The sequence below is a fragment of the Thermogutta hypogea genome (assembly GCF_055386265.1).
Window position 1 is genome coordinate 4,556,050 of the sequence record NZ_AP042425.1, and the last position, 57,671, is coordinate 4,613,720.

The 57,671-nt window shown below is 62.2% G+C and carries 42 protein-coding genes, 5 tRNA genes and 1 pseudogene (1 of these 48 running past the window's edge); 14 read left to right on the top strand and 34 right to left on the bottom strand.

Annotated elements, in window-relative coordinates:
• The 5 genes and pseudogenes from ACZ5B4_RS16365 to ffh form a co-directional block, all read right to left on the bottom strand.
• Window positions 1-68, bottom strand: the beginning of a protein-coding gene (locus ACZ5B4_RS16365) for a YraN family protein (protein ID WP_464912302.1). Its footprint begins 382 nt before the window's first position; the window shows 68 of its 450 coding nt (coding positions 1-68); the start codon lies at window positions 66-68; its stop codon lies beyond the left edge, outside the window.
• Between the two features lie 310 nt (window positions 69-378).
• Window positions 379-726 (bottom strand): annotated as a pseudogene (gene rplS / locus ACZ5B4_RS16370) (50S ribosomal protein L19); the annotation flags it as partial.
• 95 nt (window positions 727-821) lie between these two features.
• Window positions 822-1,589 (bottom strand): tRNA (guanosine(37)-N1)-methyltransferase TrmD, encoded by a 768-nt coding sequence (trmD, locus tag ACZ5B4_RS16375; RefSeq protein WP_464912303.1) that lies wholly within the window; start codon window positions 1,587-1,589, stop codon window positions 822-824.
• 11 nt (window positions 1,590-1,600) lie between these two features.
• Entirely contained in the window at window positions 1,601-2,020 is a 420-nt protein-coding gene (gene rpsP / locus ACZ5B4_RS16380; RefSeq protein WP_464912304.1) for a 30S ribosomal protein S16, read from the bottom strand.
• 306 nt (window positions 2,021-2,326) lie between these two features.
• Window positions 2,327-3,808: a signal recognition particle protein gene (gene ffh / locus ACZ5B4_RS16385; protein WP_464912305.1), complete on the bottom strand. Its 1,482-nt coding sequence runs from the start codon at window positions 3,806-3,808 to the stop codon at window positions 2,327-2,329.
• Between the two features lie 776 nt (window positions 3,809-4,584).
• On the opposite strand from ffh, the gene ACZ5B4_RS16390 reads away from it, so the two are divergent.
• Complete coding sequence (locus ACZ5B4_RS16390) at window positions 4,585-4,944, top strand: FeoA family protein (RefSeq protein ID WP_464912306.1); 360 nt, start codon at window positions 4,585-4,587, stop codon at window positions 4,942-4,944.
• Between the two features lie 91 nt (window positions 4,945-5,035).
• The gene (feoB, locus tag ACZ5B4_RS16395; protein WP_464912307.1) at window positions 5,036-7,420 is read left to right on the top strand and encodes a ferrous iron transport protein B; all 2,385 of its coding nucleotides are present in this window, start codon (window positions 5,036-5,038) and stop codon (window positions 7,418-7,420) included.
• A 331-nt stretch (window positions 7,421-7,751) separates the two neighbouring features.
• Here feoB and ACZ5B4_RS16400 read toward each other — a convergent pair whose 3' ends face one another.
• Window positions 7,752-9,101: a 3-deoxy-7-phosphoheptulonate synthase class II gene (locus ACZ5B4_RS16400; RefSeq protein ID WP_464912308.1), complete on the bottom strand. Its 1,350-nt coding sequence runs from the start codon at window positions 9,099-9,101 to the stop codon at window positions 7,752-7,754.
• Between the two features lie 192 nt (window positions 9,102-9,293).
• Here ACZ5B4_RS16400 and ACZ5B4_RS16405 point away from each other — a divergent pair, with 192 nt between their 5' ends.
• The 3 genes from ACZ5B4_RS16405 (at window position 9,294) to ACZ5B4_RS16415 (ending at window position 12,858) form a co-directional block, all read left to right on the top strand.
• On the top strand, window positions 9,294-9,734 hold the full coding sequence (locus ACZ5B4_RS16405; RefSeq protein ID WP_464912309.1) for an ACT domain-containing protein: 441 nt from the start codon (window positions 9,294-9,296) through the stop codon (window positions 9,732-9,734).
• A gap of 213 nt (window positions 9,735-9,947) precedes the next feature.
• The gene (locus tag ACZ5B4_RS16410; protein WP_464912310.1) at window positions 9,948-11,273 is read left to right on the top strand and encodes a phenylacetate--CoA ligase family protein; all 1,326 of its coding nucleotides are present in this window, start codon (window positions 9,948-9,950) and stop codon (window positions 11,271-11,273) included.
• A gap of 67 nt (window positions 11,274-11,340) precedes the next feature.
• Window positions 11,341-12,858: a sodium:solute symporter family protein gene (locus tag ACZ5B4_RS16415; protein ID WP_464912311.1), complete on the top strand. Its 1,518-nt coding sequence runs from the start codon at window positions 11,341-11,343 to the stop codon at window positions 12,856-12,858.
• Between the two features lie 84 nt (window positions 12,859-12,942).
• Here the strand turns inward: ACZ5B4_RS16415 and fusA are convergent, their stop codons facing one another.
• The 20 genes from fusA to ACZ5B4_RS16515 form a co-directional block, all read right to left on the bottom strand.
• Window positions 12,943-15,015, bottom strand: coding sequence for an elongation factor G (gene fusA / locus ACZ5B4_RS16420; protein WP_464912312.1), 2,073 nt, complete (start codon window positions 15,013-15,015; stop codon window positions 12,943-12,945).
• Window positions 15,016-15,230: 215 nt separating this feature from the next.
• A complete protein-coding gene (gene rpsG, locus ACZ5B4_RS16425) occupies window positions 15,231-15,701 on the bottom strand; it encodes a 30S ribosomal protein S7 (RefSeq protein WP_464912313.1) in 471 nt (156 codons plus the stop codon).
• Between the two features lie 125 nt (window positions 15,702-15,826).
• Window positions 15,827-16,201 (bottom strand): 30S ribosomal protein S12, encoded by a 375-nt coding sequence (gene rpsL / locus ACZ5B4_RS16430; RefSeq protein ID WP_460184473.1) that lies wholly within the window; start codon window positions 16,199-16,201, stop codon window positions 15,827-15,829.
• 406 nt (window positions 16,202-16,607) lie between these two features.
• Window positions 16,608-20,999, bottom strand: coding sequence for a DNA-directed RNA polymerase subunit beta' (gene rpoC / locus ACZ5B4_RS16435; RefSeq protein WP_464912314.1), 4,392 nt, complete (start codon window positions 20,997-20,999; stop codon window positions 16,608-16,610).
• Window positions 21,000-21,128: 129 nt separating this feature from the next.
• A complete protein-coding gene (rpoB, locus tag ACZ5B4_RS16440) occupies window positions 21,129-24,854 on the bottom strand; it encodes a DNA-directed RNA polymerase subunit beta (protein ID WP_464912315.1) in 3,726 nt (1,241 codons plus the stop codon).
• Window positions 24,855-25,104: 250 nt separating this feature from the next.
• The gene (gene rplL, locus ACZ5B4_RS16445; protein WP_464912316.1) at window positions 25,105-25,524 is read right to left on the bottom strand and encodes a 50S ribosomal protein L7/L12; all 420 of its coding nucleotides are present in this window, start codon (window positions 25,522-25,524) and stop codon (window positions 25,105-25,107) included.
• Window positions 25,525-25,664: 140 nt separating this feature from the next.
• Entirely contained in the window at window positions 25,665-26,252 is a 588-nt protein-coding gene (gene rplJ / locus ACZ5B4_RS16450; protein ID WP_464912317.1) for a 50S ribosomal protein L10, read from the bottom strand.
• Window positions 26,253-26,370: 118 nt separating this feature from the next.
• Window positions 26,371-27,051, bottom strand: a complete 681-nt coding sequence (gene rplA / locus ACZ5B4_RS16455; RefSeq protein WP_464912318.1) for a 50S ribosomal protein L1 — start codon at window positions 27,049-27,051, stop codon at window positions 26,371-26,373.
• A gap of 159 nt (window positions 27,052-27,210) precedes the next feature.
• Window positions 27,211-27,636, bottom strand: coding sequence for a 50S ribosomal protein L11 (gene rplK, locus ACZ5B4_RS16460; protein ID WP_464912319.1), 426 nt, complete (start codon window positions 27,634-27,636; stop codon window positions 27,211-27,213).
• Between the two features lie 107 nt (window positions 27,637-27,743).
• On the bottom strand, window positions 27,744-28,493 hold the full coding sequence (nusG, locus tag ACZ5B4_RS16465) for a transcription termination/antitermination protein NusG (protein ID WP_464912320.1): 750 nt from the start codon (window positions 28,491-28,493) through the stop codon (window positions 27,744-27,746).
• A gap of 257 nt (window positions 28,494-28,750) precedes the next feature.
• Window positions 28,751-29,197 carry a preprotein translocase subunit SecE gene (gene secE / locus ACZ5B4_RS16470; protein ID WP_464912321.1) on the bottom strand — a complete coding sequence of 149 codons (447 nt, stop codon included), beginning with the start codon at window positions 29,195-29,197 and terminating at the stop codon, window positions 28,751-28,753.
• Between the two features lie 72 nt (window positions 29,198-29,269).
• Window positions 29,270-29,342 (bottom strand) — tRNA-Trp (locus tag ACZ5B4_RS16475).
• A 151-nt stretch (window positions 29,343-29,493) separates the two neighbouring features.
• The gene (gene tuf / locus ACZ5B4_RS16480; protein ID WP_464912322.1) at window positions 29,494-30,693 is read right to left on the bottom strand and encodes an elongation factor Tu; all 1,200 of its coding nucleotides are present in this window, start codon (window positions 30,691-30,693) and stop codon (window positions 29,494-29,496) included.
• 78 nt (window positions 30,694-30,771) lie between these two features.
• A tRNA-Thr gene (locus ACZ5B4_RS16485) sits at window positions 30,772-30,844 on the bottom strand.
• A gap of 135 nt (window positions 30,845-30,979) precedes the next feature.
• Window positions 30,980-31,050: transfer RNA gene (locus ACZ5B4_RS16490), tRNA-Gly, on the bottom strand.
• Window positions 31,051-31,210: 160 nt separating this feature from the next.
• A tRNA-Tyr gene (locus ACZ5B4_RS16495) sits at window positions 31,211-31,292 on the bottom strand.
• A gap of 91 nt (window positions 31,293-31,383) precedes the next feature.
• Window positions 31,384-31,456 (bottom strand) — tRNA-Thr (locus ACZ5B4_RS16500).
• A 230-nt stretch (window positions 31,457-31,686) separates the two neighbouring features.
• On the bottom strand, window positions 31,687-32,673 hold the full coding sequence (locus tag ACZ5B4_RS16505) for a DUF6807 domain-containing protein (RefSeq protein WP_464912323.1): 987 nt from the start codon (window positions 32,671-32,673) through the stop codon (window positions 31,687-31,689).
• Window positions 32,674-33,001: 328 nt separating this feature from the next.
• Window positions 33,002-33,706, bottom strand: coding sequence for a PTS sugar transporter subunit IIA (locus ACZ5B4_RS16510; protein ID WP_464912324.1), 705 nt, complete (start codon window positions 33,704-33,706; stop codon window positions 33,002-33,004).
• A gap of 214 nt (window positions 33,707-33,920) precedes the next feature.
• A complete protein-coding gene (locus ACZ5B4_RS16515) occupies window positions 33,921-35,078 on the bottom strand; it encodes a serine hydrolase domain-containing protein (RefSeq protein ID WP_464912325.1) in 1,158 nt (385 codons plus the stop codon).
• Between the two features lie 353 nt (window positions 35,079-35,431).
• On the opposite strand from ACZ5B4_RS16515, the gene ACZ5B4_RS16520 reads away from it, so the two are divergent.
• Window positions 35,432-36,070, top strand: a complete 639-nt coding sequence (locus ACZ5B4_RS16520; protein WP_464912326.1) for a cytochrome c oxidase assembly factor Coa1 family protein — start codon at window positions 35,432-35,434, stop codon at window positions 36,068-36,070.
• A 117-nt stretch (window positions 36,071-36,187) separates the two neighbouring features.
• On the opposite strand, the gene glgA is transcribed toward ACZ5B4_RS16520, so the two are convergent.
• The gene (gene glgA / locus ACZ5B4_RS16525) at window positions 36,188-37,678 is read right to left on the bottom strand and encodes a glycogen synthase GlgA (protein WP_464912327.1); all 1,491 of its coding nucleotides are present in this window, start codon (window positions 37,676-37,678) and stop codon (window positions 36,188-36,190) included.
• 417 nt (window positions 37,679-38,095) lie between these two features.
• Between glgA and ACZ5B4_RS16530 the strand changes: the two genes are divergently transcribed.
• Both ACZ5B4_RS16530 and ACZ5B4_RS16535 read left to right on the top strand, forming a co-directional pair.
• Window positions 38,096-38,461 (top strand): 4a-hydroxytetrahydrobiopterin dehydratase, encoded by a 366-nt coding sequence (locus tag ACZ5B4_RS16530; RefSeq protein WP_464912328.1) that lies wholly within the window; start codon window positions 38,096-38,098, stop codon window positions 38,459-38,461.
• Window positions 38,462-38,490: 29 nt separating this feature from the next.
• Window positions 38,491-38,637 carry a hypothetical protein gene (locus ACZ5B4_RS16535; protein ID WP_464912329.1) on the top strand — a complete coding sequence of 49 codons (147 nt, stop codon included), beginning with the start codon at window positions 38,491-38,493 and terminating at the stop codon, window positions 38,635-38,637.
• On the opposite strand, the gene ACZ5B4_RS16540 is transcribed toward ACZ5B4_RS16535, so the two are convergent.
• Entirely contained in the window at window positions 38,631-39,773 is a 1,143-nt protein-coding gene (locus ACZ5B4_RS16540; protein WP_464912330.1) for a DUF1559 domain-containing protein, read from the bottom strand. The genes ACZ5B4_RS16535 and ACZ5B4_RS16540 overlap by 7 nt on opposite strands.
• Window positions 39,774-40,534: 761 nt before the next feature.
• On the opposite strand from ACZ5B4_RS16540, the gene ACZ5B4_RS16545 reads away from it, so the two are divergent.
• A complete protein-coding gene (locus tag ACZ5B4_RS16545) occupies window positions 40,535-42,208 on the top strand; it encodes an MFS transporter (protein ID WP_464912331.1) in 1,674 nt (557 codons plus the stop codon).
• Window positions 42,209-42,260: 52 nt separating this feature from the next.
• Here ACZ5B4_RS16545 and ACZ5B4_RS16550 read toward each other — a convergent pair whose 3' ends face one another.
• Window positions 42,261-43,142 (bottom strand): biotin--[acetyl-CoA-carboxylase] ligase, encoded by an 882-nt coding sequence (locus tag ACZ5B4_RS16550; RefSeq protein WP_464912332.1) that lies wholly within the window; start codon window positions 43,140-43,142, stop codon window positions 42,261-42,263.
• Between the two features lie 252 nt (window positions 43,143-43,394).
• On the opposite strand from ACZ5B4_RS16550, the gene ACZ5B4_RS16555 reads away from it, so the two are divergent.
• The 4 genes from ACZ5B4_RS16555 (at window position 43,395) to ACZ5B4_RS16570 (ending at window position 50,585) form a co-directional block, all read left to right on the top strand.
• Window positions 43,395-44,849, top strand: a complete 1,455-nt coding sequence (locus ACZ5B4_RS16555) for a hypothetical protein (RefSeq protein ID WP_464912333.1) — start codon at window positions 43,395-43,397, stop codon at window positions 44,847-44,849.
• Between the two features lie 329 nt (window positions 44,850-45,178).
• A complete protein-coding gene (locus tag ACZ5B4_RS16560; RefSeq protein ID WP_464912334.1) occupies window positions 45,179-47,239 on the top strand; it encodes an efflux RND transporter periplasmic adaptor subunit in 2,061 nt (686 codons plus the stop codon).
• Between the two features lie 133 nt (window positions 47,240-47,372).
• Complete coding sequence (locus tag ACZ5B4_RS16565) at window positions 47,373-48,272, top strand: efflux RND transporter periplasmic adaptor subunit (RefSeq protein WP_464912335.1); 900 nt, start codon at window positions 47,373-47,375, stop codon at window positions 48,270-48,272.
• 66 nt (window positions 48,273-48,338) lie between these two features.
• Window positions 48,339-50,585 carry a hemolysin D gene (locus tag ACZ5B4_RS16570; RefSeq protein ID WP_464912336.1) on the top strand — a complete coding sequence of 749 codons (2,247 nt, stop codon included), beginning with the start codon at window positions 48,339-48,341 and terminating at the stop codon, window positions 50,583-50,585.
• A gap of 61 nt (window positions 50,586-50,646) precedes the next feature.
• Here the strand turns inward: ACZ5B4_RS16570 and ACZ5B4_RS16575 are convergent, their stop codons facing one another.
• The 4 genes from ACZ5B4_RS16575 to ACZ5B4_RS16590 all read right to left on the bottom strand — a co-directional run bounded on the left by ACZ5B4_RS16575 (window position 50,647) and on the right by ACZ5B4_RS16590 (window position 56,236).
• The gene (locus ACZ5B4_RS16575) at window positions 50,647-52,494 is read right to left on the bottom strand and encodes a UbiD family decarboxylase (RefSeq protein WP_464912337.1); all 1,848 of its coding nucleotides are present in this window, start codon (window positions 52,492-52,494) and stop codon (window positions 50,647-50,649) included.
• 190 nt (window positions 52,495-52,684) lie between these two features.
• Entirely contained in the window at window positions 52,685-52,822 is a 138-nt protein-coding gene (locus ACZ5B4_RS16580) for a hypothetical protein (protein WP_464912338.1), read from the bottom strand.
• Window positions 52,823-53,109: 287 nt separating this feature from the next.
• Window positions 53,110-54,723, bottom strand: coding sequence for a hypothetical protein (locus ACZ5B4_RS16585; RefSeq protein WP_464912339.1), 1,614 nt, complete (start codon window positions 54,721-54,723; stop codon window positions 53,110-53,112).
• Window positions 54,724-55,300: 577 nt separating this feature from the next.
• Complete coding sequence (locus ACZ5B4_RS16590) at window positions 55,301-56,236, bottom strand: aminotransferase class IV (RefSeq protein WP_464912340.1); 936 nt, start codon at window positions 56,234-56,236, stop codon at window positions 55,301-55,303.
• Between ACZ5B4_RS16590 and ACZ5B4_RS16595 the strand changes: the two genes are divergently transcribed.
• Window positions 56,235-56,357, top strand: coding sequence for a hypothetical protein (locus ACZ5B4_RS16595; RefSeq protein ID WP_464912341.1), 123 nt, complete (start codon window positions 56,235-56,237; stop codon window positions 56,355-56,357). The genes ACZ5B4_RS16590 and ACZ5B4_RS16595 overlap by 2 nt on opposite strands.
• Before the next feature lie 16 nt (window positions 56,358-56,373).
• Here the strand turns inward: ACZ5B4_RS16595 and ACZ5B4_RS16600 are convergent, their stop codons facing one another.
• On the bottom strand, window positions 56,374-57,516 hold the full coding sequence (locus tag ACZ5B4_RS16600) for an alpha/beta fold hydrolase (protein ID WP_464912342.1): 1,143 nt from the start codon (window positions 57,514-57,516) through the stop codon (window positions 56,374-56,376).
• Window positions 57,517-57,671: the final 155 nt, after the last annotated feature.

The following is a 57,671-nucleotide window of genomic DNA, read 5'->3' on the forward strand; positions in this document are numbered from 1 at the left end:
GACTCTTGCGGTGACCGGGCCCTTCGGCCCCCGGTCTTAAACAACCGATCGCCCAGGCACGATCGCACTCGGCCGAGGAGACTCCCCACGCGCGAAAAAAAACGCGTTTGCCGGAAACGGAAGGACCGCAACCCGGCAAACGCGAAAGGAAGGGGCATTCTCAAATCCCTGGGAAGAGGCTTCCTCCTTCAGGATCGGTCATCAAGCTTTTTCCCTCCCCGATCGAGGGCGGGAAGCCCGGTGGAACTTCGCTTCGGCACGCCCGCTTTGGTACGCGGCGGAAATGGCCGGTCATGCACCAGCGTGCTTCTGGGCCTTGGCGGCCTGCTTGCGATACCAAGCGGCCTCTCGATTTTGCCGCTTTTTCATCTGATCGGGACGGCGCTCCCGCAGACGCACGGCTTTCCCGATGCGATCGCGGAGGTAGTACAACTTGGCCCGCCGGACGATGGCCGCCCGTTTGACCTCGATTTTGGCGATGAACGGCGAGTGCAAGGGGAACTTGCGTTCCACGCCTTCACCTTGAACGATGCGGCGGACCGTGAACATCTCTCGGGTACCCGATCCGCTGCGGGCGATCACGACGCCGTTGAAGACCTGAATACGCTCGTTATTTCCCTCGACGATCCGGCAGTGGACGTCGACCGTGTCGCCCACTTCGAAGTACGGTACTTCGCTTTTCAGGCACGGTTGCTCGACCGCTTCGATCAATTCCCGCTTATTCATGGCTACCTTCTCTCATCAAAACGCCGGATTCGTGCCTCGGCGCCGGACGGCGAATTTTGAATCCGACAAGCGTCCCGACTTTTCAACGATATTTGTTAGTCCGCCTCTCTCGTTCGGCTTTGCTCGTTCGTCTCCGCGTCACTATGTCCGAGTCCGTCGCTCACCTTCGCGGCTGAAGCATCCCGGATCGGAGTCTTCCGCCGCGCCGCCGTACGTTGTCTGCTGTCCTGCAAGCGCCACCTCGCGATGGCCGTATGGTTTCCGCTCAACAATACCGCCGGCACCTCCAGCCCACGGTAGCACCTCGGCCGGGTATACTGGGCGTGATCCAGCAACCGATCGGGGCCGGAAAAGGAATCTCGCTCGCAACTCTCTTCGTCGCCCAACACTCCGGGAATCAGGCGCGAGACGGCCTCGATGACGACCATGGCGGGCACTTCGCCGCCGCTCAGCACGTAATCGCCGATGGATATTTCATCGGGCCGCAAAATCTGCCGCACCCGTTCGTCGAATCCTTCATACCTCCCGCACAACAGCAACAAGCGTGGGTACCGAGCCAATTCCTCCACGACTTCCTGAACCAAGGGTCTTCCCTGCGGCGTCAGTAGGACCAAATGCCCGGCTTCGGATTGAGCCTGGACCGCCTCGACGCACTCGACCACCGGCGGCGCCATCAGCACCATGCCCGGCCCTCCGCCGAACGGCCGATCATCGATTTTGTGATGTTTCTTGTCGTGACTCCAATCGCGGATATTGTGGAGAACAACCCGAATCAACCCGCGATCGATCGCCTTGGCCAGGACGCTTTCCTCGAGAAAACCGCGGAACATTTCCGGGAAAAGCGTCAAGACGTCGATCCGCATATCCGTTCCGCTCAGTCGGTGGAATCCTCATCAGCGGTGTCGGAATCGGCATCTTCTGCGACTTGTTCGCGGAGGGCCTTGCGCTGCCCTGCCAGAGCCGCCGCCTGCTGTGCTGCCGCGCGGCGCATGGCGCGCTTCTGCTGCAATCGCTCGACGGCCTCTTTTTGCTGTTGCAGATGCGTCCCATTGGGGCCGTACTTTTTGATCAAGACGGCCACCTTTTCGCTGGGTAAGGCGCCGACGCCGAGCCAGTACTGAATCCTTTCGATATTCAACGTGACGCGAGCATCCGTCTCCGCAATCATCGGATCGTAGGTCCCCAACTCTTCGATGACCCGCCCGTCCCGCGGCGATCGAGCATCGGTAGCACAAATTCGGAAGAACGGGCGGTGCTTTCTGCCCATTTTCTTCATGCGGATGCGAACTGCCACGAAAATATCTCCTTTTGGAACTACTGGAATTCGTCGCTACGGTAACGCCCCGGCCCTCGTCTCGGCGATCCGCTCCTCGCGGGATATCGCCGTGGGGCCGAGCTATCCATCCGATGAACGGAGGTCGTCGCCGATTCGCCGGGCCGATGCGCTTGCCCGCCGCGGCTGCCCGCGGTGAGAATGTCCCCGCCGATTCGCCCGAAGCGAACCTCTATTCTGACGAATTGCGTCAAAACTTGCAATGACCGGAGGCGAGGCCGAAAGGGAAAAACCGCCTGTCGGGGACTGTACCCCAAACCAGGGAAGCTATTTTTTCTTTTTTTCGCGCTTCAGACGTCGCAACTCGCGCTCTCTTTGTTTCCGCAAGGCCGCCTTTTCGGCCGCCCCCAGTCTCTTGCCCGTACCCTTCTTTTGGCGGGATAGCAGCGACTCCGGGCTGCTCATCATTTGACGGGAGAGCTGTTGGATCATCTGGATGCGACCCCGGGCATTGAGGGATGCCATCTTGCGCATCATATCCGCGACCGGATCGTAGATTCGCGTCAGTTCGCTGACCTCGTGAGGGGGGACGCCTGCCCCGGCGGCAATCCGTCGGCGACGGCTAATATCGATGATATCCGGATTGCGGCGCTCCTCCGGAGTCATGGAGTCGATGATGCCGCGAATGCGTCGAATCGAGGCTGCGGCATCCACGTCATCGCTCTCCAAGGCTCCCAGGATTCCACTCATCCCGGGGAGCATGGCAAGCACATTCTGAATCGGCCCCAATCGGCTCGTCTGGTCCAGCAGGTTGCGAAAATCATCGAGCGTGAACTCGCCGGCCATGATCCGTTTTTGCTGCTCGACCATGGCCTCCTGATCGATCTTGCGGCGGGCTTGGTCGATCAGGCTCATCAAATCGCCTTGGCCCAGGATTCGGCCGGCAATTCGCTCGGGGTGGAACTCCTCCAAAGCATCGATTTGCTCGCCGGTCCCGATGAACTTGATGGGCACCCCGGTGACGTACTTCACCGAGAGCGCAGCCCCGCCGCGAGCATCCCCGTCCAGCTTGGTCAGAATGACGCCGTCGAGGGTCAAGGCCTCGTGGAAGGCTCGGGCGCTGCGGACGGCGTCTTGGCCGGTCATGGCATCCACGACCAGGTAGACCTGGTCGGGTCCGACCTTGCGGTCGATGGCCTCCAATTGCCGCATCAAATCCATATCCACGTGAAGGCGCCCCGCCGTGTCCAAGATGACGACGTTCGCCCCCGACTTCGGGGCCTGGGCTACGGCGAGGCGGCAGACCTCCACGGGATCGGAGGCCCCCGGCTCGACGTAAACCGGCACCCCCAACCGCTCGCCGAGGATCTGCAACTGTTCGATGGCGGCGGGACGCTGCAAGTCGGCCGCCACCAGCATGGGAGAGGCCCCTTTCGCTCGTAGCAGCCTCGCCAGCTTCGCGCAGGTTGTGGTTTTGCCCGAGCCTTGCAGCCCGCACAGCATCAACACGCTGCCGGACGGCTTGATCTTGATTTCGTGGTCGACCGGTCCCATCAGGGCCGTCAATTGTTCGTAAACGATGGCCAGCAATTGATGGGTCGGTCGCAACGACCGGGCGACGCGTTCGCCCTTGGCCTCCGCGGCCACTTTCTCGACGAAGGCTTTCACCACGGGAAGGCTGACGTCGGCGTCGAGCAGAGCTTGCTGGACAAGCTGCAAGCCTTCTCGCATGTTCGCTTCAGTCAACTTTCCCTGACCGGCGAGCGTCCGCAAGGCGTTGGAAAGCCCGACCTGCAATCTCTCGAACATATCAGCCTCTCAAGTTTGATTCGCCGAGGGCGGGAAGACGTACTCCCGAGCATCCCGGTCGGCGGTGCCGGCCCCCGGCACGCCGAGATTAACGAAATATTCACGGCCGGCATCCCGTCGGCGTATCCACCCGGCGTTGCCGTAGAGTAAGCGCCGGCGGCACCCGCCTTCGCACTCTGAGCGGGGAATTCCCTTCCCCTTGCTCCGAAGCCGCTTCAAGCGTAAGTTACACGCCCCGGGAGCAACCGATCGTATCGGACGATTCAGCTTTATCTTAGCGGAACATGGCGAAAAGTGGCAATCGAGCACAACGCGCGGCCGCTTGCGGCTCGGCAATGCCTCGGCCGGGCCATGCGTCTCAGGCATGCGTCCTCGCCCGTCGGGGAGTTGATTGGGGAAGGCGCGACCGCGAAATGTAGCAGTTGTCGAAATGTGGCAAGCGTCGAGATGTGGCAAGCGTCGAGATCTGGCAGCCGTCGTCGGGCGATGGTGCGGCGGTCAAGCAAGCTGCCGCCCATCTCGGGGATGGAAAATTCCGTTGCCCCTCGGCACTGCACCCTTGAACCTCCCGCGTGGCGGGCGTATAATCAAAATAATGAGACTGGTTCTCATTTTTTGCGTAGCGTGATTCTCGTAATAAAGCACCGTAATTTCGAATTGTTGCAGCCGAAGAGGACCCGGTTCCTTCCGATATCGACGTGACGCCGGGGAACCGGTTCCACAATCGGGGATTTCGGCATCCAAGCAGGGCCGGCAATTCCGGCAAGGGCTTTCCCATGATCCGTCCCAGTGAACGCTCGGCCGATCCGCAATTGTTGGAATCAGCGATGGTTCGGACCGCCGGGGAACCTTTGCCTCTGAATCGGCTACGGGCCGGGGATCGTGGTATCATTGTAGAGCTGCAAGCCAACGGTGACGCCGCTCATCGGTTGCAAGAGATCGGTCTGTGCAAAGGCAGGGAGATTCGTGTGTTTCGCCCCGGCAATCCCTGTATCGTGCACGTGGGAGGGAGCAAGCTGTGCCTGCGGGCCGACCATGTGCAGATTCTGGTGGAGCTGATCGATCCGGGCGTCGTTTCCGTTGGCGGGCGTCGGCATCGGCATCGCTGTAGGCACGGCCGCGGTTGTGCCGATTGATGCGACCGCGTGATGGACGTCATGCCTAGCGCTTTGTGAAATCCTCCGTTTTCCCGTTGAGCGTCATCCCGCCACACCCGCTTTTCCGCCCATGAGCGTCGCTTCCGAGAAACGCAGCATTACGGTCGCCCTTCTCGGGAATCCCAACACCGGCAAGTCCACCCTTTTCAGCGCTCTGGTGGGTATCTACCAGCGAGTGGGCAATTATCCCGGGGTAACCGTGGAGAAGCGCACGGGGCGGTTTCGCTACCAAGGTCGAAACTTCGAAGCCGTAGACCTCCCCGGCTTGTATAGCCTGGCCGTTCGCTCGCGTGATGAACTTGTGGCGGTTCAAGTATTGCTGGGCCAAGAAAAAGGCGTCCCGCCGGTCGACGTCATCGTCTGCGTGGTGGATGCTTCCAACTTGGAACGCAATCTTTACTTGGTCGGGCAAGTGTTGGGGTTGGGAATTCCCACCGTTGTCGCCCTGACGATGGTGGACGTAGCGCAACGCAGGGGCATTTCAATCGACACGGAGGCCCTGTCCCGGGCCTTGGGCGTGCCCGTCGTACCTGTTCAGGCGCATCTGTCGAAAGGATTGGAGGCTCTGGAAGAGGCGATCAGCCGCGTGGTGGAATCGCCGCCGGAACCTCGGTCGCCGGCCTTGCCGGACGTTCTTGTCGCCGAAACGGATCGACTTGCGGCGCGGCTTACGGAGAAGGGCTTGCTTGCCGCGATCTGCCCCGAGCGGGCCGTGACCCACGTGCACGATGTGGCCGAGGCGGCGTCGCCGTCGCAGGAAATGACGCCGGACGGCAACGGCTTCGCCGATCCATCAGCCGCCGCATCGGGCGGGGTTCGACCGGACTGGCAGACGCGGTTCTGGGTGGAGCGGCTCCTGCTGGACCAGAGCGGATTCTTGCAAAACCAATTCTTCGGCAAGGATGCCCCGGCTGCCGGGAGGCTCATCCAGGAAGCGCGGGCCGAGATCGCCGCCCGCGGGGTGCCGGTCTATGAAATCGAGGTTCAGAGCCGGTATCGGTGGGTCGCGGAAGTCCTGCGGGACGTCGTGACTTATCCGGAAGAGGATGAGAGTACGTTTACCGACCGGCTGGATGCGGTGCTCATGCACCGCTTTTGGGGAACGCTGATCTTCGCTTTGGTGATGACCGTCATGTTCCAGGCCGTTTTTCGAGCGGCCGAACCTTTCAGTCAAGCCATCGACTGGGGTGTGCAATCTTTGGCCGGCCTGGCTTCCCAAGCGATTCCACCCGGCGCCATGCACAGCCTGGTCGTGGACGGGGTGCTCAGCGGCGTCGGGGCGGTGCTCACGTTCGTCCCGCAAATCGCCATCCTCTTCGCCTTTATCGCCGTGCTGGAAGACTGCGGCTATATCGCGCGGTCCGCGTATCTCATGGACCGATTCATGGCGCGCATCGGGTTGAGCGGCAAATCGTTCATCCCCATGCTTTCGAGTTTCGCCTGTGCGGTCCCCGGCATCATGGCGACGCGGACCATCGAGAACGAGCGGGACCGCTTGACCACGATCTTGATCGCTCCGCTCATGACGTGCTCGGCCAGGCTGCCGGTCTACGGACTTCTGATCTACGTCTTCATCCCCGACCATCGCTATTTGTGGGGCATGGTGAGCCTGCGGGGACTCGTTTTGACGGGACTGTATGCCATTGGCATCGGTGTGGCCGTGGTGGTGGCCTTGCTCTTGAAACGCGTGTTCTTCCGCGGCGGTCCGCCCTCGTTCGTCCTCGAGTTGCCCGCCTACAAGTTTCCCTCGCCGCGGACGGTATTCCTGCGGGTCTGGGAGCGCGTGGTGGTCTTCGTCCGCAATGCCGGCACCTTGATCTTGGCGGTCTCCATCGTCGTTTGGGCGCTGCTCTATTACCCGCACAACGCCGAAATCGTGGAGGCCCCTTACGCGGCGGAACTCGCGCAGCTTCGGGAACGCCTCGATCACCTGCCGGCGGACGCGCCGGATCGCCAAAGTGTCCAAGCTCGCTTGGCCGAGTTGCAAAGCGAGATCCAAACGGCTTACCAACGGCAAAGCTGGATGGGGCGGCTGGGCCGGTTGATGGAGCCCGTCTTTCGCCCGCTGGGCTGGGACTGGCGGATTGGGACGGCGGTCGTCGCCTCTTTCCCGGCGCGAGAGGTGGTCGTCGCCACGCTTGGAGTGATGTTCAACTTGGGCGGATCCGAAAGCGATCCGGACGCGGCGTCCGAACAGAGGGAGGTAGAGCTGCACGCCCGGCTTCAGTCCGCCGTTTGGGAGGGAACCGATCGCCCGGTCTTCAACATACCGGTCGCCCTTTCCATCATGGTCTTTTTCGCTTTGTGCGCGCAATGCGCGGCCACTCTGGCAGTCATCCGGCGAGAAACCAACAGCCTCTTCTGGCCGATCTTCACGTTCACCTACATGACCACACTTGCGTACTTTGGTGCGCTTGTCACCTACCAGGTCGGGTTTAGAATTCTAGGTGGATAGGTTTACTCCGGCACGGGCAAGGGAGTCGACGAAAGGTGGCGCCGACGTCCGTTGCGGCCTCGTCCGGGTTTCCCTTGGCTACAAAAGCGTGCTTCATCAACCGGTAAAACGCTTATGTCCATCGCGTGGCAAGACATCTCCGCGTGGATCACGGTTGCCGTAGCCGTCGCGTACTTGGTGCGGCATTTCCGGTCTCTCCGGAATGTGTCCGAAGAGACTCCCACCTGCGCGGGCTGCACGCATTGCCCGCTCGGCTCGGCGATTCGGCCGCGGACTCGCGTATCCGTTTGACTTACGCGGGTGCGTTCGAGCGCCGTCTCGGCCGGTTAGGCTAGGCGGGGGCTCGTCCTTGCATGCATCGAGAAATGAGCAGAGCTATTTCCATGGCCTGCTCGTAATTCAAGCGCGGATCGACTTGACTTTGGTACGCGCGGCTCAAATCGGCCTCGGTCGTGCCCCGCGCCCCGCCGACGCATTCCGTAACGTCCTCGCCGGACAGTTCGAAGTGTACCCCGTTGAGCCTGCCGCCCATCGCTTGGTGGATCGAGAAGGCTTGCACAACCTCGCGTAGGATGTCGTCGAAACGCCGCGTCTTCAGTCCGTTGCCGAGAGAAATCGTGTTGCCGTGCATGGGGTCGCAGGACCATACCACGCGGCGCTCATGCCGCTTCAGGATTTCGATGAGCTGGGGCAGACGGCTCGCGATCCGATCGGCGCCGAAGCGATGGATGATGGTCAACTTTCCCGGGGCGTTGTCGGGATTCAAGACGCGGGTCAATTCCAGCAATTCGTCCGGTTCGCACCGCGCCCCGATCTTGACCGCGACGGGGTTGGCGATACCGCGAAAGAACTCGACGTGACCGCCTCCGATCTCCCGCGTGCGGTCGCCGATCCAGGGAAAGTGCGTGGACAAGTCGTACCAACCGGGGCGTCGCGGCACGCGGCGCGTTTGCGCCTGCTCGTACCAGAGATTCAGCCCTTCGTGGCTGGTGAAGAATTCCGCCCGTCCCAGTTCCGCCAAGGGACGTTCCTCCACGGCCTCCAGGAAGCTGACCGCCCGGCCGATCGCCTTCAACATGCGTCGATATTCGTGCGATCGCGACGAGACATCGACGAAGCGAAGGTCCCAAAACTCGGGATGCCGCAAATCGGCGAATCCCCCCTGGACCAGCGACCGCACGAAGTTGAGCGTCAGCGCGGCGTGCAGATACGCCCGAATCATCAATTCCGGGTCCGGCGTTCGCGCCGCCGGCGAGAATTCCGGCCGGTTGATCATCGCGCCGCGATAGGCCGGCAGCGTCACCCCGTCGCGAGTTTCCACCAACTGCGAACGGGGTTTCGCGTACTGGCCTGCCATCCGGCCCACGCGAATGATTCGCGTCTTTCCGCCGAACGTGAGGATCAGGCTCATCTTGAGCAAGATCTTGAGTTTGTTGGCAATGATGCTCGAGCAGCAATCCTCGAAGGTCTCGGCGCAGTCTCCGCCCTGCAACAGGAACCTCTCGCCGCGCGCGGCCTCCGCCAACTGCGATTTGAGCGTCTCGATTTCCCAACTCGTTACCAGCGGCGGAAATCGGGATAGCCGCCGAACCGCATCGTCCAACTGATTGCGATCGGGATAGTCGATGGGTTGCGTCAACGGTTTTCGCTGCCAACCGGCGGGACTCCACTCGTCACTCATTTCCCAATATCCCCTTTGCTACGGGCGGCTCTGCCGCCGCCGGTGTTCTTTTCGGCCGCGGTCGCAACCAAGGCGATTGCCCACGGCCCCGGAATTCCGTTATGATCTAATTTCCCCGGCAAGCAAAGTCGGTCCTCGAAGGGGAAGCGACCGCCGCCATAGCCCGCCGTCGCCGGTCTCGGGAGGGAGACGATGAAACTCAAACAAATTTCGCTATTCTTGGAAAACAAGCCGGGCCACCTCAGCGCGGTTTGTCGGTTGCTCGCCGAAAAGAACATCAATATTCTCACCTTGTCTTTGGCGGATACCGAGCAATTCGGCATTCTTCGCCTGATCGTCGAGGATTGGGTCGGGACGAAGGAGGTCCTGGAACGTGCCGGCAACGTCGTGACCGTCACCGACGTGGTCGCGACCGAGGTGGAAGATCGTCCCGGCGGTCTGGCCGAGTTGCTGGCCGTCGTGCAAGAGGCGGGCATCAACATCGAGTATATGTACGCTTTCACGTTTCGTTCAGGCGGAAGGGCGATCATGATCTTTCGCTTCGACGAGCCGGACGCGGCCATTGCGGCCCTGCAACGCCGCGGATTCAATGTGCTCCAAGGCGTGGATCTATTCGAGCGGGCGAAAGCGTGATCCGCGGTTCTATCGTGAGGACGCCGCGTCGCGGAAAGTTCGGGCACACGCCCGGTTCAGCGTGTCGGCGGCGGAGACCGTCCCACACCGCCGCGGTCCCCGTGCTCTCGACGCATTGGCCGCCAAAGCGATCCAAGTCGGCGGCGGAGACCGTCCCACACCGCCGCGGTCCCCCCCGGCCGCTCTCCCTGAAAACGAGGCCAAGGTCGGTCTATGGATGCCGCACCCATCGACAATCTGATTTGGAACCGCGCGGAGACGCTCCCCCGGGAGGAATTGAGGGCCTTGCAACTTGCCCGGTTGCGGGAATGCGTGCGGCGCGTCGCGGAGGTGCCTTTCTATCGGCAGGCTTTTGCCCGATCACGCCTCGACCCCGACGACATCCGTGATCCGGCGGACGTCCGCCGCTTGCCCTTCACGACCAAGGCCGATCTTCGCGACCACTATCCGTTGGGTTTTCTGGCCGTCGATCGGTCGCGGGTCGTGCGCTATCACGGCTCGTCGGGTACGACGGGGCAACCCACGTTTGTGGCCTACACGGCTCAAGACCGCGCCATCTGGGGCGACCTCTGCGCGCGATTCCTTGTCGCGGGAGGGCTGCGACCGCACCACACGGTGCAAATCGCATTCGGCTATGGGCTGTTTACGGGCGGATTCGGTTTGCACTACGGAGTGGAAACCGTGGGGGCGGCTGTCATCCCGGCTGCCTCCGGCAACACCCGTCGGCAGGTGCTGCTCCTCAAAGACCTCCGGCCCGACGTCTTGATTTGCACGCCCAGCTATGCTCTGACGATCGCCGAAGAGCTGGAAAACCAAAACGTCGATCCGGCCGCGCTGCCTCTCAAGTTCGGGCATTTCGGCGGAGAACCGTGGACGGAGGCCATGCGGCGCGAGATCGAGAAGCGGCTGGGCATCACGGCGTTCAACAATTACGGCCTGAGCGAGGCCATCGGCCCGGGGGTCAGCGGCGAGTGTTACCTGCGCTCCGGGATGCACATTCAAGAGGACCATTTTCTCGTCGAGTGCATCGACCCGGAAACGCTCGAACCGACGCCGCCGGGCAGCCCCGGTGAGCTGGTCATCACCACCTTGACGCGAGAGGCCATGCCCCTTCTCCGCTATCGCACGCGGGACCTCACCATACTGGATGATATGCCGTGCCCGTGCGGTCGAACCGGTATCAGGATGGCGCGCGTCCGTGGAAGGACGGACGACATGCTGATCATTCGCGGCGTGAACGTCTTTCCCTCGCAGATCGAGGAGGCCCTGCTGAAAGTGGAGGGGACGACGCCGCACTACCAAATCGAGGTGGATCGGCCCACGCACCAGGATCAAGTCACCGTTCACGTCGAAGTCACCGCGGATCGATTCTCGGACAAGATGAGTGAGATGCAACGCTTGCGCGACGCCATCGTCGCGGAGATTCACAGTGTGACCGGCCTGCATATGCGAGTCAATCTGGTCGGTCCGCGCATGCTCCAGCGATTCGAAGGCAAGGCGGCTCGCGTCGTGGACCGGCGCAAACTGATCGACGATTGATCGGCGGCATCCTCTCCGCGGCCGCGGACGGCGGCTCCCCAGACATGCCGAACAACGAGGCTTCCCCATGACCTACGCGATCGTTTTCATCACGGTGTATTTGCTTCTGATGATCGGTGTCGGTTGGTGGGGGCTGAGGAAGACGCGAACCCTCAACGATTTCTTTCTAGGCAATCGGGCGATCGGCCCCTGGGTTTCCGCCCTGGCCTACGGCACCAGCTATTTCTCCGCCGTTCTGTTCATCGGTTTCGCCGGAAAGCTCGGCTGGGGATTCGGCCTGAAGAGCCTTTGGATCGCCGTGGGAAACGCCTTCATCGGCTCGCTTGCCGCCTGGTTGATCCTCGGTTCGAGAACGCGCGTGATGACGCAGCGGCTCAACGTCATGACGATGCCGGAATTCTTTCATGCGAGATACGAGTCTCCGGGCCTCAAGATCTTCGCCGCCCTGCTGATCTTCATCTTTCTTCTTCCGTACTCCGCGTCCGTCTACAAAGGGCTCGGCCACCTCTTCGAGGTCCAGTTTCACATCCCGTACGAATGGGCCATCCTCGCCATGACCGCCGTGACCGGAGTCTATCTCGTTCTCGGCGGGTATTTTGCGATTACGCTGACCGACTTCATTCAGGGAATCATCATGCTGGGCGGGGCCGTGGCGATGACGGTCGTCTTGCTCAACCAAGCCGGCGGCCCGATTCCGGCTTGGGAAGCCGCGGCCGCCAACTATGCACGGCACATTCCGCCCGAAAATCAGCCCCCGACCTATCTCTTGGTGTCCCTCGTGCTGATGACGTCCTTCGGCGTCTGGGGCCTGCCGCAGATGGTGCAAAAGTTTTACTCTATCAAGGACGCCCGCCAAATCGGCCGAGCGGCCGTCGTGACGACGGTCTTTGCGCTGCTGATCGGGGGCTGCGCCTACCTGACGGGATCGCTTTCGCACGTATTCGTCGAGCGTCTTCCCGAGGGACCCAACCCCTTCGACCGATTGATTCCCGACTTGCTCTCTCGGCAATTGCCGGCGGGTTTGATGGCTTTGATCCTGTTGTTGGTTCTCTCCGCCTCGATGTCGACGCTTTCCTCGCTGATCTTGGTTTCGTCCTCGGCGATCGCCATCGACTTGTATAAGGGGTACCTGGCCCCGGCGGCTTCCAACCGGCGATCGCTCGCCCTCATGCGGTTCTTGAGTGGGATTTTCGTGGTGCTGTCGTATTTCATCGCTCGACAAGAGAACGCCGTGATCGTGACTTTGATGTCGCTCTCGTGGGGTTCCGTGGCGGGAGCCTTCTTGGCTCCCTATTTGTACGGCCTATATTGGCGGCGAGGCACGGCAAGCGCCGCCTGGATTTGCATGGCGGTCGGTGTCGGGCTTGCCAACATCCTCTTCCTGTGGTGGGGCGAGCGTCTTGTCCCCGTGGCGTCGGTCACCGCGATGGCGGTGCCCTTGCTGCTGTTTCCGTTGATCAGTGTTTATACTCGCCCGCCGTCCCAAGCCGCCTTACGTCGGGCCTTTCAAGAGGAGTCACCGGAGGAATCCGAGGGCGTCCTGGATGATCCGGCCGGTTTGGCGGAAATCGCCGCCGCCAAATGAGAAGATGGCGGGAAAGACGCGGCTCGCCGGCGTTCGGAGTTGCGGCGAGGGGCGAGAACGGGGCCGGCAAGCGCATCGCCGCAATCAGAGAAAATTGGCCAGCACCTCGGCCGGAGCGGGGCCGTATGTCAGCGGTTCCATGGCCGCCGATGCCCGACCTTGGCTCAGACCGCGAACCGTGTTGCTGTAGCCGAACAAGTTGGCCAAGGGGGCCCGGGCCTCGATGATCGTGTTCTTCCCGCGCACGGTGGTGCGTACGATCTCCCCGCGCCGCTGCTGCAAGTCGCTGAGGACATCGCCCACGAATTCCTCGGGAACGGTGACCTCGACCTTCATGATCGGTTCCAGGAGGACCACGCCGGCCGAGCGGAGGGCCTTTTCGAAGGCATCCGCCGCGGCGAGCCGAAAGGCCAGCTCGTTGGAGTCGGTTTCGTGGATGCGGCCGCCGAGGATCGAGACTTTGACGTGCATCAAGGGAAAGCCCAGCAGGCCGCCGCCCTCGCCGTGTTGCTCCAGCGTTTCCCAAGCGGCTTTGAGGAACGGAGGGGGCAGGGCATCGCCGCACTCCGGAATGACGACCACCGCCTTGGCGCCTTGATGGAACGGCTCCATACGAATGGATAGCTCCGCCCAAAGCTGCTGGCCGCCCAGATTGCGGTGGCATTGCCCCACCGCTTCCACCGCCTTCTCGATCGTTTCCCGATAGCTGACGCGCGGTTTTTGCACACGGCAACGCAAACGGTAGTCGCGAAGCAGACGGTGGGTGATGACCTCCAAGTGCAGTTCGCCCATGCCGCTAATCAGAATTTGCCCCGTCTCCTCATTTTCCCGATAACGGAAGGTCGGGTCCTGGCGTTTCATCAGTTCCAAGACCTCGATGAGCTTCTTGCGGTCGGCGGTCGTTTCCGGCTCGATCGCCGTGTCCACCACCGTTTCCGGAAAGACGATCGATTCCAGCAGAATGGGGTGCTTGGGATCGCACAAGGTATCCCCGGTGATCGAGTACCGCATTCCCATGATGCCGACGATGTCGCCGGCTTCGACGGCCTCGATCTGCTCTCGGCGATCGGCCTGGATGCGCCACAATTGCGGCACGTTTTCCTTCTTGTTCTTGCCGGGATTCAAAACGCGGCTGTTCGCCTTGAGTCGCCCGGAATAGACCCGGACATAATCCAAGTCGCCGTAGCGTTCCGGCTGGACTTTGAAGACCAAGCCGCAAAACGGTTCGTTGACATCCGCCTTGCGGGTCAGTTTGCGGTCGGGCTTGTCCACGTCGTAACCCTCGACGGGCGGGATGTCGGCCGGGCTGGGAAGATAACGCACCACGGCGTCGAGTACCGGCTGAACACCGATTCCGTGTAGCGCCGTGCCGCACATCAAGGGCACCACCATGTTCTGGATCGTCGCCAGCCGCAAGACCTCGTGAATCAGCTCCTCGGGAACCTCTTCTTCGGATAGGAGCAGCTCGGTCATGCGGTCGCTGTAGAGCGAGAGTTGATCCAGCATCCGCATCCGCCATTGGGAAGCCGCCTCGCGGAGCGCTTCCGGAATCTCTTCCTCCAGGACCAACGCCTCTCGATCCTTCTCCTCGAAGCGCAAGGCCTTCATGCGGATCAGGTCGATGACGCCGACGAAAGGATTGGGGTAATGCGCCGGCCCGGCACCGATGGGGATGTTGATGGGCACGGGGCGGCACTCCAATCGCTCGCGGATTTCCTCCACCGTGCCTTCAAAATCCGCGCCTTCGCGGTCCATCTTGTTGACGAAGGCCAGCCGAGGAATGCGGTAGCGGTCCGCTTGACGCCAGACCGTTTCACTTTGCGCCTCAACGCCTTCCCGGGCGCTGAAGACGACCACGGCGCCGTCCAGCACGCGCAGACTCCGCTCGACCTCCGCCGTGAAATCGACGTGCCCCGGGGTATCGATCAGGTTGACGTGGTATCCTTTCCAATCGAAGGTGACGCAGGCGGCCAGGATCGTAATGCCCCGCTCTTGCTCCTCGGGGTCGTAGTCCGTCGTGGTGGTCCCTTCGTCCACCATGCCCACGCGATGGATGAAGTGACAATAGTACAACATCCGCTCGGTAAGCGTGGTCTTCCCGGCGTCGATATGGGCGACGATTCCGATATTGCGAATCAGGCTGATGTCTCGCGGCATGGCTACCTCACCGGGGGGCCGTAGCGGCCGCCCCGTCCCCTCGCCTCGCGTTCCGAAAACGGAACGCCGTGCTGTTCACGTCGTCTCCTCATGTTCGTTGGGGGCGGCGCGATGCAACCTCGCGATCACGGCTCTTCTTATCGCCCGCCTCCGCCTGCGCAAAACAACACCGCCCCGAAGGTGCTTCGGCGCGGTGTCTTGATTACCCGACAGCATTACCACGCAAAGTGCGCGAATGCTTTGTTGGCCTCGGCCATGCGGTGAACGTTCTCCCGTTTGGTGATCGCGGCTCCCTCACGCTTGTAGGCGGCATCCAACTCGGCCGCAAGTTTTTCGTGCATGGGTTTTCCCTTCCGATCACGTGCCGCCTGAAGCACCCAGCGGATGGCCAGGGACTGCTGCCGCTTCTTGTTCACCTGCATCGGCACCTGGTACGAGGCACCGCCTACCCGTCGCGATCGCACCTCGATGTTCGGCTTCACATTGTCGATGGCTTCGGTAAAGACATCGATCGGGCTCTTGTCCGGATACTTCTCGGCCAAAATATCCAGGGCCTGATAGAAGATCGCCTCGGCAATGCTCTTCTTACCGTCCCACATCATGCAGTTGATGAATTTTCCGGCCAGAAGGGACCCATATCGCGGATCCGGCTTCAGCGTGGCTTCACTGGCTGTTTTCCGTCCCATATCCCACCGTCAAAGAACCGATCCCACCGTGAAAAAACCGATCCCATTGCAATCAAGCGCCGCGAACCGGCGATCGAAAACGTACGCTCTCGTCCAAGTTGTTGCGACGAGGAGCATTCAGGGAACTACTTGCCGGGCTTCTTGGCCCCGTAACGACTGCGCGACTGCCGACGATCGGCCACGCCCGCCGCGTCACGCGTACCTCGAACGACCTGGTAACGTACGCCCGGCAGGTCGCGAATACGCCCTCCGCGGACCAGTACGATCGAGTGCTCTTGCAGGTTGTGGCCTTCCCCCGGGATATATACCGTCACTTCCTTGCCGTTGCTGAGCCGCACCCGAGCGATCTTCCGCAAAGCCGAGTTCGGCTTCTTGGGCGTCATGGTACGGACGATGAGGCACACGCCCTGCTTTTGCGGACAGCGATCTAACGCCGGAGCCTTGCTGAACTTTCTCTTCGGCCGCCGCGGTTTTCTCACTAACTGGTTGATCGTAGGCATAGCGAATGGCTTTTTGTCGATAACACCTTGAAATCAGTCGGGCCTACTGCCCCTTCCGGTTTGCCGCAAATCAGCGTCCCCGCGATCACACGTCCCCGCGATCAGGGGGCCATGGCTCGGCGGTATGCCCTCCGTGAGGCTCCGCCAAGAACGGAGGGGGAAACTCTAAGCCTACCAATTCCCCGGCCGATGTCAAGCCGCCGCGACTTGCGAATCGCCGGATGACATCCAGGGAACGGCGAAGGGCGAAGGAAAAGCAAGCGGAATTGCATCCTGGCTCGCCTTGTCAAGGTGATTAATTCCACCTCTTGTCCCAGTCGCCGCACTTTGCGCATTCCTCTCTTGTTACGCAAGTCGCCCAGGGAACGGCTGGATGCCGACCGACGGTGGGGTCATCGTCCCGGTCTCACACGCCTTCTTGGGAATCGGAAGCCTTGGCCTGGGAATCCGCGTCCGCCGGTACGTCACCGATATCGTCCAAGGAGGGGAATGGCGAGCCTCCAGTGAACATCTCCTGGGACTCCGCCGCGGAGCTTGCCGACTCCTGGGGATTGGGGATGTCTTCGAGCAACGTGAAGCGATCGGAGACTCCCGCGCTCGGACGGCGTGCCGCAAGTCGCTCCAGAGCCTCGGGCCGCAGCCGGACCTCGGCCTGTTGATACTTGCGAAAACCGGTCCCTGCCGGGATGAGGCGACCGAGAATGACGTTTTCCTTCAATCCCACCAACCTGTCCACGCGACCGGCCAAGGCGGCCTCCGTCAGGACCTTCGTCGTCTCTTGGAAGCTGGCGGCGGAGATGAAGCTGGAGCTTTGCACGGCGGCCTTGCTCACGCCGAGAAGTTGCGTGCTGGCCTCCGCCGGACGCGGCGCGACGCACTTGGCAGGCTTCTTGCCCGCCGCTTCGACCTGCGTGTTCTCCTGTTCGAAGACCTCGCGCGGCACGATCTCGTCGGGCGAGAAGTGCGTGTCCCCCGGGTCTACCACCTTGACGCACTTCGCCAGTTCCGCGTTCTTCGCCCGAAACTCGAACTTATCGATCAACGAGCCTTCCAAGAGGCCGGTATCACCGCCGTTTTCGACCCGCACCTTGCGCAGCATTTGGGCGACGATGATCTCGATGTGCTTATCGTTGATTTCCACCTTTTGCTGGCGGTACACGTTCTGGATCTCGCGGACCAGGTACTGCTGCAAGGCCTCCTCGCCGGAGATGCGAAGGATGTCGTGGGGGACCAAGGGGCCTTCCACCAAGGCGTCTCCCGCTCGGACGAAATCGCCGGTGTGCACGCGGAGGTGCTTGCCCGGCGAGACCATGTGCTCGCGTTCGATGCCGCTGTCGCTGCGGATGATGATCGTGCGTTTGCCGCGTCGTTTTTCGCCCAGCAGTTCCACCACGCCGTCGATTTCGGCCATGATGGCGGGGTCCTTGGGCTTGCGGGCCTCGAACAGCTCCGTCACCCGCGGCAGACCGCCCGTGATATCCTGAGTACCGGTCACTTCCCGCGGCTGCTTGGCCAACAACGTGCCCGGCGTTACGATTTGTCCTTCCTCGACTTCGATGTGCGCCTTTTCCGGCAAGTATTCGTAGCCCAGGATCTTGCCCGTCTCGGGGTCTTCGATAATGATCTGCGGCTGGCGGTCTCCCCGATGCTCCATGACGATGCGGCGGACGGTTCCGGCGGCATCGCGATCGGCGCGGAGGGTTTCGCCTTCGACCAGGTCCTCGAACCGGACGCGTCCTCCGACTTCGGCGATGATCGGGATGTTGTGGCGGTCCCAGTCGCACAAGACTTGTCCTGCTTCCACGCGGTGGCCGTCATCCACTTTGAGATGGGCGCCCAAGGGAACTTCGTATCCTTCCAATTCCCGGCCCTTCTCATCCAAGATCAAGAGCCGGCCGTTGCGAGAGATCGCGATGCGGTCTCCCGCCGCGTTGGTGACTACCTGCATGCGGACCAAACGCACTTGTCCTGCCTGCCGGGCGCGGACTTGCGTTTCCTCCAACGCCCGAGCGGCGGTACCGCCGATATGGAACGTCCGCATCGTCAATTGGGTGCCCGGCTCGCCGATGCTTTCCGCGGCGATGATGCCGACCGCCAGGCCTTCCTCCACCAAGCGGCCGGTGGACATGTCCATGCCGTAGCACAACGCACAGACGCCCAGGGGGGCCTCGCAGGTCAACGGACTGCGGACTTGAATTCGCTGGATGTTGTTTTCTTCGATCTTGCGGGCGATTTCCGGCGTAATCAGCTCGTTCTCGCGCACAATCACTTCGTCGGTGATGAGATTGACGATATTGGCCCGGCTGACCCGGCCGCGGATCGCTTCGGCCAAGCTGACTTCCACTTTTTCCCCGCGGTAAACGATACCCTTGGTCACGCCTTGGGTGGTTCCGCAGTCGTGCATCGTGACGACGACGTTTTGGGCCACGTCGGCCAATTTGCGGGTCAAGTAGCCGGAGTCGGCCGTCTTCAAGGCGGTGTCGGCCAAGCCTTTGCGGGCCCCGTGCGTCGAGCTGAAGTATTCGAAGACGGTCAAGCCTTCGCGGAAATTGGCCTTGATGGGCGTCTCGATGATTTCACCGGACGGCTTGCTCATCAATCCCCGCATCCCGGCCAACTGGCGCACTTGTTCGATGTTACCGCGGGCGCCGGATTCCGACATCAAATGGATGGGGTTGACGTAGCCCGGATATCGCCGGTCGTTCGCCAACAATTCTTTCAGGTCGTTGGTGATTGCTTCCCGGGCGTGCGTCCAGGCGTCCAAGACGGCGTTCTTTCGTTCGCCCTCGGTGATGATGCCGCGCTCATAGGCACGGTGCTTTTGCATGACGGTTTTTTGGGCATCGGCGATGATCTTGGCCTTGTTCGGCGGAACCAAGAGGTCGTCCGTGGCGAAGCTCAAACCGCTCAACGTCGCCTGCCGGAAACCGATCCGGTTCATGTTGTCCAAGAGGTCGATCGTGGCCGGGCGGCCCAGCAGCTCGTAGCAATCCGAGATGACTTGGGCCAACGCCTTGCCGGACATGGTCTCGTTGTAATAGTACATGCCCTTGGGCAGCATCAGGTTGAACAGGACGCGGCCGACGGTCGTCTCGATGACGGATCCCGGCGCGATGTCGGGCCGGCCCTTGACGCGCACTCCCTCCGGCAATCGCACGCGAATCTGCGCGTGCGTATCCACTTTTTTCAGGGAATGGGCCAACTCCACCTCGTCCAACGACGAGAAGATCGAGTCCTCGCCGCGACGCCCCGCCAATCCCAACGTCAAATAGTACCAACCCATGACGACGTCTTGCGAGGGACTGATGATGGGCTTGCCGTGGGCGGGGCTGAAGATATTGTGGAACGACATCAACAGCGTATGGGCCTCGACGATGGCCTCGATCGAAAGCGGCAGGTGCACCGCCATCTGGTCGCCGTCGAAGTCCGCGTTGTAGCCCTTGCACACCAAGGGGTGCAATTGGATGGCATTGCCCTCCACCAGCACCGGCTCGAACCCTTGGATGCCGATGCGGTGCAGCGTCGGGGCACGATTCAGGAGGACGGGGTGGTTCTGAATGACCTCCTCCAAGATGTCCCAAACTTCTTCGTCCCGCCGCTCCAGCATCTTCTTGGCGCTCTTGATCGTGTCGGCATGTCCCAGTTCTCGCAGGCGCCGAATGATGAAGGGCGAGTACAACTCCAACGCGATGCGTTTCGGCAAACCGCATTGGTGCAGGCGCAGGCTCGGACCGACCACGATTACGCTCCGGGCCGAATAGTCCACGCGTTTGCCCAGCAGGTTTTCGCGAAACCGACCCTGCTTGCCCTTGATCATGTCGGTCAAGGACTTGAGCGGGCGGTTGCTGGAGCCGACGACGGGCCGCTTGCAACGACCGTTGTCGAACAGGGCGTCCACCGCCTGCTGAAGCATGCGTTTTTCGTTCTTGATGATGACGTCCGGCGCGTTCAGATCGACCAGTTTCTTGAGCCGATTGTTGCGGTTGATGATCCGCCGGTACAAGTCGTTCAAGTCGCTGGTGGCGAAACTGCCCGAGTCCAACAGCACCAGCGGGCGCAAGTCCGGCGGGATGACGGGCAGCACGTCGAGTACCATCCACTCGGGTCGGTTATCGCTGTCGCGGATCGACTCCACCAGCTTCAGCCGACCGATCAACTCCTTCTTTTTCTGCTTGGAGTTGGTCTCGCCCAATTCCACACGCAAGTCGCGGGAGAGCCGGACCAGGTCCATGTCCATCAGCAGCTTGCGGATGGCCTCGGCCCCCATGTCGGCATGGAACGCCCCTTCGGGATACTCGGCCTTGGCCTGGCGGTATTCCTCCTCCGTGAGAAGTTGCAGCTTTTTGAGCGGCGTGTCGCCCGGCTCGATGACCACGTAATCCTGGTAATAGATGATCTTTTCCAGGCTGGAAACCTTCATCCCCAGGAGGGTTCCCAAACGGCTGGGGGCAGCCTTGAAGAACCAGATGTGGACGACGGGGCTGGCCAATTCGATGTGGCCCATCCGCTTGCGGCGCACGCGGCTGTGCGCGATTTTCACGCCGCAACGGTCGCAGACCATGCCTTTGTACTTCATGCCGCGGTATTTGCCGCAGGAGCACTCCCAGTCCTTTTCCGGGCCGAAGATGCGCTCGCAGAAGAGGCCGTCTTTTTCCGGCTTGTAGGTGCGGTAGTTGATCGTTTCCGGCTTCTTGACCTCGCCGAAAGACCAGCTTCGGATGTCGTGGGGGCGCGCCAAGCTGAACTTGACGGCCATGTATTCGTTCACGCGTTCGTAGGAAACGTCGGCGAAACTCACCTTGGGCACTCCTTTTTCCGAGTGAAAAGAAATCGGAGGTCGTGTTTGCGTCTATTCGGCGATAGCGGCGAAAAGTCCCCCAGCGCGCCGCGGTCACGGCCGCGCGCGGGCGGCTCGTCCGCGCAGGCGTCAAACGCTGGGGCCTTTTTCCAACTGCATGTTGAGGGCCAGGCCTCGAATCTCGTTGACCAATACGTCGAAGCTGGCGGGCGTGCCGGCCTCCAATGTGTTTTCCCCTTTGACCATCGATTCGTAGATCTTGGTGCGGCCGTCCACGTCGTCGCTCTTCACGGTCAGCAGTTCTTGCAGGATGTAGGCGGAGCCGTAGGCCTCCAACGCCCAGACCTCCATCTCCCCGAAGCGCTGGCCGCCGAATCGGGCCTTTCCTCCGAGGGGCTGCTGCGTGATGAGCGAATACGGCCCGGTCGCGCGAGCGTGGATCTTGTCGTCCACCAAGTGATGCAGCTTCAGCATATAGATGTAGCCGACGGTCACTTGCTGTTCGAAAGGCTCGCCGGTCCGGCCGTCATACAGGGTAACCTTGCCGCTTTCCGGCAGGCCGGCCTCGCGCAAGCACTCGCGAATACTGGCCTCGTCGGCGCCGTCAAAGACGGGGGTGACGGCGCGGAAGCCCAACTTCGCCGCAGCCCAGCCCAAGTGCGTCTCTAGGATTTGGCCGACGTTCATGCGGCTGGGCACCCCCAAGGGGTTGAGCAGAATCTGCACGGGCGTGCCGTCCGCCAGGAAGGGCATATCCTCCTTGGGCACGATCTTGGAGATCACGCCCTTGTTGCCGTGGCGTCCCGCCATCTTGTCGCCCACCGAGATCTGCCGCTTGGTGGCGATATAGACCTTCGCCATTTGCAAGACGCCGCTTTTCAGCTCGTCCCCCCGCTTCATGGAATTGAGCTGATGATCGCGGCTGTCGATGGCCGCCTCGACGGCGGGCCACATCTCTTCGTACACCTTCTCCACCTGCTTGCGGAGGCGTTCCGTGCGGATATCGAGGCGATCGACGCTGAATCGTTGGGCCTGTTCGGCGACGTAACGGTGTTCCTGACCCTCCACGAGGTGATTGCCTTCCTCGTCGGTCAGGCGCGTCTTCAGCACGTCCTCGATTGCGGCGACCAGCTTCCCGAAGGCTTCGGCGATCTTGGCGTTGCCCTCCGTCTCGATTTCCTTCACCCGCTCCTCGAATTCCTTGCGTTCCTCTTCGGAGAGACTCATGCGGCGGGCGAATTTCTCGGTATGGATGACGATGCCTTCCACGCCCGGCGGAACCTCCAGCGAGTCGTTCTTTACATCCTCGCCCGCCCGCCCGAAGATGGCGTGCAGGAGCTTTTCCTCGGGCGTAAGCTCCGTCTTGGACTTGGGGGTGATTTTTCCCACCAGGATGTCGCCCGGCTTGACATGCGTGCCCACCCGCACGATGCCGTTCTCGTCGAGATTGCGCAAGACCTTTTCGCTGACGTTGGGAATATCGCGTGTGAATTCCTCGCGCCCCAGCTTGGTTTCGCGGACCTCGGCGTCGAACTCCTCGATGTGGATCGAGGTGAGGACGTCCTGGTGCAACAGTTCCTCGCTGATGATGATGGCGTCCTCGAAGTTGTACCCTTCCCACGACATGAACGCCACGAGCAGATTACGGCCTAGGGCCAGTTCGCCGTTGCAGATCGCGGCGCCGTCGGCGATGACCTGGCCTTTTTCGACCTTCTGCCCCAACCGCACGATCGGCTTCTGGTTTTGGCAGGTCCGTTCGTTCAATCCCACGAACTTTTCCAGGCGATATTCGTCCGTATCGTCGATCACGATACGCTCCGCATCGACCCGGGTCACGGTCCCTGCGCGTTTCGCGCGGACCACCAGGCTGGAGTTTTCCGCCACGCGTCGTTCGAGAGCGGTTCCCACCAAGGGCGGCTCGGTCACCAAGAGCGGCACGGCCTGCCGCTGCATGTTCGATCCCATCAATGCCCGGTTGGCGTCGTCGTGTTCCAAGAAGGGGATCAACCCCGCGGAAACGCCGACGATTTGGGCGGGCGAGACGTCGATGTATTGGACGTGATCCGTGGGCACCATGATGAAGTCGCCGCGATAGCGGGCCACCAGGCTATCGGCCTGAATCTTGCCGTCGACCACGGGGGTATCGGCGGGGGCCAGGTACGCGTCGTATTCCTCGTCCGCCCGCAACCAGCGGATCTCATCCTGAAGCACCCCTTTCTTGACCACCTGATAAGGGGCGATCAAGAAGCCGTATTCATCGATCGAGCCGTAGATCGCCAGGCTGGAGATCAAGCCGATGTTCGTGCCTTCCGGCGTCTCGATGGGGCACACTCGGCCGTAGTGCGAGGCATGCACGTCGCGGACCTCGAAGCCCGCCCGCTTCCGGTTCAAGCCGCCCGGCCCCAAAGCCGACAGCCGCCGTTCGTGCGTCAACATCGAGAGCGGATTGGTCTGATCCACGACCTGCGACAGCTCTCCGCGGCCGAAGAAATACTCGATCGCGGCGGAGACGCTCTTGGCGTTGATCAGGCTCCGCGGAGTCATGTCCGCGGCGTCGCTGTAGGCCATGCGGTCTTGGACCGTGCGGCGCAGCTTCAGGAACCCCTTGCGCAATTCCTCGGACGCCAATTCGTCGATCGTCCGCACGCGGCGATTGCCCAGGTGGTCGATGTCGTCGGGTTTTGCGTCGGGATCGCCGCTCCGCAAGCGAACCAGATATTTGATGGCCGCGATATAATCCTCCGGCCGGAGGCACATTTCGTCTTCCGGCACGTCCAGTCCGAGTTTGCGGTTGATGCGGAATCGGGCCACGCGCCCTAACCGATAACGGTTCGGGTCGCGGAACTTCTCGTGGAACAAGGCTTTCGCCCGTTCTAGTTGCGCCGGGTTGCCGGGCCGCAAACGCTGATAAATCCGCAACAAGGCCTCTTCGTGGCTGGCGGTGGGGTCCTCGGCCAAGGAATTGAGGATCAGCGGGTTCTTCATGGCGGGCATGACCGCCACCGATTTCAGACCGGAAGCGCAGATTTGATCGGCGATCGTCTTGGTGATCTTCTGCCCGCACTCGACGATGATCTCGCCGGCGTTCGGGCTCTCCGCGGGATAGACGACGTCCTCAACGGCGATTTTGCCTTCCAGCTTGGACGCGCTGCGTCCGTCGATGATCGTTTCCTCCTTGATTTCGTCCCCGAAGAATGCCCGCAGGATCGCCGCATTGTCGCTGAAGGCGGGATCCATGGCGCGGAGCAGCGTCATGGCGGGAAACTTGCCGCTTTGGTCGATGCGAACGGAAAGCGTTTCGCGGCGGGAAAGCATGATTTCGACCCAGCTTCCCCGCTCGGGAATGATCCGGCAATTGTGGATCTTGCGGTCGCTGTCCTTTTCTCGTGTTTCGAGGAAATCCATGCCGGGGCTGCGGTGCAACTGGCTGACGATGACCCGTTCCGCCCCGTTGATGATGAATTCGCCGCCGCCCAGCATGATCGGCAGTTCGCCCAGAGCCACTTCCTCTTCGACGGGCTGATCCTTGGTCAGGCGCAGCCAGACCTTGATGGGGCGGCTGTATGTGAGGCGAAGTTGGCGGCACTCTTGCGGCGTGAAACGCGGCTTTCCCAGTTCGTAGCGGATGTATTCCAGCCGGATCGACTTGTCGTAAGTCTCGATGGGGAATACTTCGCGCAATAAAGCCTCCAGCCCCTGCTCCTTGCGCTTGTTCCAAGGAACGTCGGCCTGGAGGAAACGGCTGTAGGCCTCGGTTTGAATCTTACTCAATTCGGGAATCGGAAACTGGCTTTGCCGACTTCCGAAAACTCGCGTGTTGGTAGGCTCCAGACGGCGTCGTGAGGAAATCGCCATTGAGACCTCATCCTCCCAAATGCGCAGAGGCAAGAAAGAAAGAACGAGTCCGGCGCCGATTGTCGCTTTAGGACCTGCCGGGCGCAGAAAGCAACAATCGGCCCAGACTCGTCACGAATACCAGGCTCCCGCTCGAATTCGAGTCAACGCGCATCCGTAGGCATATCCGAAAAAGAAAGACGCGCTAACCTCTGATGCCCCGATTGCGGACGTCCACGCCGCCGAAACGATCGGCGAACCCATCCATCGATCACTTGATGGCGACGGTAGCGCCTTCTTTTTCCAGTGCCGCCTTGGCCTTTTCGGCCTCTTCCTTGCTGACGCCTTCCTTGACCTTGGAAGGGGCGCCCTCGACCAACTTCTTGGCGTCGGCCAAGCTGATCCCCGGGATCAAGGAGCGAACCGCCGTGATCACCTTCAGCTTGTTGGCGCCGAAGTTTTCCAGCACGACGTCGAACTCGGTCTTTTCCTGGGCGGCGGCCTGTCCGCCGGCATCGCCCGCGCCCGGCATGGCGGCCATCACCACGCCGCCGGCGGCCGGCTTGATCCCGCCCACCTGTTCCAGGTAGTCGGTCAGTTCCTTCGCCTCTTTCAGGGTGAGGCTCAAGATTTGGTCGCCCAAGTCCTTGGCCTTGGGGCTGAACTCACGAACCGCAGCGTCAGTTGCCATGATAGATCCGATCCTTTCCTCGAAAAACCCTCATTCGCTTGAGCGCCAGGTAGCCCTTCCCCCTCGCTCCAAGTTTCTCCGAATACGCTGGACGAACCCGGCGCGTCGCGTGTCGTCCGGTTCGTCGCGACACGCCGGCGTCACGCCTGGGCGGGCGCCTCGCCGTCGCCTCCTGTGGAAGCCGCTTGCTCGGCCGACGACTCCTCGGTCGCCCCCTTTTCCGAGATCTGTTTGATCTGGCCGGCCAAAGTCTGCCCGACCGCCCCGATCAATGCACTCAAATTGGCGGCCGGCGCCAAGATTTGTCCGGCGATCCTCGCCAGTACTTCTTCGCGAGACGGCCATTTGCTGATTTCCTTGACCTGCTCCGCGGTGATGCGCTCCCCTTCCATCACGCCGCCTTTCGGCGCGAACGGGGAAAAGGCTTCATCCTCGGCCAGCCGCACGACCTCTTTGGTCAAGGCCACGATGTCGGTGCCGCCCCAGCAAATGGCGGTCGGTCCTGCCACCTCCGTGAAGGCCGCCTCGAGCGGCGTCCCGGTCAGTGCTCGCCGCGCCAGGGTGTTCTTCACCACCATCACGCGGATGTTCTTTTCGGCCAATTCTCGCCGCAATCGCGTCGTCTTCGGTCCATTGAGGCCGATCACGTTGACCAACACGGCGGCGTCCACGCCGTCCAATTTCCGGCGGTAATAGTCGGTGATTTGCTGCTTAACGAACTTGCTCATGGTGACGGGAGTCCCACGCTTGGAGTTGTGTGTTCGGTCGTCCGCTCGAGATTCGCGTCGAACCTATCCTGACTTGAGAATCGATCGATCCTGATTCGCCGAAGGACGTCTGCGGACGTCAAATGCTGACGCGAATGCCGGGGCTCATGGTCGCCGAAATAGTAATTCCCCGGATGTATTGTCCTTTGACCGCCGCCGGCTTCAGGCTAATCACATGGTCGATGAACGCTCGGATGTTTTCGACCAGCTTTTGCTCTTCGAAACGGATCTTCCCTACCGGGGCGTGAACATTCCCGCCCGAATCGTTGCGGAATTCCACCTTACCGGCCTTGTACTCCCTGACGGCTTTGCCCACGTCCGGCGTGACGGTTCCCGCTCTCGGCGAGGGCATCAGACCGCGGGGGCCCAAGACCTTTCCCAGGGGACCGACGACGCCCATCATGTCGGGCGCGGCGATACAGACGTCGAACTCCAGCCACCCCCCTTTGATTTTCTCGGCCAACTCCGGCCCGCCGACCTCATCGGCACCGGCCGCCTTGGCCTCGTCCACGCGGTCGCCCTTGGCAAACACGACCACGCGAACCGTCTTGCCGAGACCGTGCGGCAGGACCACCGATCCGCGGACGATCTGATCGGCCTGCCGGGGGTCGATCCCGGTTCGGATAGCGACCTCGACCGTTTGTTCGAACTTGCGGTTGTCGAAGGACTTGAGAAGCTTGACGGCCTCGGGCAAAGGCAGCGGGGTCTTGCCCGGCGCCTTCTCCGCCATCGCCTTGTAAAGCTTGGAAACTCGAACCATGTTATGCGAACCCTTCAGGCTCTCCCGCACCGGCGACCGTCGGTCTTGCGACGCAAGCTCGCTTGGCGGTCATGAAACATAGACTCATCACATTTACGAGACGGCTCAACGCCACTTGGGGGCATGGACGTTCATGCCGGATCACCGGCGCAAGCAAGGTCAATCGACCACATCCAAGCCCATGCTCCGGGCACTTCCCTCCAGGATGCGGCGGGCGTGATCCATGTCTCGAGCATTGAGGTCGGCCATCTTGGCCTTGGCAATCTCCTCGATTTGTGCCCGGCTCACCTTCCCGACTTTTTCCTTGGGCGGATTGGACGCGCCCTTTGCGATTCCCGCCGCCTGCTTCAGCAAATCCGCGGCGACCGGACTCTTGGTTTCCAGCTCGAAACTGCGGTCGTTGTAAACGCGGACCACAACGGGGATCCGCATGCCCAAGTGCTGGCGGGTCCGCTCGTTGAACTGCTGCACGAATTGCCCGAGGTTGATCCCGAAACGACCGAGCGAGGTTCCCACAGGCGGGGCGGGAGTCGCCTGTCCGCCCGGAACGTGGAATTTCGCCACACCGACCAGTTGTTTAGCCATACTACCGTTCCAGTCCTATGCCGAACGCTATTGGATGCTTCGCCGATCAGTCCTGCGTCGGGCAGTCCTGCGTCGGGCCGCCCCGGCACGGCCGACTACCCGCACGACTAGGCGATTTGCTCGATCTGCCAATACTCCAACACCACGGGCGTGCTTCGTCCGAAGATGCTTATGACGACGGTCACCCGACCGTTGGCCTCATCGATCGACGAGACTTCTCCCTCGAAGGTTGCGAAGGGGCCGTCGTTGATCTTCACGCGGTCGCCGACATTGCAACCGATCTTCAATCGGGGCGCCTCTTGGGCCTTTTCTTCCGCCGCCTTGGCGAGAATTCGGCTGACTTCGTGCGGGAGCATGGGCGTGGGTCGCCCGATCGCCCCGGTAAAGTCTCCGATGCCGGGCGTCTCCCGCACCAGAAACCACGCATCCTCCGTCAAGGACATCTGTACCACGATATAGCCGGGATACAGCTTCCGACGAATGACTTTCTTTCGCCCGCCCTTGAACTCCGTCACTTTTTCGACCGGGACGATGATGTCGCCGAAGAGATCCTCCATTCCGGCGATCTTGATTCTCCGCAACAGCGCCTCGCGAACGGTATCCTCTCGGTTCGTTTGAACCTTCAGGATGTACCATTCCTTGGGAGGAATCTCCTCATCTCCGGCTCGATCTTCGTTCCGCGATCCCGACTCGGCCGCGTGCTCGGGGGCTTGCTTGGCAGCGCCTTTCCCGGTCCGCTCTTCGATCGGCTCCCCGCCGGCGTCGGGTCGCGACGGCAATTCGGCCTCGCCGGACTCCGGCACCGGATCCGCCTGAGGCTCGTTTCCTTCCAGGTTGGACGGGTATTCGGGGTCCACGGCCATCAAATCCAATCAACCTATCGAGTTCCAATCTCCCGCAAACCTGATCCGAGGCTCCTGCTGAGGAAGGGAAAGCCGATCAGAGGGGATCGACCGTGGTCAGGCGGGAACTTTGTATTGTAACGCTTCCAGAAGCCTTCCGCAAACCCCGCCGCCGATTATTTTCGACTTCTTCCGTGTTGGACACCCCGGCGGCTTATCGCCGCCGATCGGACCTGCGCGCCGCACGCCGTGGTCAGGAGATCACGCCGTGGTCAGTAGATATTGAGCCACCCGAAAAAGCTTCGCCAAAACAAATCGTAAAAGGTCAAGATCAGGGCCAGGCTGAAAATCACCACGAGGACCACGACACAACCGCGAATCAGTTCGGTCCTTTTCGGCCAAGACACCTTTCGCATCTCGGCTTCCACGGAGATCAAGAAATCGGCGACCTCGGGGACGTTCATCAGGCGGAATGCGATCCAGGCACCCGCCGCAATCAACAGGGCGGGCAGACCGAACTGCCACTCCAGCGCCAGCCCCCACGCACCCAAGGTCAGCCCCAATCGCCACGCCCCGAAAACGACGATCACCACGATCGCGGCGAACGTCGCCTGCCGGACAACGCGTCCCTGGTTCCGCTTGTAGAGCGTCGTACGGAACAGTTCTTGGAATAGGGCGTTCACGCCGTAGTTCTTTCGATTGCTGGCGACCTGAAGCATGAGAGGCCTACTCGCCACGAATTCGGAGGACCGCGGGACCTTGATCGGCACCCATCCCGGTCCGAATATCAACAGGGGCGGAGAGACTCGAACTCCCAACCGCTGGTTTTGGAGACCAGTGCTCTACCAATTGAGCTACACCCCTACCCCCAATTCAGGAGCATACCCGGCGGACGGCGAAGCCTTGTTCTGCGGTTCGTCCGGGCACTTCATTGTGACGGCGCGACGGCCCGGTCGTCAAGGCGAGTCGGGCGGCATCATCACAAAGACTTCGGATTCCGGGCCGGCGATCACCGCTACTTGAGCACCTTGGTGACCACGCCGGAGCCTACCGTGCGTCCGCCTTCACGGATGGCGAACCGCAAGTTCTCTTGCATGGCCACGGGGGCGATCAGCGTTACCTTGATCTTGACGTTTTCGCCGGGCAAGCACATTTCGGCCCCGCCCAGCAGGCTCATTTCGCCCGTCACGTCGGTGGTGCGGAAGTAGAACTGCGGACGGTATCCGGCGAAGATCGGAGTGTGCCGGCCGCCTTCCTCCTTCGAGAGGATGTACACCTCGGCCTCGAACTCGGTGTGCGGCGTGATGGAGCCGGGCTTAGCCAAAACCTGACCGCGCTCGATTTCATCGCGCTTGACGCCGCGGAGCAGGCAGCCCACGTTGTCGCCGGCGATCCCTTCCTCCAGCGTCTTGTTGAACATTTCCACGCTGGTACAGACGGTCTTGCGAGATTCGCGAGAGAAACCGACGATTTCGACTTCGTCGCCGGGCTTGATGACGCCCTGCTCGATACGGCCGGTCGCCACGGTTCCACGACCTTCGATGGAGAAGACGTCTTCGACCGCCATCAGGAACGGCTTGTCGACCGCCCGGGTCGGCTCGGGGATATAGCTGTCGATCGCATCCATCAGCTCTTGAATGCACTTGTTCTTTTCCGGATCTTCCGGATTCTGGTAGGCACCCAGAGCGTTGCCGCGAATGATCGGCACCTCGTCGCCGGGGAAGTCGTACTTGTTCAGCAGATCCCGAAGCTCCATCTCGACCAAGTCGAGCAACTCGGGGTCGTCCACCAGGTCCACCTTGTTGAGGAAGACCACGATGGCCGGCACGTTGACTTGCCGCGCGAGCAGAACGTGTTCCCGCGTTTGAGGCATGGGACCGTCCGCAGCGGAGACCACGAGGATGGCACCGTCCATCTGAGCCGCGCCGGTGATCATGTTCTTGATGAAGTCGGCGTGACCCGGGCAGTCGATGTGGGCATAGTGTCGATTCTCGGTCTCGTATTCCACGTGCGCCACGTGAATCGTCACCGTCTTGGTGGCGTCGCGGACGGTACCGCCCTTGGCGATGTCGGCGTACGACTTGAAGTTGGCCAAGCCCTTCTTCGACTGGACCGCCAAGATCGCTCCGGTGAGGGTCGTCTTGCCGTGGTCGATGTGACCGATGGTGCCCACGTTCACGTGGGGCTTCGAGCGAACAAATACGTCCTTAGCCATTCGTCCTAAGTCTCCGTGCTGTAGATAAAGCGGATACTTTGATGCTGCCTGGCTCGCCGCCGGCCTACCGAGTCCAAGAGCTGCTGATGGGACTTGAACCCATGACCTCGTCCTTACCAAGGACGCGCTCTACCGGCTGAGCTACAGCAGCGACCGATTCCTTTGTGTCCTCGCCGGCACCCCTTCGCGAACCGTATCTTGCGACGCCGGCCTGTATTGGTTTTCCCGTGCTTCGGTCCGCCGAAACCCGCGCCGCGCACCTTCGAAACCATGAACCGCCGAAAGGAGCGGGTGAGGGGAGTCGAACCCCCGTCAATAGCTTGGAAGGCTACTGCTCTACCGTTGAGCTACACCCGCCCGGCCCGGAGGAAATGCCTTCCGCCTCGCGCCGATCTCAGCTTGACGGGAAAACAACACTACCGGCGCCCTTCCCAACGGGAAAAGCGCATATTGTCCCATCTTGCGCGGGCGTGTCAAGCTCCACCGATCTCCAGCGAATCGATGTTCAGCGTCCCAATGGGGGGTGCAGGATTCGAACCTGCGAAGGCAGTGCCATCAGATTTACAGTCTGACCCCTTTGACCGCTCGGGAAACCCCCCGATCATGCCTCATCACCCACTATCCGGTTCGCACACCGGCGGGGTGTCGGCCGTCCGATTTCCCATCCGTCTTCCGCTCAATCCACGCTAGAGCTAACGGTGGGACTCGAACCCACAACCTGCTGATTACAAGTCAGCCGCTCTGCCAATTGAGCTACGCTAGCGGAGTGGGTCTCCATCGGAACCGATAAGTATATCGAAAGATACCCTCCGCTTGCAAGGCGTCCGGTGCACAGGAGCCACAAGCCTACCAAAAAGAGGGGGTGCCCGTCCGTATTGCGGCATGGTGTTCGGCTTGCGGCAGCCCATCGAACCGGCGCGCTAGATAAATCGGATCGAGCTTGCGGCGGGACGACGCGCTTCGGGGCCGCGCGAATGTGCTATTCGTCTCGCTTTACGGAATCTCTGCGGGGGCTTCCGCCGCGTATTCGGCGAACTTCTCGGCAATGCCGGCTTCGTCGGCTCGGCCACGATGGAGAATCAGTCGGTAGCGCAACACGATCGACTCGCCCTCTGCCAGCCGATACGAACCATCGACGTCTTGACGCCCCTCGAAGTCGTGCCACCCAAACGGGTTGGCCGCGAACAAACCGTACGTGCGAACGTGCCAATGGGTGGGAAACCGGAAGGACGTTGGGTGGTTGAGCACCGCGATTCCCACGATCGAGTCCGCAATCGGGCCCGAGTAATCGACCCAGGCCGCCCGCTTACCCCACGCCTCGGCATCGGCTTTGCCGTCACTGTTGACGATGCGGCCGCCCTTTTTCGTATCAACGCGGAGGGTCTCGGCGACTCGAATACCGAACGTCCCCTCTTTGGTATCGCCGAAGACCACGGGTCCGGCCGAAGCCGTCAGGCGGATATCGAAATCGAGGATTCGCAAGTCTTCCGTCGCAGCAAACCGCAACCGCCGGGTGTCGCTGAGGACCGGCTTTCCCTCCGCGGTCAACCAGTCGTTGCGGGTCACAACGACGGCGTCCGCGCCCCCGCGAACCTGGACATATTCCCGATGCTTGATGACGCCGCGTCCCGGCGCCTCTTCCCAGAAGCTCAAACCGTTGACGTCGCCGTGCGTGAACCACAGGGATCGCTGGTGCGGGTGGTCGCGGGTCTCGTCCGGCGTATTCGCCATCGGATAGTCCCTTGTTACGGGCTGATCCGTCGGCCCGATCAAGGGCCACACGATCGGTTTCGGTCCCAGATCGATCCGATACTCGGCGAAAGGTTTGCCGTCCACGGTGATGGTGACGCCGCGCTCGGTTCGCTCCGCGGTGATTTCGGCGGATGCCGATGGGAAGAACCCCAGATACGCACAATAGACCGTCGGAAGCCCGAGTGCGAGTGCGAAAAAGCGTCGTCTTTGCAGGTTGCCGGACATCATTGCAAGTCTCCCAGTTGTAGTCGCGGCGTTCATCGGCCGAAGCGAGACGCCCCTGCCGATCGTCCTTCACCGTAGGCCATTGCAATGCTGCGACGTGGGTGTTGAACGGGCCGCTCGACGGTTTCGCCGTCGTCCCACGGTCGCTGAACCAACGGCGTCGATCGGTCGGCGGCGAATCGGTGCCGCTAAATCCGCCCTCATGGTAGTCAGCGCGGCGGCGGGATTCCAGCCGTGGCACGAACGAGCCTGGGGATTCCATGCCCGGGCCGGCGGAAATCCGGCAGTGCGGGCCGGCTTTCGTTGCGATCCGGGACGCCGGACGCTGCTTTCACAACCCGGCCTCCGTCTCGGCGATCCAGCCCCGGATTTCCCTGGGGCTTTCCAGTTCGCGAAGGCGAGGCAAGAAGCCGGGCACGGTAAGGATACGGCTTAACCGCGCCAGGGTGCGGAGATGGCTTCGCTCCTCGACCGAGCAGATGAGGAAGAAGCAGTCCGTCAACACGCCGCTTTCACTGCCGAACGGAATGCCGCTCATCGTTCGCCCAAAACCGATAAAGGCTTGGCCCAGAATGTTGGGCAACGGTCGCCGCGGGTGAAGCAGGGCGACGCCGTTTTCCAGGGCCGTTGGATGCATTTCCTCGCGTGCCAGAACGGCCTCCCGCATCGCCTCCGGATCCCATAGCCATCCGGTGCGCGCCGCCGCGTCGATCATTGCCCGGACCACGGAATTCCGCGTCCGCGCCGCCAAGGGCACCTGAATCGCCTCCAGCGGGATCAATTCGGCAATGCGGATTTCTCCGGAGCCGGCGCGGCGGTCACGCAGTTGCGACTCCATCGCCACCAGGTCTTCGTCGTCGGTCAACAGTCCGATCCGCTGTTCCAGCCAAAGGTGAATCTCGGACGGCGAGAATCGCCACTGACCGCCCACCTTTCGTCCGGGAATCTTGCCGCGGTCGGCCAGCCGGAGCACTTGCTGCGGCGTCAAGTGCAGATACTCCGCCAGGCCGTCGATGTCGTAATCTCCGCCGTTCATGGGACGCCGTTTTTTCTCACCGAATCTAACGAACCGGCAGGATGCCGTGGTAACGGAAATGATCGCCGAATCGCGTATCCGCAATAGTAATTGTTCATTCTAACCGAGGGCAACCGACCCGCGGGGGCGACCGGCATGGCAAGGGGGGAAGACATGGGCACCAAGTTTGAGTCGACACGCGCGACTGGTCGCGGGGGCTTGCCCGCTCCCCGCCTCACGGAACTTCCAATCCCACGGTCGATTCGCTCGTTGAACCTTGTGCGAGCTGCTTGACGACATCGAAACCGCAGGCGTCCACCGCGTCCGTTGCCGAATTGGCCAGTATCACCAAACCGACTTGCGTCTCGGGATCGAAGCCTACGAAGGAGTGATAGCCTCCCGTCTGACCGTTGTGCCACAGGATGCCGTCCTGCACCAGAATGTGCCAACCCAGGGCAATGCCGAGCGTCTTCGAGACGGTTCCGCGGCGCCGATGCGTGAGGAGTAGGGCTTTGGGAAAGGGTGTCGAGTCCGGATTGAGTTGGGTATCCACGAACCGGAGGAGATCATTCACCGTGGATCGCAACCCGCCCGCCCCGGTAAGAACCGGAATATCCCAGTCCGGCACCGGCACTCCCGCCCCGCGGTGTCCCTTGGCCGAGCTCCGTTGCCGTCCGTCGCGGAACGTCACGGCCGTATCTTGCAGACCCAGCGGCCGGCAAATCCGTTGTTCCACCAGCGTTTCGTAGTCTTCCTCGGCGTGCAGAGCGAGCACGTGGCCCAGCAGACCGACGCCGAAATTGCTGTAGCGGTACTCTTTGCCCGGCGGCGCGAGCAGTTCGGCGGAGCGCACCGCGGCGTAAAGCCGTTGCGTCGTGTAATGGGCATAGGGGTTGTTGGGCCAAAGCACCAGGTCCGGCGCCAAATTGCTCGGCAGACGAGGCAAGCCGGAAGTATGCGTCGCCAGGTCTACCAGCCGGATCGGCTCCCCGTCGTGATCGGGTAATCGGGTGTCGGTCGGCAGCAAATCATTGACGGGCGTCTCGAGGCTCAGTCGCCCCTCCTCGACCAACTGCGCCAGGATCAGGCAAGTAAAGACCTTCGTCACCGAGCCGATCTCGAACACGGTATTCTCATCGGGGACGTCCTCGCCGGCTCTCTCGGTCCGACCGAATCCGAATACCGAGCGTCCCTGCGGTGTGATCCACCCCGCCGCGATTCCCACGACTTCGCCGTCGCGAACCAAACGCTCGATTCGGTCGCGGCAGGTCTTTTCCCATGTGCCGGGCTCTTCGCCGCGACACGGAATCGCGATGATCGAGAAGAACAATGCCGGGCCGATGATCAGTCGGCGTATCCGGTTTGCAAAGGGCGAAGATTGCTGTTGCGTCATCGGCTTGGTTACCGGCGAGCTTGCCGGCGGTATTCGAGTCTTGCCGCGGTCCGGTTTCACCGCCCCGGGGGCAGAAACGGGCTGCGACCGTCTCGCGTTCGTCCTAGCGGCGACACCCTTGCCGCGTCGCAAGGCCCGAGCGGCACCCTGCATGTTACGTCACCGCGCCGACAACCGACAGATGGGGCGGCGACTCCGTCGCGAAACGGAGGCTTTGGTTCTTTGTGGGGCGGATACCCGGTCATTTTCGCTTGTGAAAAAGGGGCGGACTCGCTACGCTTTGGGGTGACCTCATCGGCGCAAGGGCGGCGGATGGTGGCGAGTCACGGTCTCTCTGGCGAGGAGTCTGGCGGATGAGTTTCAACGACACGATGGGCCGAGAGGATGAATTCAGCCAAGACGTCTCATTGCCGCGACGGCGGCATACTTCAGGTTGCGGTTGCGCTACGGCGATCCTTGCTGCGATCGGTCTGGCTGTGGTATTGCTGATCTTGTTGTGCGCGGGCATCCTCTTGGGAGTCGGGGTCTTTGGGATGCGGGCGTTGCCGCCCTATCAGATCGCCCTCAAGAAGGTGCAAGACGACCCTCAAGTGCGCGAAAGACTGGGAGAACCCATCGAATCCGCCTCGTGGATTCCGTTGGGGAGCTTCAAAGTGGAAAACGATTCCGGCAGTGCCAACCTGACGTTCAAGGTGAGCGGCCCCAAGGGCAAGGCCGAAGTCAACGTCATCGCCAGGATGATCGCCGGAAAATGGGGGTTGACGACGCTTACCGTCACCTATCCTGACGGTACCCGGCAGGAACTGGACGTCTCCGACACGGGAGACGACGAAATGGATGCTCCCAAGTGGACGGCGGGGGCGGGTGCCGCTCCCCAGGGTGACGGCGTCGATGCCGCCGCGCCGCCCGATTCTAATCAAAAAGAGGAGGACGCCGCGCCGGGACCGGAACTCAACCTGGAGGTGCCCGCGATCCCCGGCAACGGTTCGTGACCCTCCGGTTCGTTCGCAGGGACCGAAGTTCAATCGGCGGCGACCGTTGCGGGCAGATATTGCCGCTTCCGGAAATCTCGGCCGATGCGTAGCGGCGATGCGCCCCCTAGGTCGGCTCTATCGTCCATCCGCATCGGGATAGAGCCGGCGGAGCGTTTCCCGATACATGCTCTCGTATTGCGGGGCGGTGCGACGCCACGACCAATCTTGCAGCATGCCGTTACGGACCAACCGGTACCACGTGTCGGGATCGTGATAGACCTCGCAGGCGCGGCGGAGTACGGCCGACAGCGACTCGCCGTCCTCGCCGGAGAACCGGAATCCGTTGGCGGAGCCGTCCGCCAATGTTTCGGGCGTGTAGTCGGTGATCGTATCGGCGAGACCGCCGATCTCGCGCACGACGGGCACGGTCCCGTATTTCAGGGCTTGAAGCTGGGTCAAGCCGCAAGGTTCGAAACGGCTGGGCATCAGGAACATATCCGCCCCGGCCTGGATTCTGCGAGCCAGGGCCTCGGAATGCTCGAGACGCACGCAGAGCTTGTTGGGATAAGCTCGCGCCAAATCGAGCAGTTGTTGTTCCACGGCCGGCTCACCCTTGCCCAGAATCACCCATTGGGCGTTTTCCCCAGCAAGCCAGTGCGGCAAAACCCCGGTCAGGAGATCGGAGCCTTTTTGGTAGGTCAGTCGCGAGACGATCCCTACCAGGGGAGTTCGGGGATCGTCCGGCAGCCCCATTTCCGCCTGAAGGGCCGCCTTGCAGCGGGGCTTTCCTTCGCGGACCGTATCGGCGTCGTAATTCCGCGCGATTTCGGGATCCGTGGCGGGGTTCCACACGCTGTAGTCGATGCCGTTGAGAATGCCTCGCAGCACGTCGCGACGGGAGCGAAGCACTCCGTCCAAGCCGCAGCCGAATTGCGGCGTCTGGATTTCCTCGGCATACCGCGGACTGACGGTGTTGATGGCGTCCGAGAAGACGAATCCGCACTTGAGGAAGTTCAGTTTGCCGTAGAACTCCATTTGCTGCCAATTGAAGTAGCTCCAATCCAAGCCGGTCAACAGCATGTCCCAGTGCCAAAACTCGCCCTGAAAGGCCATGTTGTGGACCGTGAACACGCATGCCGTCCGTTGGAACTCGGGGGCGTGGGCGTACAGCGTCCGGCGATAGACCGGTACCAATCCGGTTTGCCAATCGTTCGCGTGGAGGATGTCGGGGCGGAAGTCCAGCAGCCGCGCCGCCTCCATCACCGCCCGGCAGAAAAAAACGAACCGCTCGCAGTTGTCGGCGTAATCCTGGCCGTGAACCGTGTACAACTCGTCCCGATCGTAGTAGTAATCCTGCCGAACGAAATAGTACGTCACGCCGGGGACCTCACCGGGCCATTCCAGCAATTGGCCGGAGACCGTCTTGCTTCCCACCGGCACGATGAACTCCAGCGCCAGGGACCGGATGGGTTTTCCCGCGCACCAAACCGCGCGATACGCCGGGATGATGACGCCGACTTCGTGCCCCAACTCTGCCAACGCGTACGGCAAGGTACCGCAGACGTCGGCTAGTCCGCCGGTCTTGGCGAAGGGCACCGCTTCACTACTGGCCAGTAAGATTCTCACGAAGACCCCCTTTTCCCTGGGAGGAGGACGATCAGGCATGGGCCGGGGCCGCACGGAGTACGGACCGCGATGTCTCCACCTGTCCGCCTTTCCTCCCGTTTGCTTCCTTAGGATTGCAATCCCATCTCCCACTAGGGGGGTGGGTCCATTCGCTAAGAGTCCCGAATGATTGTGTGTTGGCTTATCACAAAAGTTTAGCTTGCATTTTTCAGCCCGCAGAGGAGTCCGTACTTAAGTCGGGAGTAGCGATGCAGTACCTCCATGGGGCGGGTCAGGACAACGCCTGTGGGTTGCGTCCCTTATCCCCAAGGCCGCGTTGGTTTCAGCCCCTTGTCTTGCATAGGATTTCAAAGGCACCTTGGCCGCAGGCATGCGGGTACTGCCGCATCTGCACGACATTTGAAAGGCATTTGCAACATGGAAAACGCTTGGCTTAAAAAGAAGTGTGTGCCCTGCGAGGGGGGCATCCCCGCAATGACTCGGGAAGAGGCGGAACGCGCCTTGGCCGATTTATCGGGTTGGAGTCTCAGCGAGGACGGCCGGGCCATCCGCAAAGAGTGGTTGGTCCGCGACTTCGCCGAGGCCGTCCGGTTTTTCCAGGAGGTGGCGGAGTTGGCCGAGGCCGAAGGGCATCATCCCGACCTGCATTTGGAAAAGTACCGGCGCGTGACAATCGTGCTTTGGACCCACGCGGTGGGCGGGCTGTCCGAAAACGATTTCATCCTTGCGGCGAAAATCGACCGCATTCCGGTTGCCCTGAAGCAAGAGACGCCGGTGACCTAAAGCCAAAAAAACACCACCAGCTCACGCTGGTGGCTCGCTTGTTTCCCCACCACCAGCTTACGCTGGTGGCTCGCTTGTTTCCCCACCACCAGCTTACGCTGGTGGCTCAGGTATTATCCTACCACCAGCTTACGCTGGTGGCTCGGGATCAGTCGCGGCGATCAGTTCATTACTGATTCGAATACGTCTCGCCGCCGGCCTTGGAACCTAGCGCACCCCAAACGCCGTACAGACTGGTACCAGCCATGGTCTGCGTCACTCCGGTGGCCAGATTACCGGTGTTGATCGTGTTACTGACAAACCGCACGGAGCCGTCGACGAAGACGCAGTTGACACCGCCGGGGTGCCGGCTGGTCGGAGGCAAGGCCAAGTGCACTTGGTCCCCGTAGTTCGAAGCGTCCTCCGTACACGCGGGGGCGTTGGGCGGAAGCACCGTGTTGATGCCCACGTACATCGGCTGGCCGTCCGTCCACGCCTGTCCCCACCTGCCTTGTACGCCGGTTCCTGCAACAAAATACTTGCCGTCCGTCGTGGCGAAACACACGCTGGGAGTGGCGCGCAGCCCGGCCACTCCGATTGCGACGGCCATGACGTGCTCCACCTGACGGGCGGCGACGGTAACCGGACCGGGGCTTCCGCGGGGGCTCCTCTGCTCACACAGGCGCTCGCTCATGGCGATGGTGTTGCTGGTGCCGTCCGTGACGTCGGCCATGCTGTAGCAGCGCACGCGAGCGAACATGCCGCGAACGTCCTGGGCGTCGCGGATGTTTTCGATTTGGTCGCCGATGCTGAATCCGTAGGAGTTGTACCGGCCGCGCTTGTCGGGATAGCCGTTGTCGGACGGGCAGAGCAAGGCATCGGGAGCATCGTTCCAGACGGACCAACCTTGCCATCCTCGCGGCCCGTGCGGGGCCACCGGCGTGCCGCCGTTGGTCGTGCCCGTGGGATCACCCGCCGCGATCAGGTCGTACATCGCCCGCTGTTCAATGAACGGCAGGATGGGAATGAAACCGGACTTGCGGGTTCCGTTGCCGTCCCAGTTACCGGTGAAGCCGGGCCAGCCGGTCCCCGTTCCACCCTTGCGATACGGGAAAACGAGATTGATGTCGTGATAATTCTGTAGTGCCAGCCCCAATTGCTTCAGATTGTTGGTGCACTGCGAGCGCCGCGCCGCCTCACGGGCAGCCTGCACGGCCGGCAGAAGCAACGCGATCAAAATGCCGATGATCGCAATCACAACCAGCAGCTCCACCAAGGTGAAGCCGCGCGCCGCTGATGGACGCCTGCGCGTCTGAAAGACATGCCGGACCATAGCACAACCTCCTTTTTTCCCTTTTTCCGAAAAGATGAGAAGCAATTATGTGCGCCGGTCATCACCCCCAAAAAACCTATCTCGGTTCCCGTCGGCAACAGACAAGGCCGAACATTGGACCGGCGGACGTGCGACGAGAGCAGCTTGGCGTGGGGCCCAAACGCGATCGAGACACCTCCTTTCTAGAAAAAATCTTTGGGGGCCCGACGCCTCCTGCTCCCCAGTTTCGCTAGAAAGCGATTTTACAGATTGACGTCCGGAATGCAAGCATTTTGTTGGCCTGTATGTCAAAAAATATATAGTTGGCGGCTCATATTTATGTAGCCACGCAGCCATCCCAGGCCGCTCAACCATCCCAAACCTCCGGATCGTCCCGGCGGCTCTATCGTGCCGGCGGCTTGCGTTCGTTCCCCAAGGAGCTTCCTCCGGTAGCTCGGTTTTCCGCGGTTGGCATCCGTGATGACGGCCCTAGAAGGCAAATCTCTTGGAATATAGGTAAAATAAATGATTTCCGTGGAGTTGATGCACGATGAGCGTTTCGCGCTGACGATGAGGTGATAAGGGCTTTGAGGCTTCCTTTTTCGATCGGATTGGGCGACTGCGGCGGGATTTGACTTGACGCATGCGACAAGTGGAACCAAAGCCTGACCGAACGCCGTGACGACCGTAGCTCGGGCGGTTCGATGGGGTCATCCTTTTCCAATTCCGGCGACGTGCAACCTCGCGGCCACGGGCAACCATCGGGGGCCCGCGGTCGAGGCGTGGACGCGGAACCCCTGGCAGTACCCGTCTCGCACGGCGAACTCCGCCGCTGGATGATTCTCGACCAATTGCCCTTGGCGCTCGATCTGTTGCCGTCTCGCGGACATCCGCTGGGAATGTTTCTGACGGGCGGCGCTGCCATTTCCATTTTGGTAGGGTTGTTTCTCGGCCTGGGAGCCGAACATCCTTCTTGGCGTGCCGAATCTCTTCATGCCTTTACTTTGGAAGGTCCCGGCAACGTGGCCAGTTGGTTCTCCACCTTGGTGCTGACGGCCGCCGGTCTGTGTTGCGTTATCGTTTGGTGGCTGGAAGGAATCGCCGAGGACGAAGACGTCTCCCCATCCAAGGCATGGTTACTGGGTGCCCTGTTTTGCTGCTTGATGGGACTGGACGAGTCCGTCGGTCTGCACACGCTTTTGACCGAAGTTCTGGCGGCACGTGCCGAACGGTGGGGCGACGTCTCCCCGCAACACGTTTGGATGGTTCTTTACGGGGTGGCTTGGGTTGCCTTCGGTCTTCGCGTTTTCCCTTTGATGGCAGGCCGGCGATCCCTCTTGGCGATCCTACTGCTGATGGGTGCGGCGGGGGCCTATTTGCTCTCGGCGCTGGTCCAAGCCGTTCCGCGGCTTCCCCTCCCCGCCTTTCCCGACCGCGAACTCTGGGAAGAGGTGCCGGAGCTGGCGGGGCACTGGTTGGTGTTGATGGGCTTCACTTGTCACGCTCAGCGTTTACTGCGCGGGTTATTGCGCGATGACCATGGTTCGGAGTCCGCCCAGGATGCCGATGCCCGGCTCAGCGCGTTCCGGGAACTCCTCCAGCGGCGGAATGAGGACGTGCCGCAGGCCGCCGATTCGCGGGAGTTTTCCGATGACGCCGATGCCGCATGGGAGCGCGGCGACTTTTTGATTATCCATCCGCCGCACGGGCGGAATCGCAGCCGAGCCGTGAATCGCGTCATTCGGAGGCGGACCGCCGCGACCGGGCGGACCAAGCGATCGGATTTGGATCCGCCCGTCATCGTGGCTCCGGTCATTCCGCCCTCGCCCTCATTTAGCAATGCGGCGGTGCAACCAACCATGCCGGCCGCATCAGCGGGCAATGCCGGCGGATTGAACGCCTTCTTGGCAGGAATGGCGTACGCCGAAACGCAGCGAGCGACGGCCCAACTACAAAATCCTCCCGCCGGTTTCCAATCCCCGCCGCAGGCCGCCGCCTGGGGAAATCAAGGCGGGAATGCCTTGAATTACGGCTGGAATCCCGGGCAGACCGCTGTTGCCCCAGCGTCGACAAGCCCGCAAGTCAGCGGCGTCGGCTCGCCGGGGCATCCCGCCCCCAACGCCCAATCGCCACGGTCGAACGTGGGTTTCGGTTATGGCGACAACCTCTATGCCGCAAACGTGACACACGGAGCGCGAACGGAATCGGCGGCGTCGCCGGTTCCGAATACGGCCCCGCAGGGAGGGAACTCATTCCCGGCCGATCCGGTCTCGCAGATTTCCACGAACGGAGGAAACGCCGGCTCGGCGTTAGGCAATTCCAGTATGCCCGGCACCGGCAATTCCGACCCCTCACCCGCGGTCGTCAACCGGAAACTGACGAAAGAGGAGAAAAAGCGGCTGCGGGAGCTGTATGAGCGAAGGCTTGCGCAGCAGGGGCAATCCGTCGGCGGCTAATGGCCCGAGACACCGGCCGCTTCCTCTCGGCTCGGACGATTGGGAAGGATCGTTACGTCGCGCGTGGTCGCCGCACGATTCCCGATGTGCAAGTCACGGTGCCGTCCCTCGAATCGAGAACCAATCGTCCGTGGACGTCGATTCCGCGGCACGAGCCGGTGAGAACGCGGTCTCCGACTTCAATTTCCAGCGTGCGACCTTTTTGCAGGCACAGCGCGTCCGCCCGGGCCGCGATTTGAGCGGTGGACTGCCCCAGCAGATTGCGCAGACCGAGGAGGATGCCCTCCAGGATGTCGCCGCGATCCAGCGGGCTGCCGACCAGGTCGATGATCGAGACGACGTGATTTCGGAGTTCCGCCGGGGCGTCCGACGAGCGATTGTTGACATTCACTCCGATTCCCACGACGCATCGGCCGTTGGCGACGGTTTCGACGAGCGTTCCACTGAGTTTGCGGCTTCCGACGAACACATCGTTCGGCCAGCATATTCCGAGCGGAAGGCCTGGGGGCACCAGGGGGCGTGCGGCGTCGCAAACGGCGATCCCGGCCGCTAGGGCCGAGACCATGGAATGGAGCGGACCTGTGCCCGGATCCTCGGGCTCGGCGTCCCGGGGGGAATGGGGGGAATATGGTGCAGCGAGGGCATCCTCGGCAGGGACCGGCTGGGAGCGGCCGTCGAACTCGGCAACGGCAAGGGAGCGAAGATCGTAGATCACGCTGAAGGCCAAGCTTCCAGGCCCGGTCCACCAGCGATTGGCGCCGCGGCCGCGCCCGGCCGTCTGATGCTCGGCCACCACGAGATATGGTGTCGCCAAGTCCGGCTGCCGGGCCAACTCCTTGGCGTGGTCGTTGGTCGAAGTCAGCTCTTGCAAGTGCTCGGCGGCCGCAACGAGGGACTTGTCCACGAATCGCGCGACATCCAACAAATCGGCCATGAGTTTTCCGCCTTTGACTATTCTCCCTTGACGCTCCCATCGTCGTTTGTTACTCCACCGCATCCCGTATTGTTGCGCCGCGCAAGCCCGTAAGGCATCGGGGGGCAACCTGCGGCTTCATTCGTGCCGGTCGCAGAAGGCGGCCCCGGGAGCGGCCGTGACTGGTGACTGCTCGCCGGGGGAGAAAACCCGCGGGGCGAAGCGGCGTGGGACTGGAGGGGAACGAATGTCAAGGAAGCGAAAGCCTGGGCCATGAGTCCATTTTGTTCCTGCCGAGAAGATCGCTGGGTGCCCTGCCTCGCCGCGGTTGCGGCAGCCGTCCTTGCGTCGGCGGGAGCCTGGAGGGAATCGTACGCGCAACGCGTCCGTTTTCCGACGACGTCGGTCAACAGCTCGCAAGACGCGGGCGACGCGTACGGGAGCAGCGGCTCGGTTTATCAGCGCTCCCCGACGGGCACCACCGGGTCGGCGGCTCCGAGCTACGCTTCACCCGGCGTCCCGGGATACGGCTCGACGACGACTGCCCCCACGACCGGTGCGTACGCTGCTCCGACGTACTCCGCGCCCGGGACCGCCGCGGGAACGCCGTACATGCCGGGCGGCACGTCGGCCGTGCCGTCGCCGTGGGATAGCCCGCCGCCGACATCTCCACCGCCTTACAGCCCAGGGACCGGGGCGTCGGCGATCCCGCCGCCCAACTACCCGGCGGGTTCCGTGCCCTATTACGCTCCGGGAGGACCGACCGTGGCACCAGGTCCGGGGGCGCCTTACGCCGCGACGGGCGTCCCACCGCCGAGCTGGGACCCTTACGCAACCCCGGGCACAGGCCCGTCCTCCGTGTTCCCTCAGGGAGGGATTTTCCCAGGACTGCAAACCAACGATTTCGTCAACTCCGCCATCAAGTTCCGGGAGGCGGTCGGCTTTCGCTACACCTACATTCCCAACAGTTCTCACTTGGGTGTGAACGACCTGGACTTGTTTGCCACCTTCGCGTTTCCGTTCTTGCGAACGGACGGCCCTCCGCTTCGCGTCACGCCCGGATTTACGTTCCATTGGTGGAGCGGCCCGGAGTCCACGCTCGATCCGGCGTCACCGGACATGCCGCCCACTACTTACGACGCCTATCTCGACGCGGCCTGGGAGCCGAGCATTACGCCGGTGTTGGGAGGGGAATTGGATTTCCGGATCGGCGTGTACAGCGACTTTCGTAAAATCACCAGCGACAGCCTGCGATTTCAAGGACGGGGTCTCGTGAGCCTTGCCTTGACGCCGAACTGGAAGATCAAGGGAGGCGTCATGTTCTTGGATCGTGTGCGGGTCAAGACGCTCCCGACCGGCGGGGCGATCTGGGTGGACAACCCGAACGACCCCTCTATGGAAATCTCAATTCTGTTCCCGAACCCACGATTCGCCATGCGAATTCCGCAGGCCTCTTCGGCCGATTGGTGGTGGTACGTCCGCGGGGACTACGGGGGAGGTTCCTGGACCATCAAGCGAACCAGCGGCATCAACGTAGGGGCCGCCGAACAGGTGGATTACAACGACATTCGGCTGGCCACGGGATTGGAGTTTTATCGATTACGCGGCTTCCGCGGGTACGCCGAGCTGGGAATCAGTTTTTCGCGCGAGCTGGTCTACGAGGCCGGTTTCACCGATCAAGTGAAGCCGAGCAGCGCCCTGTTCTTCGGCGGCGGTTTGGCATTTTGATCGCACACGAGCGGCATGCGCCGTGCCGTGCGGGTTTGCGAATGGGGGCAAGGTTCGGCGTGCGGGAGAATGCGTTCACCCGCCCCAATTGCCGTCCTTGCGACCGGCGCCATGCACAGAACGCGTACTGCCGCCAGAACCGGTAGCAATCGATCACGAGGCCGCGGTCCGGCAAGAAATCCGCCCCCTTCGGCGGGAATAGCATCCCAGGTCGCGAAAGTTGACTGCTAGAATACAGTAAGCCCCGCGCACGACTGCAGGCTTCGACGATTGCGGACCGGCCATGCCCGGGCAACGGCGAACCACGGGCGACATGCGACGAATCGGCCATGAGCAGCGAACAATCGTTGGATCCCCAACTCATCGAACAGACGCGGATGCACATCCGCACGCTGGTCAATGAGATTACGCAACTATCCCGGTCGGACTTGAGTCCGGAGGAGTACTCGGCCGAATTCCTTCCCCGCGTGGTCTCTGCGTTGGCGGCGGCGGGCGGCGTTTTCTGGTTGTCGGAAGGCCAAAACCGTTTGGTGCTGGCCTATCAGATGAATCTTCAGGACACGCGGCTGACGGAGAGCGAGGAATCGCAACAACGGCATGCGCGGCTGCTGCAAAAAGTCTTGACTGCCGGGGAGCCGACGCTGGTATTGCCGCGCAGCGGCACCGGAGAGACCAACGGCGAGGCCAACCCCACCGACTTTCTCTTGGTTTTGGGACCCGTGCGGACGGAGACGGAGACCTTCGGCCTGGTCGAAGTCTTTCAACGGCCGGATGCGCCCGCCCCCGCCCAAAAAGGCTACCTGCGATTCGTGACGCAGATGTGCGAGTTGGCGGGCGACTACTTCAAGTCGCGGCAACTCCGCAGCCTTTCCGATCGTCAGGTCCTTTGGTCGAAGCTGGAAGAGTTCACGCGCTTGATCCACGCCGGCCTCGACCCTCGGGAAACGGCGTACGTTCTGGCCAACGAGGCACGCCGCCTCATCGAATGCGATCGCGTCAGCGTGGCGATTCGCCGGGGAACGGATTGCGTGATCGAAGCGATCAGCGGCCAAGACGTGGTGAACAAGCGGTCGAACACGGTTCGACTGTTGAACGGGCTTTGCCGCGTCGTCGCGCGGGGCCGAGAACCGGTCTGGTACTGCGGGGACACCTCGAACTTGGCGCCTCAAATTGAGGACGCCCTTCAGGAATACGTCGATGAATCGCAATCCAAGACGGTGATCGTTTTGCCGCTCAGCCGGCCCACGCCGCCTCCGGAGGACGAGGCGGACGTGGATCGGCCGAAGGACCCGCTGCCGCCCGTCGGCGCTCTGGTCGTCGAACAGATCGAAGACAGCCGCATCACTCCGCAGCTCCGCCGCCGCGTGGAAGTCGTGGCGGCACACGCCGCCCTGGCCCTCGCCAACGCCGTGGAGCACAACGAAGTCTTCCTCATGCCGTTGTGGCGGCGAATCGGGAAATCGCGGGTGTTGGTGCAAGCCCGGATGCTGCCCAAGACGGTCCTGGTCCTGGCGGCGTTGATCGCCGCGGCGGCGTTTTTGGCTTTCTTTCCCTGGCCCTTCAAGCTCCATGCCCGGGGTACCCTCGAACCGGTCGAACGCCGCGATGTCTTCGCCGGCATCGACGGCGTGGTGGAGCAGGTTTTCGTTCGTCACGGGCAGCGCGTCCGCCAAGGCGAGGAATTGCTGCGGCTTCGCAACTCGGAATTGAAGCAGAGCATCTTGGAGATCGGGGGACAGCTCGCCGCGAACCAAAAACAGATCGCCACGATTCTCAAAGAGCTGGCGGAAAACCGCATGCTCACCACCCAGGATCGCAATCGGCTATCCGGGGAAAGGGCGGAATTGGAAGCCAAACAGATCAGCTTGTTGGCGCAAAAAGCCGTCCTGGAGGAAAGGGCCAAGGAACTGACCGTCCTGAGTCCCCGCGACGGCGAGATCGTCACGTGGGATGTATACAATCGGCTGATCAACCGCCCGGTCAATCGAGGCCAGGTGCTTCTCCGAGTCGCGGATACGACCGGCGATTGGGAGCTGGAAATGCACATGCCCGAGGACCGGATGGGAGAAATCGCCCTGGCGCGGCAGGCCGTCCGCGAAAAGAATGCGAACGACGACCTGGAAGTAGAATACGTGCTGGCTACGGATCCGGGCCGCGTGCGGCGGGGGAAGATCAAAGAGGTTTATATCTCGGCCGAGGTCATGGGTGAGGAAGGCAACGTCGTTCTCATCAAGGTGGGTGTGGACAAGAGCGATTTTACGCCCGAGCAATTGCGACCCGGAGCCGGCGTGAGCGGCAAGGTCCTGTGCGGCACGCGGCCCGTGGGATATGTGTGGTTCCGAGATTTGGTGGCCTTTATCCGTACCCGGGTGCTGTTCACCCTGTGGTGAAAGGGCCGGCGGTCGAAGCCCGGCGGTCGTGGTAAGCCGTCCAACGCCGAAGCCGCAGCGGCCCGACCGGGAAGGCATCGGACGGCGGCGCCGGCGTTCGCCGGGCGGAACACGAGGGGATCGAATCGAATCTATGCAAACGGCGCTGATCGCACTAAGTATCGCCTTGATCGTGCTGGGGCCGGAGAGCAGAGCCGCGGAAAATGCGTCCGCCGTCGTGGTCACGGGCTGCCCCGTTTCCTTGATCGACGAAAGCCAGGTGCCGGCTCGCTCCGCCGGCCAACTCATCGAGATCAACGTCGTGGAGGGCCGAACCGTCAAGCCGGGCGACCTTCTGGCGAAGATCGACGACGCCGTCGTGCTCCGCAACAAGGATGTGAAGCAGTATCAGCTCCAGGCGGCCGAAAAAGAGGCCGGCAACGACGTCAACGTCCGCTACGCCAAATGGGCCAACATGGTGGCCGACGCCGAGTACCAGCAGGCCGTCGAGGCCAATCAACAGGCGACGGGCGCCGTTCCGCAGGCCGAGTTGCGACGCCTGCTCCTGGAACGCGGCAAGACGGCGCTGGCGATCGAGCAGGCCCAGCACGATTTGGAGATTTCGAGCTTGAACGTCAACGTTCGCCGCGCCGAATTGCAGGCCGTCGAGCAAGAATTGGAAATGTATCGAATCGTCGCGCCCATCGAGGGCGTGGTGGTCAAACGCTTCTTTCATCAAGGAGAATGGGTCAAGCCGGGCGACACCGTTTTTCGCATCGTGCGGATGGATCGGCTACGCGTAGAGGCGATGCTTAGCGCCGAGAAATACACGGCCGCACAATTGGACCGCGCGCGAGCCGTGCTTTCGGTGCGACTGCCGCCGGGAGTGGAGCGATCCTTCGAGGGACAAGTCGTTTTCGTCAGTCCGCTGGTGGATGTGGGGATGGAGTTCCCCGTCTGGGCCGAGGTCGAGAACGTCCGCGACGAGAAGAGCGGCCAGTGGCTCCTCCGGCCGGGGCTGAGCGGTACGCTCACGATTCACCCCAATCCGTAGCGGCGTCGGCAGTTGCGATGTGCGCAAGAGGCTACCCGCCGCCGCAGCATCTCGGCGATCCCAGCCATGGTCACCCTTAGCGACAGTCTCGTCTCCAGTTCGGCACGGCGGCTGTCCCTGCGCAAGCGGCCGGACCTGGTCGCGCAGCGGCAGCGCTACGAGGGGGAGACGTACTGGGTCATCAAGGACCCCGTCGGCCTGAATTACTTCCGCTTTCGCGAGGAGGAATTCTTCCTGCTCAACCAACTGGACGGCACGGCCAGCTTGGACGAGATCAAGGACCGCTTCGAGGCCGAATTCCCGCCGCAAAAAATCACCCTCGAAGAGTTGCAGCAGTTCCTAGGGATGCTGCACCGCAGCGGCTTGATTGTGGCCGACGTCCCGGAGCAGGGTTATCACCTTCTCAAGCGACGCCGCGAGAGACGCAAGAAAGAGCTGATCCAGACCTTCAGCAACATCCTGGCCGTGCGTTTCAAGGGAATCGACCCGGAGCGGCTTCTCAACGCCCTGTATCCGTACGTCCGCTGGGTCTTTCACCCGGTTACCTTCATCCTCTGCGTGATCCTGTGGATTTCGGCCTTGTTGCTGGTCCTGGTCGAGTTCAACGTCTTCCTTTCGCGTCTGCCCACGTTCCATCAGTTCTTTACCCCCACCAACGCCCTGTGGTTGGCGGCGGTGCTGGCGGTGACCAAGGTCATTCACGAGTTCGGCCACGGGCTGAGCTGCAAGCACTTCGGCGGCGAGTGCCACGAGATGGGCGTGATGTTTCTGGTGCTTACGCCCTGCCTGTACTGCAACGTCTCCGATTCCTGGATGCTCCCCAGCCGGTGGCATCGGGCGGCCATCGGGGCGGCCGGCATCTTCGTGGAGCTGACCCTGGCATCGCTGGCCACCTTCGTGTGGTGGTTTACCGAGCCGGGCCTGGTCAATCATCTGGCCCTGAATGTGATGTTCATCTGTTCGGTCAGTACCATCATGTTCAACGGCAACCCGTTGCTGCGGTACGACGGCTACTACGTGCTCTCCGACCTGTTCGAGATTCCCAACCTGCGGCAAAAGGCCACGCAAATCCTGTCACGCAAGGCGGCTCATTTATTCCTGGGCTTGGAACCGCAGGACGACCCTTTCCTGCCGCAGCGTAATCACGCCTTGTTTATCACCTACTCCCTCGCCGCCGTAATCTATCGTTGGGTGGTGGTGATCTCGATCTTGCTGTTCTTGAATCGGCTATTCAAACCGTATCGTTTGGAAATCATCGGGCAGGCCATCGCCGTGGCCTCGCTTTACGGGTTGTTGATTCAGCCGCTCTATCAGTTGTTCAAGTTCCTGCGCGTACCGGGAAGGTGGAGTCAGGTGAAAAAGCCGCGACTGTACATGACGTTGGCGGGATTGGGGCTGATCTTGGCCTTCATTTTCTTCGTTCCCTTGCCGTACCATGTCATGTGTACTTGCGAGGTTCAACCCCGCGACGGCGTGCCCGTGTACGTGGAAGTCCCCGGACGGATCGACGAAGTGCTGGTGCGTCCCGGCGACCGGGTCAAGGCGGGGCAGGAGCTGGCTCGGCTGAGCGATTCCGATTTGGACTATCAGATCGCCCGCCTCCAGACGATGGCGAACCAATACGAGGTACGACTGAAAAGCCTGGAGCGGCGTCGCTTCGACGACCCGGCGGCGTCGGCCGAGATTCCCACGCTGCGCGAGGCCTACCAAACCGCCCGAGAGCAATTGGCCGAGAAGCTCCGCGACCGCGAACGTCTGGTGCTCCGCGCCGCGGCGGACGGCATCGTCTATCCGCCGCCCTGGAAGGCCCGCCGCGAAACCCCCGAGACTACGCTCGCCGAATGGTCTGCGACGCCCCTGGAGCCGCGAAACGTGGGCGCGTATCTCCGCACGGGCGACCTGTTTTGCCTGATCGGTGATTCGCGACGAATGGAGGCCGTACTCGTCGTGGATCAGGCGGACGTGGATTTCGTCCGGTCGGGCTTGTCCGTCAGGATCAAGCTGGATGAATTGCCGGCACGGACGTTTCGCGGCGAGATCGCTGAGGTTGCCAAGCGGCAAGCCGAGGCCGCATCGATTCGCTTGTCCGGAAAAGCCGGCGGAGAACTGGCCACCAAGACCGATCCTGAGACCGGCATGGAAAAACCGATCAGCATTTCCTACCAAGCCCGCGTTCCGCTGGATGACGACTCCGGACTCCTGTTTCCCGGGCTCCGCGGCCGGGCCAAGATCCGGACCGATCCCGCGAATTGGCTGACCATCGCCCAGCGGTTTTGGCGGCTGGTGACAAGGACGTTCAACTTTCGATTGTAACGCGTCGGGTGTGCGGTCGATTCGATCCGCGCTTGCCGCCGTTCGCCGCATCGACGGAAGGTTAGATGATGCCGTGTAGCGGCCGGCCGGGGGCCGCCAAGGCATCCACGCGGCGCGAAATCTCCGGGTCCTCGATCAAGGGCGGGGGATGCTCCGGCTTGGCCCGGGCATCGATTACCAGCGATCCGTGGCAGCCCCAGTGCTTGCGGTGAACGAAGCTCTCGATCCCGTGGATGTCGCGGGCCGGATCGCTGCGGGTAAACGTCGTCCAGAGAAAGTTCTCTAGATTGCGGGCCGTAAACTCCGCGTCATCCGCCACGACGATGAGGGGAAAGAGATTGACGGCGTCGGTCCGCGTGAAGGCGGCGCAAAACTTGGCCACGGCCGGATCCTCTCCGTGGGCATCGGCTGCAAAAGGCGGGCCTTGAACGACCAGAATTCCCGGCAGCAGCACGCGCGGATCGCGAAAGCCCAAGTTCTCGGGCATCTTGATGCGGGAGTCGAGAGCCACGGGCAAGGTTCGCTTGGATGGGCCGACCGCCGCGACGATCAGCTTCGAGCCGCTGTTGAGGGCCCCGCCCGTGTAGTCCAACGTGTCGGCGGTGGTGCAAGTCTGAAAATGCAGGTCGCGGCGCCAATCGACGCGTTCCAGCATGTGGCGGAAAAAGTCGGCCACGTCTCGGACGTCGAGCTGGGGATTGTCTTCGCCCGCCGCGATCCACAGATACTTCGCCAAGGAAAGTTGGCCCTGGCCCAAGAGCGCATTGGCCAGGGTCAGCAGCTCTTGCGGGCGTTTCCGCTCATCGTAGGGGGTGTAGCGTTCGCTGCCCACCGCCAGGAGCAGCGGATGAACGCCGGCCGCGTCTACGGCGTGAACGGCCCGGATGCCGGGAATCGTTCGCGGGATGATCGGCCCCACGATCTCATGAATCAGTCGGCCGAACATCGTGTCCTCTTGGGGCGGCCGTCCCACCACCGTAAACGGCCAAATCGGCCGCGGGCGATGATAGACGTGCTCCACGCGCATGACGGGAAAGTCGTGAGCGAGGCTATAATAGCCCAGATGATCGCCGAACGGGCCTTCCGGCAGGAGCCGCTTGGGTTCGATGTAGCCGGTCAACACGAAGTCGGCCTCGGCGTAGATGGGCAGCCGATCCCCGTCCCTAATCATGGGAATGCGATGGCGACCCAAAAGCCCCGCGAAAAACAGTTCGCTGATTCCCTCGGGCAGCGGCATCACGGCGGCCACGGTCATGGCGGGCGCGCCTCCCACGAAGACATTCACGCGGAGCTTTTGCTTCAGCTCGATCGCCTTGGCGTGGTGGACTCCGATGCCGCGATGGATTTGGTAGTGCATCCCGACCTGAGTGTTCGGCTCGTATTGCCCGCCGTCAAGCTGGATGCGATACATGCCGAGGTTTGAGTGGAAAAATCCCGGCCGAGCCGGGTCCTCCGTATAAACCAGCGGCAAGGTAATGAAGGCCCCGCCGTCGTTCGGCCAAGATCGAAGATGGGGCAATTGGGCCACGGTGATTTCGTGGGCCGTGGCGGGGCCGCGGCGGACGGCCTTGGGACGCGCCGTCCAGGCCCACCAGGGCAGCTTCAGCATCAGACGCGGGCGGCGCAACCAGTCGCCCGGATCGACGCCGAATTGCACGAGCCGGGCCAGACCCTCCAGCGCATCGCGAAAGATGTATTGCACCCGGTCCATGGTGCCGAACAGATTGCTGACCATGGGAAACCGGCAACCGCGGACCGAAGCGAAATACAGGGCCGGCCCTTCCGCCCGAAAGACCCGACGCTGAATCTCGGCCGCCTCCAAATCGGGATCGACCGGAACGTCGATGCGGATCATTCGGCGTGTGGCCAACAAATCCTCGACGCAAGCGCGGAGCGTACGGTAGCCCATGAATCGTTTTCCCGAAAAACCATCTTCCCATCGCGTTGCAGGGTGATTCCACCATGTCCGTCGCCCCACGCAAAAGCGGGTTGGACGGTAGCGTCGAGTCGCCGTCGCCTTTTGCATCTTCATCCGCGGGGATCGGCTCATTCGCGGCTCAGACAGCCGGATCGAACGGGCGCCCGACAATCCTGCGTATTCACTTGCCTTGCGGCCTGCGTCGGGAAACATCCCGCACAACCCGCTGGGCCATCCGCTTTTTCAGGTGGGCGAAGGCCGTTGCCGGTCGCCGTACGATGCGTTGCGTCTTCCGCGGTCGTCCCTTGGAGTCCGACATGCGCGACGAGTCTCCTTCGCGATGAATAGGGTTGCGAGCATCTCTTCCAGTACCATTCTAGGCAGAGTCATACGCGAACACCAAGCCGATTGTGCCCCCGGCCGCGTGACCGTGGAGCGACGTTGCCGCGAGTCGCTCCGGATGGCGTTGCCCCAAAAGCTCGCGACGGCGGACGTCCTTCGCATGGGTCGGTGCGCGACGCCTGGATCGGTGCGGCACGCGCCGTCCTATCCCGGGTGTCTCGAATCGAGCAGGATGCCGCCGCACCGGGCTCGGCACACCGTCCTTCACTGGACGAGCCGGACTCGCGGCGACGATGTCAGCGTGGAGAGGAATTCGGTGAGTTTTGCTTGCACCTCGGCCGGATCGCGCATCGCTTCGCGGCGGGGTACGCACGCCAAGACCGCGCCGTAGTTCCCCGTTGCAGCGCTGCGCTCCGCCGTCGATTCGACGGGACCCACGGTAAACGTGTGCAGCGTGACGCCCTCGAGCCGTAGGCGATCGAGCAGCTCCGCCGTTGGATTTCGTTCCCGCCGCGCCGGTTTTGTCACACCGGCTGGCAAGATCGCTTCTCGATCATGCCCGGCGTGTTCCGCCCGCTCGCTTGCGTCGGCAAAGGCCGATGTCTCATCTCCGTCGTAGCGGATCAGCACGAGCCACCTGTCGCGCGGTACCGGGGAGGATGGGACGAACCCGTCGGAAAAGGCTTCGCGAGCCGCTCGAAGGGCCGCCCGCAACCCTGCGGCAACTTCCTCCCGTGACGGTTTATCGCACCCGGCCTGCAACTGCGTGCAGACCCGAATCGCCGACCCACAATCGACGGTCAGGTCTTGGAAGACGATCGCCCCGCCCGACTGCGGCGCATCGTAGCCGATCACGGCAACGCGATCCCGGATTTCGGCATTCGGCAAGGCCGTGTTGCGCTCCAGAATCAATTGAAGCGCGGCGATCAAGGCACGCCGTACGGCATGCATCGGCTGCTCGCGCGGCGGAAACGAAATCACGCCCCCCGGCACCGTTTCCGCTCGAAGAGGACAATGGCGGCTTCGGCGCGACAAGGGAACGGGCAGCGCGTCCGCCGGGTTCAAGCCCCGGCCGAAATCCATCATGAATTGCAGATAGGTTCGATAACCAATGCGACCGGCGGTCTCCGCCAAGACCTCCGGCGACACTCGTGGATGGGCGAAGCGATCCGGGTTGCGGAAGCCGTCCAGGCGATTCGGACTTTGCGCGGGAGGCAGCAGCGCGGTGTCGGCGGAAGGGGTCGAGGGCGAGAGCGGAATCAAGAGATAATCAAGGTAGGATGCCCAGAACTCGTAGTTCTTCGTGCTATCGGGTTCCGGCATGGCATGCGGCATGAGCCGTGCAATCTGAGCATCGATCACGGCGGAATAGGCTTTGCGCTTGCGTGTCAAGGGATCGTCGGTCGGCAGGATGCGGTAGCGTTGCGGTACGGACGAGGCCGCCAAGGGGCCGCGGTCGTGGATCAGATCGGCGTAGGCCGACGCTCCCGCCGAGACTCCCCAAGGTGCCCCGAAATGCTCCTCCTCGCCCGGATAAGCGCCGAAGCCGAAATCGTCATAAACCTCTTGCAACCACGGACGCGGGGAGACGCCGACCGATCCGGCGTTGGACGATGACGCGGCGGCCGGCGCCCAAGCCGGTTCCGTGTCATCATTCATGGACCCCGACAGATCGACGAGAAAGATGATATCCCGCGGGACGACGGCAGCCACGGCCTGAGCCTTGAGTTCCGACCCCGCACCGAAATGGGTCGCGGTCCATCGTCCTAAACGGCCGAGCGATCCGGAATCGCCGGACACAACAACGCGAAGGGCATTAGCGGCACCGCCCCCCTCGTGAAATCGTCGCGCGGCGAAGTCCCAGATACCGGGGATCACGTGAACCCATTCCTTTCGCGCCCCGACCGGCGTGATCCGATCCGGCAAGGGCGGCCGTCCCGCGGAGAGTCGCTCCGAGGCGGCGTGCCGCGAAAGTCGGGCAGCCTCGGCCGTAGCCATTGCGTCGGCGGCCGACTGGAGCCGGCTACGCAGCATCCGGATTTGCAGACCGCCGATCCCGATCACGACCGAGAATGCGAACAATATCAGCCCGGATGAGAAGGCGAACACGAAAAGCCGGCGTCTGAGACGCGCGCGATCCGACGAACGGCACAATATCCCGGGCACATCAAGCATGGCGGCGCTGCGTATGGGAAATGTTGATGGAGGATCCGGCGACGCTCCCATCCGAGCGGACGGACCATTCAAATATAGGACGTTGTAGAAACAGCAGGACGCAGCCGTTCGGATATTGCCGAAGTCGCCGGATTTTCCGTATCTCCACCCATGGCGAGGCGAGGTGCTCGCGGGAAATCGCCGGAGCTGTCGCGGCGGAGGACGGCCGTCATCGCCCCAGGGGGGATCGCATCCCGGAGAGGAGGCGGCGTGGAGAAGTCACCGGACCGAACGGCCCGGTTCAGTTCGATCGCCGTGCAAAAGCCAAGGCTTGGCCTTCGATATCCAGTCCCACGGATCGGCTCCAGGCCTCTAACAACGTGCGAAAAACCGGTCCCGGCTTGCCGTCACCGACGGGGCGCCCCTCGAATCGCGTGACCGGTATCATGCACAGTGGGGTGCTGGTCAAGAAGATTTCGTCTGCGCGACGCAGATCGTCCGACGTCAAATCGCGGCGGTGGAACGGTATCCGTAGTTCCTCGGCCAGGCGGACGAGATAACGAAGACTGATGCCGGGAAGTGTGCGCTCGTCGGGCGGCGATTCCAATCCCCTTTCGGTCGAGTAGATCACGACGTTCGCGGTGGAGGTCTCCGTGACGAAGTCTTCCAAGTCGAGCAGCAACGCCCTGGCGCCCGGCTCCCGCGCCTCCGCCTGTCGGTCGGCCAAGTAATAGTGCATGCGACTACGGCACTTGAGATGGGCAGGCCAGCACCGCTGGGGCACCTGCCGCGTTTCGGGAAGGACAAGCGACTGGCCGCAGCGGTATTTTTCGGCCCAAAGGAAGAAGGGCAGGGGGTAGGTATGTACGCACACGGTGGGTGTGACCGGTCCCGGTCCGGAGTATGCGAGGTACCGACCCGGTGTCGCGAACACCGACACCCCCAAATCGTCGCCCGGCTCCAGAAGACGGTGGTTGTGGGGCACCACCCGGTCCATGGCTTCCCTCAGTTGAGATGCGATCGCGGCCGCGTCGAGGCCGATCGTCTCCAAGGAATGCCGCATCCGGTGGAAGTGCTCCTCGACTTCGAAAACCTTTCCCCCGAACGTGCGAAGCTGTTCGGTCACCGTCGCCCCCAGTACGAAACCGGCATCGACGACGGACAACGCCAATCGCGACTGCGGCAGGAACTCTCCGTTGAAAAAGGCGATGGGTTCTTGCAACGAAAAGTCGTCCATGCAAGCACAATCCCAGGTCTTGTCGGCAAGCAACGACGGCACGCAGTTTCGGCCGGAAGGGCAGGCAAAGGAATTGCGTGGGTCTTTCCTAAATGTAGGCGCGGCCGAGGATGTCGGCTAGGTTAGGCCGGGCGCGATTACCGCCGTTCAGGCTCGCACAGGGCCTGCCGCAGCAACGCTTGAAAACCCGCCGCGTGCAGGTAGACCTCCCAGTCGTGGGTTCTCCCTACCTGGCAGGTCACGTCCTTGACCGCTACGGCGTCCTCGAGGGCGGAGGGAATGCCGCGGGGACCGACCGCTCCCAAAGCTTGCGGGCCGCCGTGGGACCAAAGGTGCGTGTACCAGCGAAGGGCCGGATCGGCCCGATTCACCGTGACGCCGATGAATTCCGGCTCCGCCGCGCCATCTCCCAACCAAGTCGAGAGCGAACCGGCGGGGCAGGCGGCGGCCGCCGCCAACAGCCGCAAATGCAACGCGGCGGGATGCTCGCGTTCCGAATCCGGGCATGCGGAGGCGAATACCGCTTCCACCGGGCAAGCGCTCCCAACCCAATCGGCGGACCATATCGAGGTGGGATTGCCCGAGGTCGAAGATCGAACCGTGATCGGCTCCGGCCGGACAGCGCGGTTCGCGCTTTCACGCCGTTGGGAGCCGCCCAAGAGAGCTGCCGTTTTCAAGGCCGTCTGCGCGCCGAAGCTGTAACCCACCAAGATGACGGTGCGATCGTGCAACGTCCGTTCGATCCAGTGCGCTAGGAGCGCGGCCTCTTGCAGACTGCGGCACGATTTGATGCGGCTGTCCTGCCGGATTCCGCGAACTATCCGGTCGGCCGGCCAAGACCACGCTAACAGCACATAACGGCGATCTTGGGCAAGCCGATCCAGAACTCGCTTCAGGTCTGCGGCGGAGCGAACGGCATCTTGGAAGTCCATCCGATTGCCGTGGATCCACACGACGACCGGTTCGTCGCCGCCCATCGCTTTCATGAAGTCGTCGAGCGAGATCGGCGAACAGCCGCCGACGGCACGTGATTGATAGAAGCGGAGCCGGCTTGCGGCGTCGGCCGGATCGGACTCGGGATTACCCACGCCGCGCGAACTGACGATCCAGAATAGCTCGGGTGCGACGGCATCTTGGCACGCCGCGTGATCGTCCGCCTCTCGATCTTCGTTCGCCGCCCGGGCGCCGCGATTCGCTACGCCGAGCAACGCAACCGCAGTCAAGCAAAACGTTAGGAAAGACAACCACCGGAATCGCAAGGTCAAGCCGTGGCTTCGCATAGCTGTTTTTTCCCGAACTCCCAGGCGACTTCCCTCCTTGCGTGATGCGGTCCTCCTTAACACCCGACGAATAAGAAGAGCCGGCGGCCGGCTCTCCGTCGACGCAAGCGGTGCGGCATCCCCATCCCCGCCGGGTCGGCGGCCGGCGGTCCGGA

What these genes read in the sequence shown, in the direction of transcription:
- trmD (WP_464912303.1), bottom strand. Translation starts at nt 1,589, where the DNA reads ATGCGGATCGACGTCTTGACGCTTTTCCCGGAAATGTTCCGCGGTTTT.
- ffh (WP_464912305.1), bottom strand. Translation starts at nt 3,808, where the DNA reads ATGTTCGAGAGATTGCAGGTCGGGCTTTCCAACGCCTTGCGGACGCTC.
- ACZ5B4_RS16390 (WP_464912306.1), top strand. Translation starts at nt 4,585, where the DNA reads ATGATCCGTCCCAGTGAACGCTCGGCCGATCCGCAATTGTTGGAATCA.
- feoB (WP_464912307.1), top strand. Translation starts at nt 5,036, where the DNA reads ATGAGCGTCGCTTCCGAGAAACGCAGCATTACGGTCGCCCTTCTCGGG.
- ACZ5B4_RS16400 (WP_464912308.1), bottom strand. Translation starts at nt 9,101, where the DNA reads ATGAGTGACGAGTGGAGTCCCGCCGGTTGGCAGCGAAAACCGTTGACG.
- ACZ5B4_RS16405 (WP_464912309.1), top strand. Translation starts at nt 9,294, where the DNA reads ATGAAACTCAAACAAATTTCGCTATTCTTGGAAAACAAGCCGGGCCAC.
- ACZ5B4_RS16410 (WP_464912310.1), top strand. Translation starts at nt 9,948, where the DNA reads ATGGATGCCGCACCCATCGACAATCTGATTTGGAACCGCGCGGAGACG.
- ACZ5B4_RS16415 (WP_464912311.1), top strand. Translation starts at nt 11,341, where the DNA reads ATGACCTACGCGATCGTTTTCATCACGGTGTATTTGCTTCTGATGATC.
- fusA (WP_464912312.1), bottom strand. Translation starts at nt 15,015, where the DNA reads ATGCCGCGAGACATCAGCCTGATTCGCAATATCGGAATCGTCGCCCAT.
- rpsG (WP_464912313.1), bottom strand. Translation starts at nt 15,701, where the DNA reads ATGGGACGGAAAACAGCCAGTGAAGCCACGCTGAAGCCGGATCCGCGA.
- rpsL (WP_460184473.1), bottom strand. Translation starts at nt 16,201, where the DNA reads ATGCCTACGATCAACCAGTTAGTGAGAAAACCGCGGCGGCCGAAGAGA.
- rpoB (WP_464912315.1), bottom strand. Translation starts at nt 24,854, where the DNA reads ATGGCGATTTCCTCACGACGCCGTCTGGAGCCTACCAACACGCGAGTT.
- rplL (WP_464912316.1), bottom strand. Translation starts at nt 25,524, where the DNA reads ATGGCAACTGACGCTGCGGTTCGTGAGTTCAGCCCCAAGGCCAAGGAC.
- rplJ (WP_464912317.1), bottom strand. Translation starts at nt 26,252, where the DNA reads ATGAGCAAGTTCGTTAAGCAGCAAATCACCGACTATTACCGCCGGAAA.
- rplA (WP_464912318.1), bottom strand. Translation starts at nt 27,051, where the DNA reads ATGGTTCGAGTTTCCAAGCTTTACAAGGCGATGGCGGAGAAGGCGCCG.
- rplK (WP_464912319.1), bottom strand. Translation starts at nt 27,636, where the DNA reads ATGGCTAAACAACTGGTCGGTGTGGCGAAATTCCACGTTCCGGGCGGA.
- secE (WP_464912321.1), bottom strand. Translation starts at nt 29,197, where the DNA reads ATGCTTCAGGTCGCCAGCAATCGAAAGAACTACGGCGTGAACGCCCTA.
- tuf (WP_464912322.1), bottom strand. Translation starts at nt 30,693, where the DNA reads ATGGCTAAGGACGTATTTGTTCGCTCGAAGCCCCACGTGAACGTGGGC.
- ACZ5B4_RS16505 (WP_464912323.1), bottom strand. Translation starts at nt 32,673, where the DNA reads ATGATGTCCGGCAACCTGCAAAGACGACGCTTTTTCGCACTCGCACTC.
- ACZ5B4_RS16510 (WP_464912324.1), bottom strand. Translation starts at nt 33,706, where the DNA reads ATGAACGGCGGAGATTACGACATCGACGGCCTGGCGGAGTATCTGCAC.
- ACZ5B4_RS16515 (WP_464912325.1), bottom strand. Translation starts at nt 35,078, where the DNA reads ATGACGCAACAGCAATCTTCGCCCTTTGCAAACCGGATACGCCGACTG.
- ACZ5B4_RS16520 (WP_464912326.1), top strand. Translation starts at nt 35,432, where the DNA reads ATGAGTTTCAACGACACGATGGGCCGAGAGGATGAATTCAGCCAAGAC.
- ACZ5B4_RS16530 (WP_464912328.1), top strand. Translation starts at nt 38,096, where the DNA reads ATGGAAAACGCTTGGCTTAAAAAGAAGTGTGTGCCCTGCGAGGGGGGC.
- ACZ5B4_RS16540 (WP_464912330.1), bottom strand. Translation starts at nt 39,773, where the DNA reads ATGGTCCGGCATGTCTTTCAGACGCGCAGGCGTCCATCAGCGGCGCGC.
- ACZ5B4_RS16550 (WP_464912332.1), bottom strand. Translation starts at nt 43,142, where the DNA reads ATGGCCGATTTGTTGGATGTCGCGCGATTCGTGGACAAGTCCCTCGTT.
- ACZ5B4_RS16555 (WP_464912333.1), top strand. Translation starts at nt 43,395, where the DNA reads ATGAGTCCATTTTGTTCCTGCCGAGAAGATCGCTGGGTGCCCTGCCTC.
- ACZ5B4_RS16560 (WP_464912334.1), top strand. Translation starts at nt 45,179, where the DNA reads ATGAGCAGCGAACAATCGTTGGATCCCCAACTCATCGAACAGACGCGG.
- ACZ5B4_RS16565 (WP_464912335.1), top strand. Translation starts at nt 47,373, where the DNA reads ATGCAAACGGCGCTGATCGCACTAAGTATCGCCTTGATCGTGCTGGGG.
- ACZ5B4_RS16570 (WP_464912336.1), top strand. Translation starts at nt 48,339, where the DNA reads ATGGTCACCCTTAGCGACAGTCTCGTCTCCAGTTCGGCACGGCGGCTG.
- ACZ5B4_RS16575 (WP_464912337.1), bottom strand. Translation starts at nt 52,494, where the DNA reads ATGGGCTACCGTACGCTCCGCGCTTGCGTCGAGGATTTGTTGGCCACA.
- ACZ5B4_RS16580 (WP_464912338.1), bottom strand. Translation starts at nt 52,822, where the DNA reads ATGTCGGACTCCAAGGGACGACCGCGGAAGACGCAACGCATCGTACGG.
- ACZ5B4_RS16595 (WP_464912341.1), top strand. Translation starts at nt 56,235, where the DNA reads ATGCAAGCACAATCCCAGGTCTTGTCGGCAAGCAACGACGGCACGCAG.
- ACZ5B4_RS16590 (WP_464912340.1), bottom strand. Translation starts at nt 56,236, where the DNA reads ATGGACGACTTTTCGTTGCAAGAACCCATCGCCTTTTTCAACGGAGAG.
- ACZ5B4_RS16600 (WP_464912342.1), bottom strand. Translation starts at nt 57,516, where the DNA reads ATGCGAAGCCACGGCTTGACCTTGCGATTCCGGTGGTTGTCTTTCCTA.